We start from the raw sequence: 57,671 nt of genomic DNA on the forward strand, positions 1-57,671 counted from the left end.
GATCCTTGACTCACAGGGTCGTGTGATTGGCACCTGGGCTGACGTAATTAACCGGGCGAACCTGGGTATGGAAGTGATGCACGAGCGCAATGCTCACAACTTCCCCCTCGACCTGGCTACGGCTGAAGCTCCTGAAATCATCGGCTAGTCGCGAGCGGCTACTCCACTGATGGATTAGGAAAAGAGCGCTCCCCTTGGGGGCGCTCTTTTGGTTTTTGCCCAATAACTGGCTGGAATCTTGATTTTGCGACCATTCAGACCTAACGGTTTTAGCCCCATAGCCCTACGACTAGCAGCATCTTTAAATCGTTTGCCGCCTAGGCAGCTTGGATGACGACGGCGCTGAGGTTTTGCAGCTGGTCGAATCAGTCAGAGGTGGTGGTGACGATGAGGTGGCGATCGGTCTATGCCCACTGAGGCGGATCGCTAAGCCATTACATATTTTCGCTTCGTTCTACGCATCAGCGGCAGCGCTGGCTAGCACTGCCGCTGATGCAAAACTCATGGAACAATTGCAGTCACGCGGATTTCAATCCGCATCGTTGGCAGTCCAAGCGCCGCGACTCCTACCTGTGTCCAAATAGGAGCATGATTGGGCATGTAATGGCGATATAGCCTGACCATCACCTCGTTAACCTCCGCAGGCAACCCGCCAACATGGTAGGAATTAACGTGGACGACATGCTCCCAACCCGCTCCGGCCGTTGCCAAGGTTCGCTCCACATTCCGAAACGCCTGAGCAATCTCGTCCCCGAGCAATTCTGGAATTTGCAGATTGTCATCCCAGCCACCTTGTCCAGATATTTCTACGCGATCGCCAATTTTTACCGCTTGTGAGTAATGCAAGTTATTCAGCATGTATTCCCCATAGCCGGGGGTGACGAAAAACTTGGGTTTATCCATGGGGTTTCTCCGTTCAGTACGATGGTCGATAGGGGTTTCCAAACCCTTAGGTTTGGCGCTGGGGGGCTAGAGGACGCAGCGATTGCCCTCGGCAGGAAGTTCAAGGTCGATCAGGTAGTCGGCGACGATCGCATTGACGCAGGGGCTGATGCCCTCAAGGGCGACGGTGTGCCGCTCGCCTTCGACGGTGAGGAGGGTGCCGCCGATGGAGTCGGCGAGGCTGACCCCAGCCGTGAAAGGGGTGGAAGGGTCGCCCGTGATGGAGACGATCAGCGTGTCGGGTAGACCCTCAACGTCTTGAGCGTAGGGGAAGCCGAGGGTCGGCTCACCGGGCCAGAACTCGCAGGCATCGTGGGTGACGCCCTCGACGTCGCGTCCGGTGTCGAGGAAGGGGTTCACGTCGAAGATCTGGCGGCGCAGGTCGGCCTCCTGCTCAGGGGTGCGGCGCTCCTCGTCGTTGCAGTTGATCGCGAGGTTGGCCTCAAGGAAGTTGCTCCACACCCCGTCTGCGCCACGGCCACTCAGGTTGTCACTCAAGGTCAGGAGCTTGTCGCCCCGCCCCTCGTGCTTGAGCTGGGCAATGCCGTCAATAATGAGCGGCCACGCCTCGGCAGTGTAGAGTCCAGCGAGTACGCCACCAGTGGCCTGAAAGAAGTTCGCCGTGCGCCCGTTCCCGGCGGGTACGGGATAGTCGATCAGCGGCTGAACCAGGCCCTGGAACACGGCGATAGCCCCCTCGGGGTCGCTGCCCAGCGGGCAGTCTGGGCTCTGGGCGCAAAACTCGGCCATCAGCTCGAACGAACGCTGGAACCCCGTGTGAAGGGACAGTCTGCGCTCCGCGCTGCCCTGCCGAGGATCCAGCACACCGTCTAAAACCATTGCCCTTACGTTTTGAGGAAACATCTCGGCGTAGACCGCGCCGAGCCGGGTGCCGTAGCTCTGTCCAAAGAAGGTGAGGGTCTCGTCACCCAGGGCGGCGCGGAGCACGTCCATATCCCTGGCTACATTTCGGGTACCGACGGCAGCGAGAACCGCTTCACCCCCCGATCCCTGGGCGCACTTTTCCATCAACTCACGGGTGTCGGCCGTGGTCCACTCCCCCGACGTACCCAACAAGGTTGTTTTGTTTTCGCCCCTGTCACTCTCTGCGTCGGTGAAACAACTAATCGCCGGGCTCGAGGCACCGACGCCACGTGGGTCGAAGCCGACCCAATCGAAGCGTTGCAGCAGTGGGCTGTCCCTTAGACCCACCGCCGAAAGGACGGCTACTTGCATCCCTGAGCCACCTGGCCCGCCTGGGTTGATTACCAGCGAGCCGATGCGCTCACTCGGCTCACCTTGCGCTGGCAGGCGTAGCACCGCAATCTGCATGGTCTCGCCGGTGGGGTTGTCGTAGTCTAGGGGCACCTCGAGCCGAGCACAAGTGAACGGGTCAACGTACAGTTGTTCCTCGAGGGCAGTAGCTGCAAACCCCTCACAGGAACCAAAGGCTAGCTCCTGGTTGTAGAAGCGCCCCAGTTCCGCCGCTGGCCCCTGGGCAGACTGTGTCAATGCGGCAGGTGCCCCAGCGAGGAGCAGCACCATCACCGCTGTGGCCGTTAGTAAGCGTCTAAAGTAGGTCTTGCGATCGCGCATCATTCTCCTCCTGGGGGAAGCTGTTGGTCTTGAATCGGGCGTGAGTCAGTCACGATTTCGTGGGTTGTTAGAAGAAATTTGAGACATGGTGTTTAACGCCTTAACTGTGGCGGGAATTCGAGATCAGCAAACCCCTGCGCGTGCAAGGCGGGCTTGAGGGCGAGCGTCGGCTTACTGCGCGGCGATATCCAGAACGGCCTTGCCATGCCTCAACCTATGAGGGCTAGCACGGCATGAACCGTCAGGTGGGCAATCATTGCAGTCTCTAGCCCGTAGCGCCAGAATAAATACCCCGCAACCCCTGCAAACAAGGAATTTTGAACTAGCAAGAGCCCCAGCAGGGGTGGGGTTAACGGCAGCCCTAGGGCGATCGCATAGGGTAAGTGGGCCATAGCAAACATCAAGGAGGAGACGGCAATGGCGACGACCACCCATCGGGCCTGGGGTTTACCCTGGCGCTGCTGCCCAAATCGCCAGCCCAGCCACAGCAGCAGCGTCATCAGTCCCCAGCGGATCAGAATTTCTTCGGTGATACCGCCGTAGAGAAATCGCACTAGCAGCGGGGTGGGTTCAGCCGCCTCAAAGGCTGGTGGCAGCAGCGGGCGAGACAGCAGGGTAATCGCCGTCAGCAGTGCGCCGCTGATCAACCCACCCACCACACCGGGCAACAGTTGAGGAATTATGGCTTGCCGCCACGATCGCCCCATGGCCAGCGCCTCTGCCCCCGGTGCCATCAGCCCTAGCCGATGGGCCAGGAGCACGCCTATCAGCACCGCCACCGATAGCAAAACCGTGGGCTGCACCAGCATCAGTAGTCTGACCACGGCGGCAGGTGGGGCACTCTCTGGAAGCAAGGGCAAAGGCAGCAACACCAGGGACATCACCCCAGCCATGCCTGCCAACCACAGCAGCCCAAATAGTCGCAGCCGAGTGTTTTTATGCTTAACCATGACTCATCCTCAATGTCGTTACTAGAATCGGCGGCGATGACACCCCAGAAGATCAGCTCCTCGCCCAGGGGCGTAATTCTTACGGTGATTTATGCGTCACAGGCTCATTCTCGACAGCTCATCTGTAATCGACTGTAAAGATTACTTACCCTGCACTACTGGTTTTTATCCTTGGTTTCGATTACGAAAGCCTTTAATTCGGCCATCTTGCCGCCGCGAAAGCGCCAGACATCGCAGTACGAGTAATGGGTCGCTCTCCCTTTTTCGTCCTTGATTGTGATGTCGCCGAGTGCCGTGACAAAATCCCCCTCAGCGATTAAGTTCGCGACAATATTCAAAGGCGTTTCCATATACTCTGTTGCCATCCATTGGCGAACGGCTTCCTTTCTGTTCAGGGCCTTGTCGCCGACAAATGTCCATTCCGTGTCGTCATCGCAGAACGACAAAAATCCTTCATGGTTGCCTTGAGCGATCGCGGCGTTTGCCGCCTCTAAGACGGCTTTATTGTTCTTTGACATCTAAATCTCTCCTCTACTCGCTGCTGCCCCTCACTGGTTTACTGCTGAGGACTGGTATAGGGCTGACATTGAATCGTCTGCACATTCCGCAGGTAGTCTAACTGTGGCTCGAAGCCAGTCGGACAGGAGACATAAACGATGTCCTGCGACTGGTTAATGACTAAACGATAGCTGGGTGAAATCTCTTCATAACTTTCGATCACTTCGATTCTGGGAATCACTTGTGAACTACATTGAATCGCCTCCACACCTCGCAGATAGTCCAACTTTGGTTCGAAACCAGTCGGACAGAGGACATCAACATTGTCTTGAGGTCGGCTAATGACTAACCGGTAGCTGGGTGGAATCCCTTCAGAATCTTCGATTACTTCGATTCTGGGAATTACTTGTGAAGTGACCTGAGCCAGGGATGGAAGATTGAACAGTAGGAGTACACCGAGCAGAATTGTGGTTGCGATTTTGGTTGAAAGAATCTTTCGGTTCATTAGAAACCTCCTATGGCTTGTGGTGGTGTAATGTTCTGTTGTTTCCAGGGAATCGGTGATCGATAGGGGTTTGCGTGCATGTCCAGAACTTCCCAGGTAGTTGGATTGACTCGCTCTGTAACTGGAATTCCATGTTGTTGCTGGAGATCGCGTACCGCAGACGCTATGACCGCACCAAAGATACAATCGACTTCAATCAATGTTTGTTTTCAGGCAAGTGAGCCAACATTGATACTAGTTATAGTGGAACAAGAATCTTCCAGAAATTGTGCGAGAATCTGTGCGATCGCTGCCATTAATTCTCCTAGTTCACCCCGAACATAGATGTGGAGGTGAAGCAATTTCTCTATGGAGCTTCCTGCTGCATCCAAAACGATAGTTAAATTAATCTATTTCGTTACGACATATAGCGGTATTGAATCTCGTGACGGTAGCGATCGCTCTTCGACCCTTGAGATGGGTTCCCTCGAACGCGATGAAATCGGCAGTTTCACTAAATGGAGCAGCAAAGTCTTCACCACTGCCCCGATTCCAAGCATCAATCATCTGGCGATGGAAAGTACGGGTTGTAGACTCGTCAGCAGTAGTGGTGGTTTGGGCTGTACCACTAATCAGTTTTTGCGGTACGACCCGGGTTGCCACGTCGAGAAGGTTTCAAGATGTGCCCAGTAAGCATCTAGTCCGATGTGAGTAAAGATGAGGGCTGCTACAAGTAACACAATTGCTCCAATCGTTCGTAAAAGCCGATTTTTTCTGAAATAAAGCGTTGGTGCAGAAAACACTCCGCCTAAGCCAACCAAAATGAATGCAATTCCTACCCGCAAAGGTGTTGGTGTTAACCCTAAGTTGATGAAGCGAACGCCAATGAGAAGTGATACTAGACCTGCAAAAAATCCATAAATACTTAGGGTGAGCAGATCCCAACCCGTTGCCAGAGCTAGGGAAGTTCCAATAAATAGCATGCCAAACAGAACACTTGTTTCACCATAGGCAATATTGAAACTACCAATCACAGGCCAGGTAAACGTCATGTGTAAGCCAGTGACTAACGCGATCGCGCCAACCATACCAAAGCCTGGAACCCAGCGTTTCTGATTGGATTCATCAAGACCAAAGTACACATAGGTTGCTAGCAGAACAAGCCCAGCTACCAGATTTATGAGCATGAGTGTAATGTAGTCGATGAACATTTAGATCTCCTGCAAGTGTTTGATACCAGAAATATCCATGTTGTAGAAGTCTGAGAAACAGGTGTTGTGTTGTTCTCATTCTTCGTTTATCTGATTTAAAGCACTGAGGTTTACTGATCTCATCTACAAGTCAGAGGCAGCTTTCATGTGCTTAAATCTGGGTTCAAGACGTAATCAAATACGTTCCCACATCAGCTCGAATACTGTCTCCACACCATCGTTTAGGACTGGCGAAGTTCTCAGTGTTACCTGGTTTTCGTTTAGAGTAAAGGTGCGAACCAACGTTGTACTCACTCGATTCGGAATGGTCGCAATTTCAATGTGATGAGTTACAGTGTTGCCACTCAAGGTATAAGTTCCTGCATAAGCATTGAATGTTGTGAATGCTTGAGCAAGTTCTTCAGTCGGTAGAGATTGCATCTCTGGACTCAACGGCGATCGCACTTCCTGACTCAACGATGGGCGATCGCTCCTGGAAAACATCACCATCATGTGACCATCGGGTGTGTATGTGATATAACCAGTAGGATTTGCTCCATACACATCTGGAGCCACCCTCCCATCGGCATGGATGGCGGTTGCAGAAATTAACTTCCAGATGCCAATCAGAGGATTATTGTGGATTGGTGATGTAGGCATAGTGTTCATCTGTTGCTTGATAGGTTGTTGTTAAAGTAACGGGTCTCAACACGAAATCAAACTCAGTCGTGTAAAACGGTTTACTTTGCTGCCGTGCCTTGAGTTCCTCTGGTGCTTCGTGCTTTTGCAGTTGAACAACTGCCGATCGCACGGCAAAGGTTGTATCTGAGTCTAGGTGAGGATCGCCAGCCATAAAAATTTGTGTTGTCAGTGGAGTGTACTCCGGAGCACTGAGTTTGAAATGGATGTGAGCCGCCCGCCAGGGATGCCGTCCCAAAAGTCCCAGCAACTCGCCAGATGGACCACTGCTTGGCACTTTATAACCTAGTGGCACTACGGTTTCAAACCTATATTCTCCACTCTTGTTCGTCTTGAAACGTCCGCGAAAATTCCCCGGCGACTGAGATGGATCTTGGATGTCATATAATCCTTTGGAATTGGGTTGCCAAACATCAATCAGAGCATTGGCGATCGGTTGACCGTTCAAATCCAAAACCCTACCTGACAGGAAAAGCGAATCTCCTTCTGCATCAATACCCAAGCGATCGCCCATCTGCCGTTCTGGTGCATTCGGCACATACAATGGTCCTTCTAAATTGCCTTCTGTGCCATGATGAGCATCGCCCAGCAGTTCTACCAACTCTGAAATCCCTAGTAGATCCGTCAACAGATGGATCTCTCCAGTGGGAATCTCTTGAGTGTGATGACTTGCCTGGTTGAGAAAATTACGTCCCTGCTGCAATTCTGATTCTGTCAGATTCACCTCACGCACAAAGTCATGTAAATGTCGAACCAAGCTCGTGTAAATTTCATACAGTCGCGGGTGAGATTTGCCGCGATCGCCATGATTAATGACGGCTTCAGTGATAGCGTCAAGTGCGATTTTCTGCACGATCAAACTCCTTTTTAATTGCGTGATTAATGATGCTTTTTATTCGGCGACTATTTTGACTTTTAGTCCGTGTCCTAATCTAATTGGCTATAGCTATAGTCTGGTGACTTGATACTTTTAAGACTCATCCTGACGATTTCGTGCGGCATACCAATCCATTCAAGAACGATGAGATCAGTCAGCGAATAGGCACCGGGCATACGTTAGAGTTTCATGGAGTTTCCTTGGTCGCAAAGAATGTGTTTTTGCTTCCTGTCTGCTGTTTTTGTAGTCTGAGTGTAATGACTCCTAATGCTCGGTTTCTTTCAGATTCTTAGGGTGTTTTGTCATATTCTTGTGCAATTATCTTCAAGACGTATCAAATGCAGTCAATACGGCTGCCTCCATAGATTCCATCTGTGCAAACTCTCCTTTTCGAATAAACAGTGATGGAATTTCAATATCGCTCAGCGGAAGTAACTCTCTAACTTCGCAGTAGCTCGTTGCCGCTGATGCGGAATTCATGGAACAATTGCAGTCACGCGGATTTCAATCCGCATCGTTGGCAGTCCAAGCGCCGCGACTCCTACCTGTGTCCCAATAGGAGCATGATTGGGCATGTAATGGCGATATAGCCTGACCATCACCTCGTTAACTTCGGGAGGCAACCCGCCAACATGGTAGGAATTAACGTGGACAACATGCTCCCAACCCGCTCCAACAGTTGCCAAGGTTCGCTCCACATTCCGAAACGCTTGAGCAATCTCGTCCGCGAGCAATTCGGGAATTTGCAGGTTGTCATCCCAACCACCTTGTCCAGATATTTCTACGCGATCGCCAATTTTGACCGCTTGCGAGTAATGCAAGTTATTCAGCATGTATTCCCCATAGCCGGGGGTAACAAAAAACTTGGGCTTATTCATGGTGTTCCTATTTCCTTTGCGTCTGCCAGAGAAGACTACTTTTGCACCCACCGCACCAAACGCGATCGCAAACCTGTTTCAATGTCATTCCAGTCAATCGCTGAGAACATTTAAACCTGCGATCGTAGGTCTAAGTATTGATGGAAAGCTTGTTCTAACCTTTAGTGGCGATCGCTGGCACGATCGAGCAGTGCGTTTGAGGGCAAACTCGAATCAAGTACCTTGCGTGCACTGTCAACCCCTACAACGGGCAGCGTAACCGGATCAAGCATGCCGAGCTGAACCAATACAGTCGCCTGATCCCAGTAGAGGTGTTCATGGGCTAGCTTGCCGTCACGGAACCGAATAATCGCGACCACTGGCACTTCAACCTGTTTCCCGGTCGGAGCAATGCCGGGTAGCATCCAGTCCATCCGGATGGTATGAGTGAACTTAACCAGCATTTCATCGACGAGTTGATTGGTTCCGATCGTGCGCGAGACCGTAGCCAGATCTATATCCGGCGGCATCTGTGGAATGAAGTACTTGGAATAAAACTCACGCAGTGCCGGTTTCCCTACTCCCCCAGTCATTACCGGAATGTGATTCACGTAAGCGTCCTCAACCATTGTAGCGAGAGCATCTTCAGGGCTGTGAGTACCAAATTCGTGCCCGATATGCTCTTCCCAGACCGCTTGTAAAGCTTCCTGAGCAGGTGTCAGGTTGGGGGTTGCCTGTACTGCCTGTTTGTCTACAGGTTGCTCTTTGACCACGTTAGATTCTCCTAGTTTGTTCCATCTCAACTGTATTGATTCCAATGCTTAACTTCTTTCAGATTCTTATTTCATTCGCGATCGTTGCCGAATTCTTTGTTTACTCACGCGCTTGAAGCGAAGCCTGCTTGATATCTATCCTGCTTGATATCTATAACGAGATCGGTTACTTGACGTTGAGCCTCTTCACCCAGCGAGTCAAACTCGTTCAGGAAAGGTCTTTTGTACTGTACCTAGACTGTCTCTTTGCAGAAGGCTTTCTTCAAACAAATAGGTACCGTCGCTAAATTGATGTGTGAATGGGGCCTAACATCGACACCTTTTCCAGGCGGGAAAACAGATGGGCCTAAGTGATCAAAGAGGATGAAAGGGCCAACCATTTTTTAGGGTTTCACTCTGTAAGATGTGCTATACGCTAAACCCACCTAGGTCGTGCTTTTCAGGCGTGATTAATTGAATGCTCATTTTTGTCCGATCCATTCTGAGTTGACGTTGTGGACAAAGGTACAATCTTAATTCTGTTGCTGCTTCAGATTCTTGCCTCACCTAACTTCGATGTAATGATTTCTAAAGCTCGATTTCTTTCAAATTCTTAGAGTGAAGTGCAAGTTCGTTTCGGCAGCATCCGATTTAGACACTAATGTTCAGAACTCACTTGCCATGTAATGACAACAACACTCCGGACAATTCTGGCAGAAAACTTTTTCTATCAAAAATTGTCCGAACTATTGTTCTATACAACCCCTAATAATTTCATCCGCCACTGATTGCACCAAAAGTGGTTGCTTGAATGGTTAAAATTGCCTTTGAAACTGCTTGACCGACCAGTTCCTCTCTTGCGATCGCTCTAATTCGCGATCGCGCTTCAGGACGTTCTTCAGGTCTGAACACCGCATCGGTCAGGTGAGAGGCTTGCATCAAACTAATCAATGCTGCCATCCGAGAATCCAGTCCAATGCCTTCTAACACGGCTGCACGAACTTGCTGGATAATCTCATGTTGAATGGATTCATCGGTTAGAAAATATCGCTGCGTTGGGAACAGTCCAAGAATGCGCTGCTCTTGTCGTTCTAAAACACCTAAATCAACTAAGTTCTGCAACACAATCGTTTGAATTCCTAGATATCTTCGTCTCCAACGAGTCACCCAGAACCTTGCAGTTCGAGGACGAGACGATGCTAGAACCTCACTCAGGCGTTGATCCAAGAATTCATTGCCTGTGTTGACTGCGATCGCACCGATCACACGATTGTCGTTGTCGATCTCAAGTTTGCCTTGCAGTACTAAGTCTAGTAATAAAGAACCGACCAAGCCGTAGTCGAGTGCAGAGTACCAAGAGAAGCGAGTTTTCCCAGTTTGGGGATTGAGTGCAAGAAGGATTAAGTCCTGTGAAAGATATTGCATGATGAATTCCTTATTGAAGTATGCTGCGGTTCCTTCGGAGTTGTGTCTCGGCGCAACTGATAGGTTTGCAAACTGACAAGATCACCCACGATCTTGCCGTGGCTCTGAAAAACGGGTTGGGGTTTTACGCTTGAACACTCCGTAGGCGATCGCCAGAAACACGGGTACTACAACCAGCATCGATAGCGCCGTGTAGGTCGCGTGGAATTTGCTGATTGTGAACAGAGCCGGTGCGTTCACGGCGCTTCCGGCTACGCCCACCAAGAGATTGCCGCCGATGTTGTTCGCGAAGTGTGCGCCGATGGCGAGTTCGGTGGTTCCGTCAATCAACGAAACCACGGTCCACACCAGCCCCGGAACGAGGAAGTAGTTGAAGAAGACCGTGAGCCAACCGCCCGCGCTTGCCTCCGGGTTGAGCAGGTGCGCTAGGGCGAAGATCGTAGCTGGCACCAGCGCCAGAAACACGCGGTTCGTCCAAACAATGCTCGCGCCCTGCATAATATAGCCGCGAAAGAAAAGCTCCTCCGTAGTCGTCTGGATCGCGGTAAAGACTAGCGCCAGCGGGACGAAGAGTGCGAACGTTGCGAGGTCGAAGTTAAAGGAAAAGGTGTCGGGATAGAAGAAGTACTGTCCCAGTCCAGCGATCAGCCAAAATGGCACGAACCACGCCACAAACCCCTGACCGACACGCCGCCAACTTATCTGCTCCCGAGCCGTGATCAGCGTTCGGGGGTGGCGACGGTGAACGAGGGTGACGGCGATCAAGATTCCCGCGAGGAAGAACGGAAAAATTGCCGTGATCGCAACGAAGCCCCCCACGGGACCGAATGCGGCGTAATCCAGCCGACTGAACGCTGCAAGCCCCTCCTGACCGCCAAACAGGAACGCGATACGGGGGGTGGCGATGCCGCCGACCACCAGCCCCACAAAGAAGATGACTACTAATCCCAGAACATACCGCCACCCCCGATGCTTACCCCACCGGGCGGCCTCCACGTAAGTCACATCTTTCACTTCCATTCCGATTCCCTGATGTCCTTTAATTGCTTTAAACTTCATCTTGGTCTCCTTGACTGGTGCGTGAATGTAGTGCTTGGACGCTAGCGAATCTGTTTTGGGGTCATTCCCGTAATGCGCTTGAATTGTTGGGTCAGATGGCTTTGGCTGGAGAAGCCGACTTGTAGAGCAATGTCTGCGTTGGCGTAGCCTGTGCGTAGCACGTATCGCAAAATCCGTCTTCTTCAACATTACTTTTGCTCGTTCCACGCGCTGTTTAATCACGTACTGATGGGGCGAAATCCCCATTGCTTGCTTAACAAACTCGCAAAGTAAGTCGAACTAACGTTGATCACTTTTGCAGGTTCAGCCAGTGATAATTCTCGTTCATGTAGCGTCGGCTCTGCCGAATCGAGGTGAGTCTGAATATAGTCAAGTACTTGCTGCAATCGGGTGTACGTTAAGCCTTTATAACTAGCTTCAATGGTTGGCGTTGTAGTTGTTAGCATGGTTCGGAACTTGGCAAGTTTTTCAACAAATCAGGCAAAAACTAGCGATCGCGCATTCGATCGCTGACTAGCACTAACAAACAAGTGAGATATAAATTGGGGTTAGGGATCGGGGAGCTTAACGACTTGCAGCAATCATGGCCGCCATCAACTCCGTCGTGTTCCAGTGCCCGGTATACCAAATTCCATTGATAAACAGGGCTGGGGCAGTCGTCACCCCACTCTGTATTCCGCCTTCAATGTCTTCATTGATGCGATCGACATGCACTTGTTTAGACAACTCTTTGAGAAATTGAGGCATGTCTAGCCCTAAATCATTGGCGTACTCGATCAGATAACCGTTCTCCAACCTTTGCTGATGGTCAAATAAAGTGTCGCTCATCAACCAAAACTTTCCTTGGGCGGCGGCGGCAACGGCGGCTTGGGCTGCTCGTTGAGCACGGGGATGAATCTGTGCTTGCGGAAAGTGGCGGAAGATAAAACATAAATAATCTTCTCCAAAAGAAGTACTAAGCTCTCGTTTGATCGCTTTAATCAGCTTGTAAACGTCTGCACTTCTGGGGTCTTGATAGTCTCCGTACATGACCAGCACTACCTTGGCATTCAAAATACCTTGAATCCAATCTTGAGTTGAGGGTGGTACAAGTAAGGAGCTGTGGCTAGAATCGTCACTCATCTTTTTACATTTACATCAAGCATAGAACCGTGCAATTTAATTGCTCGATCCATTTGCATGACTGTTTGCATAAATTCAATATAAGTGATCGCTCTCAAGCTGTCGCCTATAGCAAGTCAAATTTTTTATAGTGCAAATTGATAGATTAGCCGTGCCATCGCAGAGTAGAAGGCTGACTCTAACTTAAGTTAGAATCCGAACTTGAACGAAAGTACACCCTATAGAACTCATCTAAGCACCAAGCGCTTCAGCATCGAGCGGATGAAACAAGGACTGATCTTTGCAGTTGCATGACCCAAGGTGCGCTAAAGTTCTTGAGCAAGCTTTTACACCGTTCCATCTAGTCATTAAGACGTTCAATCACCCACCGCGTTGCCACAGGAACAAACCCCCTTTTGCCTTGTGCTGCTTTTTGCGCTTTGGTTGGCTTAGGTGCAAGTTGAAAGCGAATCATTGAATATATCTGTAAAATTTTGTAAATAATCAGGAACTTCGATATTTAGAGTTGTGTCATTGTTAGGGCTGTAGCAGCAAGTAAAAGGAATTTCAGCCCTTTGTTGCTTCTAGAGCAGTTCGTCATTCCAATGGACGTAAATTCAGAACAGGGTAGCATGTACGGTAAAAGCACTACGGTACAGTTATGAGATCTCTAATACTTGCATCGGTGTTGGCAATTCCTGTTGTTGCGCTGTCTTTGCATACTCCGATCGCGGCGATCGACAGTCCTCCGGTACAGCCGACAAATTCGGCTCAAACAGCGCGTACAGACTCACACTTTTCCTTAAGCAATGAATCTTCGCGCCCAATTGTTAAATTCTATGTTAAGCCAGCCAATAGAATCACAGGAAGCAAGAATGTCCTGAATCAGCCACTTCAACCTGGAGAGTCTCGTAATATCACGATCGAGACTGGAACGACTTGCGTATATAATGTCCGAACCGTATTTGCAAACAACAATATCCGAACCTTACTTGCAAACGACAGATCTAGGAAAATGAAGAATGTCAATGTATGTGAGTTGGGAGGCATCAGCCATTCCGATTAATGGCACGATCAGCGACCAGTTTGCTTTGAATTCTACTCATACTTCATTTTCGTAACACAATCCTTCGATGCTGTTCTATTTCAGAACGAGTATCGGGGGATTTTTTGTCGTGTTTATTTCTTTTTCGGCAGCAACGATTCAATGATTGCCCACTCCTTGTCGGTTAAACTGCTGGAATACGGCATTTATTTTTGATCTTAGTCCATCTCAAGAAGATCCCAAATCGACTCTATAAACTAACAATGCCGCGTTTAACGGCAACAATCACAGCTTGAGTGCGATCGCTGACATCTAGTTTATTCAAAATCCGGTTGACATGAGATTTAACCGTGCCTTCGCCAATGCTCAAAGCAGCCGCAATATCGGCATTGCTCATCCCCTGTGCTAGTGAGCGGAGTACTGCCAGTTCTCGTTCACTCAGTTCTGGATTGCTGAGACGTTGAACTAACTTTGCTCCCACGTCTGGCGGAATGTACTGCTGACCCCGATGAACGGTACGAATGGCATTCAGAAGCTCGTCCGGTTCGGTTTCTTTCAACAGGTATCCCTTTGCGCCTGCCTGCAATCCCCGGTAGATATCCTCGTCACTATCATAGGTGGTCAGTACAATAATCCGAGCCGATTTAGCCGTCGCATAAATTGCACCAATGGCAGCAACTCCTTCTACTTCGGGCATTCGGAGATCCATGAGCGTGACATCCGGTTGGTGTTCCTCAAATAGAGCGATCGCCTGTTCCCCATTTTCGGCTTGTGCAATCACTTGCATATCAGGGTCACGGTTAATAATCGTGGCTAATCCTTGCCGAAAAATGGCGTGATCGTCCGCAATCAAAACCCGAATAGTCGTGGCTTGGCTCATCGTGATGCTCACTCAAGGGTTGACGGTGACAATAATTTCTGTTCCTTGTCCAGGCTGGCTCCGAATCGTGAGTTGTGCGCCGATGCGCTCTGCCCGTTCGCTCATGCCGAGTAAGCCAAACCCCTCAGAGGCCGGGATACTTCCAACTCCAAAGCCCTGTCCATTGTCTTTCACGCGCAAGCAAACCTGATCGCGATCGTAGGCTAGCTGCACTCGAATTTCGTCAGCATTGGCATGTTTAATCGCATTGGTTAATGCCTCCTGCCCCATCCGTAGGAGGTTGTTCTCGACTTCAGTGGGTAAAGCATATACCGCACCCTCGATCTCGTAGTGCAAAGTGGTATCCATTGCGGCAGCTCTAGTCTGAGTGACGAGACGATGGAGAGCGCTCTGTAGACTGCCCTCCTCCAAAAGCTGAGGCCGGAGCGCGACGACCGAGCGCCGCGCTTCAGTCAGTCCAGTTCGCGCCAATTCTTTGATCAGGTCCAGGTGTGCCTGAGTTGCTTCTACATCATCGGTTAGCACCTGTTTTGCAGCTCCGACCTGAGCCAGAATACCTGTAAACGACTGAGCAAGGGTATCGTGAATTTCGCGTGCCATGCGGTTGCGCTCCTCTAAAATTGAGGTTGCTTCTGCTTGCTTCTGCGCCGTAATATCTCGCACCAGCCAAATCACCTGGTCGTAGCTGATTGGGGCAATGCGAGCCGAAAACCACATTTCTCGTCCACTTAGAAACGCACCATACTCGACCGTGAGGATTTGTTGGGTTCTCAATACCTGCTGAATATAACCTAGAAACTCATCAGCTTCTTCCCTGCCGAGTTGATGCATGGTTTTACCAATCATCTCCTCAAAGGGGTGCCATAGCAGATCTGGTTCCATTACCATTATTTCAAGGAATCGCCCTTCAGCAGAGAATACAAACAATGGATCAGGAATTGCCTCAATTAGATTCCGTAGCTTTGTCTCTGAGGCTTGTAAGGCTTCTTCTGCTTGTTTGCGATCATCGATATCCGTAATAACTCCCAACGCTCGGATAGGTTCACCGGATTCATTCCAGGTAACAATTTTGCCAACATCAAAAATCCATTTCCACTGACCATCCTCGGTACGACGGCGATACTCTACTTGAAAATTAGGCACTTCTCCAGTAAGACTAGCATGGTAAGCTGCAACCACTGATTCTCTATCGTCAGGGTGCAAACTCTCAATCCACGTAGATTTGGTCACATGATATGTTGCTGGATCGTAGCCCAGCATTAAAGCGTATCCTGGGTTAACCACGATTTCTTCAGTTTTGATATTGAGATCGTAGAGTCCTTGATTTGAAGCGGTTAATGCTAAGCGCAGTCGTTCTTCACTCGTTTGTAGAGCGGCTTCTGCTTGCTTGCGATCGCTAATATCTGCAACCACCCCTTCGACGTATCCATCGGCTGCATTCAGATAAGAAGAGGTAAGTCCCCAGAACAGTGTCCCAGCTCGTTTTCGCATCTGGACTTCAAAGCTTCGCAGTTCCCCATCCCGCTTCATCACCTCAATGGCGTATAGGCGATCGCTGGGATTTACAAAATAGTCGATGCTGTGTTCTAGCCCAATGATCTCCTCTGGTGAATCAAAGCCCAACAGGTTGGCAAGGCGTTGGTTGGCATTGAGAATTAATCCATCCGAGAGGCGGGTTCGGTAAATGCCGACCTGCGAGTTTTCAAAGATAGTTCGGAACTTGGCCTCACTTTGTCGTAACGCAGCAGTTCGTTCTGCAACCTGTTGCTCTAAAGTGCAGTTGTAGTCGGTTAGGAGTTTCTCGGCTTGTTTGCGCTCTGTAATGTCCTGAAAGGTAGCGATCGCATGAGTGATATTGCCCTGTTGATCAAAAACTGGTGTTCCCCGTGCCTCAACTAGAATTGTGGCATGATCTCGACGAATTTCTATATCTTCAGTTGTAATGCGTTCGCCCCTTAATGCCCGAACATTAGGCAAGCTCTCCGCTGGATAGATTTGATCAGTTCCTGCTACATAAAGCTGGTAAGCCTCTGAGAGCTGCTCCGGTGCTACGGAAGGATCAGTTTCTTTACCCAGGAGTTGAGTGCCGTATTGGTTGGCATAGTAAGGGCAACCCTCCGCATCCACGATCGCAATTCCTACCGGAATCGCTTCGAGAAACTGAGTGCTCTTGCTTTCGTTAGCCCGCAGTTCTGAGTAAAGGTTAGCATTTTCGATGGCGATCGCGGCTTGAGTCGACAATAGCCGCAAAACCTGCGATCGCTCTGGTGTAAACACTTGAGCTGCCAACCGATTTTCTAAGTACATTACACCAACCAGCTTGGCTTGATTCAGCAGCGGCAAACAGCAAATAGATTGGGGCTGGTTCTGTTGAATGTATGGCTCATTAATAAAATCACCTTCACGAGTCGCATCATTTAAGGTGACAGGCTTCAGAGTTCGAATCACATATTGAATGATTGATTCTGGCAATTGATCGGCAATTGGAATAGACTCTAACACCTGAGTCGCACAAGCATTTTCATCGGTATTGAGTTCACAAGCCGCTTCAATCAACCATTCTCCTGAGTTTTCTAAAACTAGATATCCGGTTTGTGCGCCAGCATTCTCAATTAAAATTTGCATCAATGATCGCAGCAATTGCTTCAGTTCAATTTCACGAGAAATCGCCTGTGAAGCTTTCATCACTGCTGCTAAATCGAAAGCAGTATGGAAGGGATTAGTGATAGTTTCAGCAGTAATAGGAATTGATGTAGAAGCGACTCTAGACGACTGAGAGAAGAATTGTGGATAGCGAGTTTCTAAGTCTTTAACTTTAGCAGTCGCGCCCCAGCGATCGTAGCAATAGCGCGCCTCTTTCATGTAGGTTTGAGCAATCTTCTCTCGACCTCGCGCTAGATAATGTTTAGCCGCTAATTCATAAGCTAATGCTTCTTCCTGAATATATTCATTTTCAGCAGCACCTGCGATCGCCCGTTCATAAAGTTCCTCGGCCTCAAAAAATTGCTCTGAGACTCGCGCTTTCTCTGCTTCGACTAAATAAAATTTATGTAAATAATTCATTGGGGCATGACTCGCCCACTTTTGCATCTTTTCTTGGTTGGAGCCAACACAACTTAGCCAAGCTGCTTTTTCAGAGTTTGAAGCATCAGTCGCTAGGCTCAAAAGCGCTAGTGAATGATAGAAACAGAATGTAGGTAAAACCGTTATTGCTGTCACCTCTTCAAAATGTCGCCTTGCCAAAATAGCAGTCTGTTCAGCTTGATGGTGTTCTCCAAATAGATAACACAACATGACTTTGTGCAAGTAGAGTATTTGGATTGCAGTTCCATCTTTAGTTGTAATAGCGTATGACAACGCCTTCTCTTCGGTACATAGCCTACCGATTAAGCGGCTGGGATTTTCAGCTTTGTCTAGCAAATTAAGAATGGTCTGTCGCAATATTGCCAGCCAATTCGAGGGAGTTTCCCGTCTGATTCGATCAACTGCTTTGCTGTAGGTTGCTGTTTTTTGTTCCAGTTGGGTGAGTTCTTCTCCAGCAAGAAACGAGTAATAGCACACGTAGTATGCAGTATAACCAGCAGTTTCAAAGTCTCCTGTTTTCACTCCATTTTGATAGGCATCAGCCAGCATGGGTATTGTGTGCCTAAGATGCACCTTCCAGTGCATAATATGGACATTCGAAAACATTAAGGTTCTAGCATTTCCTCTGGCATTCAATCGTTCTGCCAAACTGAGCGCCAATTTGCCGAACTCATAACCAAGTTTAATGTCTCGGACAACTCCACATAGAACAAACCCGTAGCCAGCATAAAATACTGATGACCAAACAGCATTTCCGTGGTTAATTGATAAATTTACCGCTTTGCAAGTAATCAGCATGAATAGTGCCGGTGATCTGATAAATGCAGCAGACCTCATACTTGCCAAGATTGACATAGCTGCCAGCGGTTTTGGTGCAGTCATCTCTGGTAAATTAATCAAGTTTTCGATTTCTCGTTCAGCGAGTAGTGGAGCCGTTGACTCCAATTCCCTTTGTATATCTGCCCGGCTTGGATTTTCTATTAAACCCAAGCCCAAGAGCTTTAACGCTTCCGATCCAGTTTTTAGTGCTTCTTTCAGGTTGCCCTGTGACAAATATCCTTGAATTCTGGTATCGTAAGCCTGCACTTGGTCAACCACTGTTTTGCCACGAGCAAGTACCACTTCTACCAACTGTTCCATCTCATCAAAGCAACCCTGGAGATACGCCGCTTCTGCTGCTTCTGAATACAGCGCTAAGGTGAGGTCATACTCACTCTGCCAACTCTCTGAATTGAGGAGTTTAAGCCCTGTCGCGAAATACTTAAAAGCGGCTTCATAAGCCGTTGCTGCCTTTGCTTTCTGACCTGCCATTAAATTCAATCTGGCAATTTCAGTTCGTTCTGGTTGAGCAGTGAATAGCTCAAGTCCTTGATTGAGATGATCGATGATTTCAAACAGCCGATCGAATCGTTGCTCCGGTGAAGTTTTTTCGAGCAAGTTGCGACCGATTTGAAGATGAACAATCTGTTTCTGCGATTCATCAATTAGAGCATAAGCCGCTTGCTGAACGCGATCGTGCAGAAACTTATACTCTTGAACCAACAAGTCTTCGTTCAGTTCAGACAGAGGTTGAATTAATCCCGCTTGTATTGCTGCAAGTAGATCCTGGAAAATTGCTTTCGGTGATTTTTCGCAAACAATCGCTAACGTTTCTAAATCAAACTCAGATCCAACACAAGCCGCGATGGAGAGAACTTGCTGTGTTGCTTCCGACAATTTCTGCAACTGACGCAGCAATAACTCCACCACATTATCGGTAATATCTTGAGCTTCAATCTCAGCTAGGTTCCACTGCCACCCCTCTTTACTTCCCCCCTTACCAAGGGATTGAGGGGCATCAAAGGTCAACAGGTTTTCGCTATGCAGCAGCTTCAAAAATTCACCAACAAAGAAGGGGTTGCCCTCGGTTTTACGCAACACGACTCGGGCTAAGGAACGAACGGTATCAGGATTGCGATGTAACGTCTCAGCCACCAGTTGAGTCAACGGTTCTAGCGTTAAGGGGGTCAGGGTGATTTCCTGAAGTACTGCTCCCTGGTTTCGCAGGCTCTCTAGCGTTAAGACCACCGGATGCGTTGGAGTCAGTTCGTTATCTCGGTAGGCTCCAATCAAAAACAGATACTGGATCTGCTCGTCAAGTAAGATGAGTTCGATTAACTTCAACGTCGCAGAATCGATCCACTGTAGATCGTCTAAGAAGATGACCAGGGGATGCTCTTTTGCACAAAACACCCGCACAAATTTTTGAAACGTGAGATTAAAGCGATTTTGTGCTTCTGTTGCTCCAACTTCAGGCACAGGTGGCTGCTTGCCAATGATTAACTCGACTTCTGGGATGACATCAATGATGATCTGTCCGTTGTTACCCAAAGCACTAAGTAGACGCGATCGCCATACTTCCACCTGTTCATTGAGTTCGCCCAAGAGTTGCTGCACCAATTTTTGCAGGGCATCAACGATCGCGCTATAGGGAATGTTGCGTCGGAATTGGTCAAATTTACCCCAGATAAAATAGCCGTGCTTTGCAGTGATCGGTTTAAAGAGTTCCTGCACTAATGCTGTTTTGCCAACCCCAGCGTAACCAGAGACCAGCACCATTTCACGGACTGTCTTACTCCCTGCCACTCTGTCAAACGCTACCCATAATGCTGCAATCTCCGCTTCTCGCCCATACAGTTTTTGAGGAATGCGGAACTGCTCGGAGACATCTTGCAGTCCCAACGATATGGCGTTAATCTGACCCATTTCTGCCAGTTGTTGGGCACAGCGCTCTAGATCTGCTTTGATGCCCCAGGCACTTTGATAACGATCCTCTGCATTTTTTGCCATCAGTTTCAAAATCAGGTTTGAAACTGGTTGGGGGATCGTGGCATTCAACTCATGCGGGGGAACCGGCGGTGTAGCAATGTGACAGTGAACGAGTTCTAGAAGATCACTGGTGGGAAACGGCAATTGTCCCGTCAACAGTTCGTAGAAGGTTACGCCCAGTGAGTAAAAGTCGGTGCGATAGTCGAGCATCCGGTTCATTCGCCCGGTTTGCTCTGGCGACAAATAGGCGGGGGTTCCTTCTAGAAGATGAAGACTTTTGAATGTGGGATTGGTGCGACTGAAGCGAGTGGCAATGCCAAAATCAATGATTTTGACAACGCCAGTCCTCGGATTAAAGACAATGTTGCCAGGATTAATGTCTTTATGGATGGCATGAGCCGCATGGATTTTGCCTAAAGTATCCGTAATGGCGATCGCCATATTCAAAAAAACCGACAGCGGCATGGGAGAGAAGTCCAATTGTTGCCGCATCCAGCATTCTAAAGACTCTCCACCAAAGTCTTCCAGAAGAATAACCAGCGTGCGCTGGTAGTCCTGCTGGCTGTATGCCTTGATTACGCGTTCAATGTTGAGAAAACGAGTAATTTCATACTCCTGCCGATAGCGAGTTAATTCTTGAGGAGAGGGATAATCCTGCTTGAGGACTTTGGCAATCACGGCACAGGTATCTTGCTCTCTGACGCCTCGGTATACCAAAGAAGCTAAGCTCTCATAGATTTTGCTGTGGATAGTAATTCCAGGCAGGGTAATCATTGAGTGCTCCCCTATAAAGGACTGTCATCCGTTTCCCAAAGTATATCGCTTACAAACCAACGACCGCACCTGAGCAAACAACTCCGCACCCCAATCGGAGCAAAAGCCATGGGTGACCTTATTGAGAGCCGTATTGCAGAAGTGTTGAGAAACTAGGGTCTATCGTCGTCGGTTACGGCAATAGCTTGTAGTGACAGCCGCTTCATCCGGGGGGCAAACAGGTCGTCGCCCGCATCAAGGGTGCGGAACATCGCTACCGGATTTTGCATTCAGACATTTATGGTTGATCGGTTGTATGAATGTACTTTCGATCAAATTCGGAGTCTAACTTAAGTTAGAGCCAGCTTTCTACTCCTAGATGGCATGGTTGATCTATCAATTTGCACTGTAAAAAATTCAACTTGCTATAGGCGACAGCTTGAAGGTGACGACCTATATTGAACCTGTGCAAACAGTCATGCAAAGGGATCGAGCAAGTAAATTGCATTTTGATTTTATTCTGCAATTCATCACAGCACGCCCACCGTCATTATGAAGAGAGCGGACACGCAGTGATCAGTTCAGCCGAATTGGGAGAACAATGGCTGTGGTGTTTTGCTGACGAACAATAGAAGAACTATTAATCGCGCGTCCCTTTTCTACTTATGAGGAAACCATGATGTTAAATCAGCCTGCCCCAACAGACATTTGGCCAAGTTTACCCCTAGACTCATGGCAAAAAACTTATACCACCTTGCACATGTGGACGCAAATCATTGGCAAAATCCGATTGGCCCAAACTCCTTGGATTAATCATTCCTGGCATACTCCCCTCTATTTAACCGTCCGGGGGCTGACCACGTCTACGATTCCCTATGGCAGCAGCATCTTTCAAATCGACTTTGATTTCATTGATCATGAGCTGCTGATTCAAACCAGCGAAGGGGCAAGACGAGCGATCGCCCTCTATCCTCGCTCTGTCGCTGATCTCTACCAGAACGTGATGGAAACGCTCAGAGAATTAGATCTTCACATCACCATTAACACTAAACCGAATGAAGTCTCAGACCCAATTCGATTTGAGCAGGATGAAACCCATGCCGCTTACGATGCGGATTATGCCAATCGATGCTGGCGAGTGCTGCTACAGTCCGATCGCGTCTTTAGAGAGTTTCGCTCCCATTTTTCCGGCAAGGTCAGTCCTGTTCATTTTTTCTGGGGAAGTTTTGATTTGGCCGTGACCCGCTTTTCGGGGCGGTCGGCTCCTGAACATCCGGGAGGGGTGCCGAATTTGCCGGATGTAGTGGCACAGGAAGCCTACTCTCAGGAAGTCAGTAGTGCTGGATTCTGGCCCGGAGCCGGATTATCATACCCAGCGTTTTATTCCTATGCGTACCCAGAACCCGATGGGTTTAAGCAGGCTGAGGTTCGTCCCGATGCTGCGTTTTACAGTAAAGAGATGGGTGAATTTGTTTTGCCCTATGACGCGGTTCGCGAGGCAGAATCACCCGATCAGATGTTGTCAGAGTTCTTGCAAAGCACCTATGAAGCTGCCGCCAGGTTAGGCAACTGGAATCAAAAGGAACTTCAGCAGTTGACGTTTAAGTAGCAACTGCATTTCTAAATTGGCGTTTAACTCTCGACACCTTCCTTAATACCGGACACTTTGCCCTACAAGAGTGCGGAGATGCGATCGCGGAACATCCGTCGTTTTATGACTACTCACGTTGCGTAATCAAAGGCTATCTCACGAAATCACCCACCGTAAAGGCAAACATCCTATGAATTGGTTCGCGATCAAGAACGGCATCCGGTTATTACTCATCGTCGCACTCTTTTTAAGTACCACAATCCTCACATCCTTAGGAACCGTCATGAATCCTGCCAGCGCCCAAGACAGTAAACCGACCATCGTTCTGGTTCACGGTGCATTCGCCGAATCTTCCAGTTGGAATGGTGTATTAGCCCAGCTCATTCGCAAAGGATATCCGACGGTTGCTGTCGCCAATCCCCTGCGCGAAGTCAAAAGTGATGCTGATTATGTCGCCAGCGTGCTCCAGGGTATTGAAGGTCCGATTGTGCTTGTGGGGCATTCCTACGGGGGCGCAGTGATTACCAATGCAGTTGACAACGAAAACGTGAAGGCGTTGGTTTACGTTGCGGCTTTTGCTCCTGAGGCGGGCGAAACCGCTGTTGAACTCTCAGGACGTTATCCAGGCAGCACACTTGGGCCGACCCTCGCGCCCCCAGTCGAACTTCCTGATGGCGGCAAAGACCTCCATATTCAACAAGACAAGTTCCACGCGCAGTTTGCTGCCGATGTGCCTGCCAATGACGCTCAGTTAATGGCGAGTACTCAGCGTCCAATTACAGAAGCTGCATTAAACGAAGCCTCTGGTGTACCGGCATGGAAGTCTGTTCCATCTTGGTTTATTTATGGCGATCGCGATCTCAATATCCCCGCCGCCGCCCTATCCTTTATGGCAGAGCGAGCTAACTCTCATGAGACAGTTGTCGTCAATGGCGCGTCCCATGTCGTGATGGTTTCCCATCCCGATGCCGTCGCCGCAATTATTGAACAGGCTGCGAGGAATTAGGCATTCTCTTCAATTACAAATAATGAAAGACCTGCGAGTGGGAGCGATCGCTCCAGGTTTGTTTGTGTCCATCAACAGTTGTTCGCGTCGGAGAAGGACCAGGCTATCTTAGGAGAATTGCGATCGCTTCCACCAACGCTTCTGGCTCCACAGGTTTTGTGATGTGCGCTTGGAAACCTACCTGACGTGCCTTTTGCTGGTCAAAGTCTCTGGCATAGGCAGTCAGGGCGATCGCCGGAACTTGTCCACCCTGGTTTGGAGGGCGAGAGCGAATCTGCTGCATCAGCATATAGCCATCCATGTCTGCCATACCAATATCACTGACAATCACATCGGGAGTGAACTGATCAAGCGCTTGCAATGCCTCTAAGCCAGACGTGACAGCTGTTACCTTGGCTCCACGTTGCTCCAACAAAAAAGCCTGCAATTCACGAGTATCATCATCGTCATCTACAACTAGGATTCGCAAGTTACTTAGAGGAGTTTTCTGGTTTCCTACTTCAGCATGAGTCGGCTCAGACACAGCCGGAACCATTTTTTGAATGGTAGGTAACTGTACCGTAAACGTTGCGCCTTGATTGTTACCCAGGCTTTCTGCCTTAACGGTTCCTCCGTGCATTTCTATGATTTGCCGTACGATCGCTAGCCCTAATCCCAATCCACCAAACTTTCGGGTTGTAGTGCTATCGGCCTGTCGAAAGTACTCAAATACATGAGGCAAAAACTGCGAATCGATGCCTTTTCCGGTATCAGTGACCCGAATTTGAGCCAGTTGATTCAATTGCCGCAGTTCAACCTCGACCTGCCCACCATTGGGAGTGAACTTGACGGCGTTGGTGAGCAGGTTCCACACCACTTGTTGCAAGCGGGCAGCATCGCCAGAAACAGGAGCAACCGCTGTATCAAGGTCGAGCAAAATTTGAATTTGCTTAGCTTCTGCTGCCAAACGCACGGTTTCCACTGCTGCAGAGATGACAAACGTTAGACTGACGGAAGCCGCTGTGAGTGTCAGCTTGCCCTGCATGATGCGGGAAATGTCTAAGAGATCTTCGATTAGTTGGGTCTGCAATCTGGCATTGCGCTCGATCGTGGCTAATGCTTCGGCTTGACGATCCGGGTTCAGTTTGCCACTTTGTAGCAGCTGAGTCCAGCCAAGGATGGGGTTGAGGGGCGATCGCAACTCATGGGACAACACTGCCAAAAACTCATCTTTGATTCGATTAGCCCGTTCAGCCTCTTCCCGTGCGGCTTGTTCTCGTGCTAAGAGCTGTTCGCGCTCGGCTTCAGCTTGTTTGCGATCGCTAATGTCTACATAGGCTCCGATCACCCCACGAACGATACCCGCCTCATTTCGCAGTGGCACAGCTCGTCCATACATGTAGTGCACTACGCCATCTTCAAATACGAGTTCGGCTTCCTGTGTAATCTCCTGACCTGTCCGCCCTGCCTTCTGCAAGGAAAGCTCTTCTGCTGGAATGTCTTGTCCCTTACTTTGCAGCTTAAATTTGAAGGGGTAAATGCCATTAACAGGAGTGGCAGTGGTTACATCGCCTGGTTCTGCTCGCATCAGCTTGTAGGCAGCTCGATTTACCGTGACTTGGCGACAGTCGGGGTCATGGGCTAGCCAAATTCCAACTGGAACGACTTCCATCAGTGCTTCCAATTCTTTGGCACGAGTCTGGGCGATCGCTTCACTTTCGCGTAACGCCAGTTCTGCTTGTTTGCGATCGGTGATATCAATGGCAACCCCAATCCAATACTCAATCTCACCAGCGCCATTGGTCACAGGCAGGGCGCGGTTATAGAGCCAGCGATACACCCCATCAGCACGACGAAACAGAATCTCAATCGCGTAGTCGGAAATATTGCTCGTTGCGGTCATCCAGGCTTCGTAAACCCGATCGCGATACTCTGGATGAATGCACTCTGCCCAACCATCGCCTTGCAACTCCAAGAGCGATCGCCCAGTGAAGTCTAACCCCCACTGGTTGACATAGGTGATGCAGCCATCGGCTCGGCTCATAAACACCAGTTGTGGGGATAGCTCAGTGAGTGCCCGGTAGCGATCTTCACTCTCACGCAAAGCCACTTCTGATCGCAGCTTTTCGACGGCTAACCAGATTCGTTCTGCCGCTGTTTCCAGCAGATTGATTTCACGCTCTTGCCATTGCCTGGGCTCATTGGTTGCGGCAATCAGATTCACGGCCCAGCGCCCGTCCATAAAGAATGGCACAGCGACATGAGCGCGAATGGCGAGGGGTTCGTAAACAGTCGTGTAGCAATCCACTGAGCGCGGATCGCGTTTGTTGTCGTTGGAGATGTAGAGCCGCCCCGATCGCAGCATCTCCAAAACGATAGCTGGGTAATGGGAAAGGAGGTGTTCACCCACAAGCGAGGGCAGCGAATCATCGTGGTAATCGCTGGTTATCCAGGCGCGATCGTTCGCCTCATCAGTTTGGGCAAAGTAGCAGCGCTTGAGCTGCAAATACTGCCCAATCATTTCAATAGCCGTTGTCATCAACTGATCGGCACTGTCGCTGGTGCGAATCACTTCACTCAGGTCAGACAAAAACTGCGTATCCTGCTGCCGCAGCTTGCTGTCATGAATGTCGGTGCAGGTTCCGACCCATTTTGTCACCTGTCCAGTTTCATCTTTGACTGGAATGCCGCGAACCAGTTGCCAGCGCCATTCTTCTGTGTGGTAGCGAAAGCGATGTTGAATTTCTAACAGCTCACCCGACTCGATGCTGTGTTGCCAGTCGTGCAAAGTATTCGGCAGATCATCGGGGTGAACTACCTGTTGCCAACTCCAATCATAGAGCCGTTCTGGCGGTAGCCCAATGTAGTCTGCCCATTGTTCGCTCAGGTAGTCTACACTGCCATCGGGTGTTGCTGTCCAAAGCAGTTGGGGGACTGTAGCAGCCAGTGTGCGGAACCGCTCCTCGCTCTCACGCAGGGTTGCTTCAGCCTGGTTGCGTTCTGCTTCGACACGTTTGCGCTCATTAATGTTGCGGCTGACCGTTGCTAAACCGATCGGCTGATTGTTCTCGCCTCGGATGTAGAACACGTTGTAGATCATCCATACCGCTTCGCCCGTCTTGAAATGCCGGAGCCGAATTTCGACTTCCGCCCGTCCCTCTCGCAACACACGCGGGAAAAACTCATTGACAACAAAATCTTGATCCTCAGGAAAGAAGAATTCCTGAACTGGAGTGTCCTTGAACTGCTGTGCGCCCTCCAACCCAACCGTTCGCAGTCCCGCTTCATTGATATAAAACGGGATTAAATTCATGTCGCACATGCCAATGAATTCTGTGCTGTTGTTGGCAAGAGAGACAAATTTTTGAATTTCAAGTTCGGATTGTTTGCGATCGCTAATGTCCTGTGCCGCGCCCACGTAATAAATAGGACGACGCTCAGCATCAAAAAACGTCTGTCCGCGAGCCAAAATCCAGCGCTCAATCCCGTCCTCAATACCAATGACGCGGAATTCAGCCTCATAGATACCGTTGCCATTGGGGTCGATTGCTTTGGCAATTTGTTGTTCGACATACTCACGGTCTTCGGGATGTACTCCGGCATTATGGACGGCTACATTGACCTCAGCATCGGGTGCTAACCCCCACATCGCTTTCAACTGAGCATCCCAAATGAGTTCACCCGTCACCGGATTCCATTCATAGGGCGCGAATCGAGCGACCTCGATCGCGCTGCGTAGCTGCTGTTCGCTCTTGCGTAATTCCTCCTCAATTCGTTTGCGTTCGTCTTCGTCGCGCCTGCGCTCGCTAATGTCGATCGAAACACCAATCAACTTTTGCAGGCTGCCATCCCTGTTGAGAATTGGCTGCCCCCGTTCTTCTAGCCAAACGATTGCGCCTGTATCGGGTCGAATGACGCGAAATTCACAGCAATATTCGCTTCTAGTGTCTACGGCTTGTGCAATGATGGCTCGGTGCTGCAATTCATCCTCCGGGTGCAGTAGGGCAATCCCCTGTTCAACCGTGTAAACGTCAGTGGCACCGTAAATCTCAGAAAAATTGGCAGAGGTAATCAGGCTGTCGTCGAATGGGTTCCACTCCCAGGCCACCATTCGTCCAGCTTCCATTGCCAGGTTCAGCCGCTCTTCTCCCTCACGAATGGCGTTTTCTGCCTGTTTGCGATCGGTGATGTCGAAGATAACCCCTCTGCTAAAGATAGGTTTTCCAGCCGCGTCGTAGCTGGCGCTTCCTCTTGCCATAAGCCAACGCACGGTGCCATCCGACCAAAGCGTTCGATACTCAGTCTCATGATGTGCGAGTTGCCCATCCTCCAGTACAGGACGCATTTCCTGAAGGCGCTGACGATCGTCTGGATGTACGGCATTTAGGAAAACCTGATAAGACATTTCGGTATCAGCGGGCAACCCAAACAGCGCTTTACATTGATCGGTCCAGACCAACCTGTCATGCAGTACGTCCCAATGCCATAAGCCTAAATTGGCTCCCTCCGTAGCTAGTCGCAATTGCTCCTCATTCTGCCGCAGTGCTGCCTCAGCTTGTTTGCGTTCAGTGATGTCTTGAAAATAGATAGCAACTCCTTCTAGTGAAGGGTAAGCTCTCACCTCTAGCCACCGTTGCACAGGTTCACCGAACTCTTCCCAAGATGCAGGAACCTGTTCCTCTAAAGCTCGGTGCAGTTGCCGATAGGTAAATCCTCCCTTCTCGCTAGGGAATACCTCCTCCCAAACATTCTTGCCAATCAGTTCTTCGAGAGACTTTTGCAGCATTTGTAGAGCCGCAGGGTTGGCATAGGTATAACGCCAATGGCGATCGAACGCCACAAACGCATCCGTCATGTGCTCCAGTAAATGAGCCGTTCGACGCTGGGCAGCTTCTGCCTCAGCCCGAAGCTGCTGTTCTTGTCGCAGGGCAACCTGGCGGGACTGATTCAACCTACTAATTAGTAGGGCAATGATGACAAACACTCCCAGGTGGAGCAGATCTCCGGAATCGACAATACCCAGGGCATTGTAGGGTGGAATGAAGTAATTAATGGCTAGTGCAGACAGTACGGTTGCCACCAGACCTGGTTTCAGTCCGCCATACCAGGCACTGACCATCACTGCCACGTAAAACAAAGCCAGGGGAGTGGGTTTTATCCAGGAGCCAAGCCACAGACTGATTACCGATGTTAGAGTCACATTGAGCAACACCAAACCATACGAGAGCAATGGTGAATTCCTGGTCATCATTCTTTGCACGCTTAGCCCAATGCTCCTGCCGATCATTACGTTGCTTCGCTAAATTGGCAATTGAACCGCGCTAAAGCGTTCAGCCGAGTCGGTTGCCACGGTTTGCAAGGTTCGTGAGAGGTCCCAACCCAACGCAGTGGTGTGTGAACAGTTGGTCATATTTTGGGGATACGCGAAGCGCGAGCGTAAAGCGTTTCTACAGGAAGCCGGCATCCGCCTTACTATTTCGCGATCGCCAGCAAAAATCGTTTCAGAGCTATTTGCGTCCGTCATAGGTCACAAGGGCAGTGCCTCAAATCAACATACCAACCACCAGTCGATCCACGGCTACTGCTCCTTTCAGTCATAGCCATTTGGAAAGCCAAAATCGGGTGAATTGCTACAGAACACCTCCTGTCCATTCTTCTAGCATTGGATAGAGGCGCAAATCTATCTACAGAGCGAACTTTCAGAACTAACTTGAGGTGAAAGACGACAAGTCGATGCCGAAGACGTGCGGGTAATGACTAGCCTCGCTAATTTCACTGCCGCTGCTGTACAGTGCCAAATTAAACGACATTGAAACAAATTCGTGTCGTGGAACAGAACCTTCTTTACAGCAGGACTACAGGGAGTTTGCTCAGCCGTTCCTCGTCTATTTGCACTACCAAATTGGCCTAAGGCGGAAAAAGCAAGCCAAATTTAGCTTTGCTTCTTTGACGACACCAATGTGTCTCCACGACAAATGAAGAGTCACTGTACATGTATGGGCGATACTGGACTCGAACCAGTGACATCCTGCTTGTAAGGCAGGCGCTCTACCAACTGAGCTAATCGCCCGTGCTGCATTTGCAGTTTTACATCTTAGCAGAGAATAGGGGGCATTTTGATCAATTTCTCCAAAAACTTTCTGGTTAGAGTGACTTGGTTGCTAAGGCGTTAAAATCCACCACTCTGGAAAGTCTTCGGTCAATCGGTAGCTATAAGCGATGACCGAGCAAATTTCCCTGACGCCCCTAGAGCGGCCTATTCTCGATCAAACTTTTGGTACCAAATCCAGTTGCCTGCCGCTGTCACCGCTAGGGCAATGCCCCCTCCCACGCAGCCCAAGGTGGGGTTGTAGCCACTGCGGGAAAGGTTAGTCATCCAAAGATGGGTTAGATCGCTACCCACCAGCGCGTCGGCTACGGCGGGGAAGAGATACATCAGGGCTGCGCCCACAATTAGCCAGCCCACCATGGAGGCCAGCAGAAACACCGTTTTTGCCGTCGATTGACTGCCGATCATCACGAGCGCTCCATGGCCTCTAAGGCCTTAGGTACGGCCGCAGTTAGCACCTCGCAGCCGCTTTTAGTCACCAGTACGTCGTCTTCGATGCGAATGCCGATGCCCCGCCAGCGATCGTCGATTTGGGGCTGCCCCTCGGCGGGTTCGTAGGTGGGGGAGATATAGATGCCCGGTTCCACGGTGACTACGTTGCCCGCTTCAAAAGGCTTCCAGGTTTTGTCAGGGTTGCGAAGCACCCCTGCGTCATGCACATCTAGCCCAAGAAAATGGCCGGTGCCGTGCATGAAGAAGGCCTTGTGCTTTTTCTCCTCAATCAGGGTATCTATCGTGCCGTGGAGCAAGCCCAGTTCCACCAGACCCTCGGTGATCGTGCGGGTGGCCGCATCGTGGAACTCGTTGAAGGGGGCACCGGACTTGACGGCGGCAATCGCCTTGATCTGCGCCTCTAGCACCAGCTCGTACAAAATTCGCTGCTCGTCGCTAAAGCGGCCGCCCACGGGGAACGTGCGGGTGATGTCGGCGTTGTAGTAGTCCACCGCACAGCCAGCATCGATCAGCAGCAGGTCGCCGTCCTGCATCTGGCAGTTGTTTTCAACGTAGTGCAGAATGCAGGCGTTGGCTCCCGAGGCCACGATCGAAGTGTAGGCTGGCCCCATTGCCCCCTCCAGCCGAAAGATGTGCTCCATCTCAGCCTGAATCTCGTACTCAAAGCGACCGGGGCGAGTGATTTCAAGGGCGTGGTTGTGGGCCTTGGCAGAAATTGCGATCGCCCGTCGCAACGCATCCAGTTCCTCCGCCGACTTCACCCGCCGCAGGGTCTGCATCATCAGGGTGGCATCTTCGATCGCCACGGGGCCGGTGCCGCGTTTGTAGTAGGTGGCTAGCAGCCGCTGCCAATGCTTGAGAATGCGTTGGTTTAAAGCCTCGTCGTGACCAAAGCGGTAGTAGAGGCGATCGGCCTTTTCGAGGTACTTGGGCAGGTGCTCATCCAGTTCGGCGATCGGGTAAACTTCATCGGCTCCAAACTGCTCCTTGGCCAGATCGACCCCCACCCGGTAGCCCGACCAGGTCTCTTTTTCAGGATCCTTAGGCCGCACAAACAGCACAAACCTGTGCTCGTCGTGGTGGGGGGCCAGCACCGCCACCGCCCCTGGCTCGTTGAACCCGGTCAGGTAATAAAAATTGCTGTCTTGCCGGAAGGGGTAGTCTACATCGTTGTGCATTACCGCCGGAGGGGCGCTGGCAAAGACGGCGGTACCGCCGCCGATAAGTTCCATTACACGCTGACGGCGGTGGGCGTAGGGGGTGGTCATAGCGAAGGACAAGAAAAGGGTGAGCGCAAGAAAGACCGGGTTGCTATGCGGATTCTAAAGGATTTTTGCCTTTGCCGCCGCCACCCGGTCTCTGACACAGCGACTGGCTAAGCTCTGGGGTACTGATAGACCTGAATGCGCATACCCTGGCTGGGCAGATCATTGGGTCGTACCCCTAGCGATCCGCTGCTGGCACGAGTTACAGGCGTACCCGGCATCAGCGTTAGGAACTCCTCTACCGAATCAAGTTCGCAGCTCTCCCCAGCCACGCTAGTCAGATAGTGGGTAGGGATAACGATCTTCGGTCGTAGCACCTGAACCGCCTGGACCGCCTCGGCGGCCGTGTAGGCCTTTGGCCCACCGCCCACGGGCACCAGCATGACATCGGGGCGACCCAGCAAAATCTGCTCTTCTACACCTAAAGGCGCGGCGGCTCCACCCATGTGCACAACGGTGACGCCGCCCTGGGTCCACTTCCACACAGTGTTGTTGCCAAAGCGGCGACCGCCCTGGCGATCGTGGGGGGTAAGAATGCCCTGCACCCGCAGGTTTTCAAAGTCGTAGACGCCGGGGTCGGTGAGCACGCGGGGTTCACCGGGCAGCTCGTTGAGGTAGCCTTCATCAAACAGACGGCTGCTGATCATGACAATGTCGGCGGGCACGGCGGGGGAAGGGAAGCCAGCGGTGCAGCCAACCCGACGAAAGGGGTTGACCAAAATGCGTCGGCCGCCGCCGGTAAATAGAAACGCCGTATGGCCGAGGCTGCGGATGGTGACGCCTGCGGTCTGAGCCTGGGCCGGGGAGCCTACTAGCCTTAGCCCCAGGCTGGCCCCCAACCCTGCCCCTGCGTAACCCAGTAGTTGTCGCCGTTTCATTGCACTCTTACTCCCGCACGTATAGCTTTGGCTAGCCTAGTGTAGACCGCAAACCGCCGGTTTATCGCCTCACTTTGAGCCAGCCATAGAACTGACCAGACCAAGTTTGAATTTTGGATTTGGCAGTTTTAAGTTTGCCGATACCTAGAGACCTGTAGGGTGCATTGAGCGGCCCCAAAGCATGAGCTAGTCCCCAGGCTAGTTCTGGGCCACAATGCACCGCTTACAGTAGCGATTATCTCAATCAAACCCGCAGTAGTAGCTGGTGGGCAGTGCCCGCCCTACATTGGCTCTGATCTAGCGGATGCTCAGCTCAGGGCTGGCCTGGCCGCTGACGATCGCATCATCCACCCCATAGTCTTCGGCCACCAGGCGTGCGGTCATTTTGGCCGACATCATCACGCTAGGGGTACCAGCGCCGGGCTGGGTACCGGCCCCGACCAGGTAAAGACCATTGATGTCTTCGCTGCGGTTGTGGGGCCGGAAAAAGGCCGACTGTACCAGCAGGGGCTCAAGGCCAAAGGCGTTGCCCGCGTAGGCGTCAAGGGTGTTTTCAAAGTAGTCGGGGGTGATGTAGCTGTGGCACACCAGCCGCTCTTTCAGGTTGGGCAGGTAGCCGCGCTCCTCGAGGAAGTCGAAGACGATATCGCGCAGGCGATCGCCCACCTCAGACCAGTCAATGCCCGACTTGTTGTTGGGGATAGGCACCAGGGTATAGGCGGCGTGGTGTCCGGGCGGAGCCAGGGAGGGGTCGGTGAGGGTGGGCAGGTGCACGTACTGGGAGAAGTCTTTGGGCATGATCTTGCGGCCAAAGATATCTTTCAGCAGCTCTTCGTAACGGGGGCCGAGGATGATGGTGTGGTGGCGCAGCTTGTCGGTTTCGTTGCCGTCGGCCTTAAAGCCAAAGTAGATCACAAACACCGACATCGACTGCTGGCTCAGCTTCACCCGCAGGTCGCTGTTCCAGAAGCGGTACTGGGGTTCGATCAGTTTGCCGTAGGTAGTGGCCCAGTCGGCGTTCGACACCACCACATCGGCATTCATGGTCAAACCGTCGCCCAGGGTAACGCCCGTGGCGACCTTTTTGCCACCTTTGCGGGTGACGTTGATTTGAGTGACTGGGGCGTTGTACTTAATCTTGCCGCCCAGTTCCTCAAACTTTTTCACAAAGCCCTGCACCAGTGCCCCAGTGCCGCCCATGGCAAAGTGAATGCCCCAGGTTTTTTCGACAAAGTGGATCATGGCGTAGATGGCGGGCACTGAGAGGGGGTTGCCGCCCACCAGCAGCGGCTCGAAGGTGAAGACCTGGCGCAGCTTGTCGCTCTTGAAATAGCGGCGGCTAAAGCGGAACAGGTTGCGTACGGCATCGAGCTTGAGCAGGTCGGGGGCGACCTTGAGCATGGTGCCCACGTCGCCAAAGTGGGTGTAGCCCAGCTCTAAAAAGCCCCGCTCAAAGATGGCGCGGGCCTGCTCGTGGAAGCGTTTGTAGCCCTCTAAATCGCCCGGTTCACCTAGAGCCAAAATTTGCTCGTGGGTATGGGCTTCGTCGCCGTCGTAGTCGAAGAAGGTGCCGTCGTCAAAGTAGATGCGGTAGAAGGGCAGAATGGGCACGATCTGCACGTAGCGGCCGGTGTTGGGGCCGCCCGAAACCCCTTCTTTGATGCGCTTATTTTCATCGACGATGGTGGAGGGGAAGTCTTCGGCGGTGAGGTTGGCGCGATCGCGCTCTAGCGAAAACAGCTCTTCAATAAAGTGGGGCACCGTAATCACCGTCGGCCCCATGTCGAAGGTAAAGCCCTGCTCACGGCGCACATAGGCCCGTCCACCGGGGGCATCTAGCGCTTCAACGATGGTGGTGTCGAATCCCAGGCTTTGCAGGCGAATGCCCATGGACAACCCACCTACCCCAGCCCCAATCACGATCGCCTGCTTCCGGCCCATGCTTGACTCCTGAGAGAACTGTTACAAACGTTAATAACTTGTCTGTATTCTACTACTCTTAGTTCTTGTCGCACGGCCTCAAGCCGCGATATGAGCGAATATTCAGCTCTCCTAACGCTGCTGCGCCAGCGCTACAACAGCGTCTGCCGTAAACCTATCTGGCGTTCCCAGCGTTGGTAGTAGATCAGTGCCAGCACCAAAGAGTCGGGCCACCTCCCAGGTAAACCCCAGCAGCAGTGGCGAAGTCACTGTATCTTGAGCCAAAAGAGTAGCGGCCAAGGCTAGCTGAGCCTGATCTCCGACGGTAAATCTCGATGCGCTGAGCAGTGCGATCGACAATCCAGTATTCTTGCACGCCCTGTGTTGAGTAGAGTTTGAACTTGGCAGATCGGTCGAGGTCTTCGTTGGCTCTGTCCGGCGAGAGCACTTCTACTACTAACTCTGGAGCGCCCTGGAAGTGACCGGCCTCGTCTTGAATTTGGGCAATACGTCCATCGCTAGCCCACACCACGTCAGGGGACACATTGTCCGAGTCAGAAAAAATTAGCCCCGGCATAATGGACGCCTCACCTTGGCCGGCACTGGAGGCCCAATTATCCAACGCGGCAAAAATACGGCCAGCCAGTTGCTGGTGCTTGTGGTGGGGCGATCGCGCCACAAACAGCTCTCCATCAATGATTTCGTAGCGAACCCACTCGTTCTCAGGTAGCGCTTCGATGTCTTTGGTGGTCCAGCGAACTGGGCCTTTAGCAGAGCTCATGGTAAGAATCCCGGAGAGCTATGGTTCTCATTGTAGACGGTAGGCAATGCCCACCCTACGTGGCTGCCTACCCTACGCGGCAATCGGCACCGGCAGCGACAGCAAAAAATTCCGCAAGATTTGCAGTCCCGACTCGGTGAGAATGCTCTCGGGGTGAAACTGCACCCCTTGCAGATGCGGATACTCGCGGTGCTGTACGCCCATGATGGTGCCGTCTTCGACCCAGGCGGTAATTTCTAGCACCTCGGGGCAGGCGGCGCGATCGATTACCAGGCTGTGGTAGCGGGTGGCCAAAAAGGGATTTTCTAGGCCCGCAAATACGCCCTGGCCGGTGTGGAACACTGGTGACGTCTTGCCATGCATGAGTTCAGCGGCGCGTACCACATTGCCGCCAAACACCTGGCCCATGCTCTGGTGGCCCAAACACACGCCCAGAATAGGCATCGTGGGGCCAAGCTGCTCAATAATTTCTAGCGAAACCCCCGAATCATTGGGAGTGCCGGGGCCAGGGGATATGACGATACCGTCGGGCTGGAGGGCGGCAATCTGCTCAACGGTGATCTCGTCGTTGCGGAATACGCGCAGATCGCTGGCTACGCGAAGAGTAGCCCCGAGTTCGCCCAGGTACTGCACCAGGTTGTAGGTGAAGCTGTCGTAGTTGTCGATGACCAGAATCATAGGCGCAGGCAGAATAGGGGCTAAAGAAGCTGGGGTAACAACCGCTGCCAGAGGGGCGGCAGCAGTAGACAGGCGGCCACCGATAGCGAAATTAGCGCTGAAATGAGCACGGCGGCGGCGGCACAGTCTTTGGCGATCTTAGCGAGTTCGTGATAAGTCTGCTGCACGGTGAGGTCGACCACCGACTCTAGCGCGGTGTTGATCAGCTCCAGGGTAAGCACAACGCCGCAGGTAAGGATAATCACAGCCAGTTCTACCAGGGCCAAATGCAGGGCGATCGCCAGCCCCACCGCCAAACTACCAACCACCACATGAATGCGAAAATTGCGCTGGGTGCGAAAGGCGTAGACGACTCCCTGCCAGGCATAGCTAAAGCTCACCAGCAGGTTGGTGGCCACGCGCCAGGAGAGCGATCGGCTGACCGCATCGAGGTTGCCCTCGGGCACCGGCACCACCGACTCAGATTTTTCGCTATAGAGAGTCATAGATAACTACTGATAGAGGCGATCGGGCAATATGCCCCTATACCGTACCGTGGAGGACGAATCAGGGCCAATTTAGCCTACTTTTTCAGACTTTAACCCAGCGGTAGTGAGTAATTCGCTTTGTTTATCTAGCATTGCCTCTAGGCTAGGGTCATCGGGATGATCCCAACCCAGCAGGTGCAAAAACCCGTGGGCAGCTAGCCAGGCAGTTTCCCAGCGCAGCGAGTGACCCGCTTCGGCGGCCTGACGAGCGGCGGTATCGAGCGAAATAATAATGTCGCCTAAATAGAGCGGTTCGGTGGTGAGCAGGTCGTCTGCCAGCGGAGAGTCGGTTTCGAGGGCCGCGAAGGAGAGCACGTCGGTGGGTTGATCGAGCTGGCGAAACTGCTGGTTAAGGGCGGCGATTTCAGCGTCGGTGGTCAGCTTGAGCGCCAGTTCGTAGGCCCCAATGGGTGACCCTTCCAGCGCCATCTGCTGACCCCACTGGCTAAACCAGCGCTCCCATTCGTCGTTGGTGACCACCTCAGCGTCTGGGTGGTCGGTCTCTAGGGCCACTTCAAGGGTAGGCGGGGTCGGTGTTGCCATTAGTTAACGGGTCAGGTAGGCCAAACCGACCAGCAGGGTCAGCAGCGCGGTCACGGTCAGCGAAAAGTGAAACAGCGACTTGCCGCCCTTTTTGACCATGTTGCGCATGGCCAGTTTGACAAAGCTGGGAGGCGCGGCGGCAGGTTCAGAAGACGGTTGATCGGTTGTGGTGTCTAGGGTTGATTGGTCCTGGCTCATCGGGAACGCTCCAATGCTAGATAGCTCTAATGTACCGGGTTTTTGGGGTGCGTAGCGTCAGGGTGAGGCGGGGGCGATCGCTCCAAAACCCCATCTATCGCCCCCAAAAAACATTGGAGTAGGTGAGGTCGAGGAAGCCCGCCCTGCAGTGCCTCCAAACTAGCGCCTGCGGCTTAGACCGTCTGTTCTTGGAGAACCTGATTTTCCTGACGTAGATACGCCTGAATAAAGGCTTCGAGTTCCCCAGCCATAACGTCATCGATCGCGGTAGTTTCCACCCCGGTGCGCAGGTCTTTGACCAACTGGTAGGGGTGAAACACGTAGTTGCGAATCTGGGCACCCCAGCTAGCTTCCACCATGTCGCCGCGAATTTCGGCGATCGCCTGGGCCTGCTGTTCTTGAGCAATGATCAGCAGCTTGGCTTTAAGGATAATCATGGCCTTTTCGCGGTTTTGCAGCTGCGATCGCTCCTGGGTACAGCGCACCGAAATACCCGTCGGCAGGTGAGTAATGCGCACCGCCGTCTCCACCTTATTGACGTTTTGGCCTCCCGCCCCGCCCGATCGCGAGGTTTTGATCTCCAGGTCTTTCTCAGGAATATCCAGCTCGATATTTTGATCGAGAATCGGCATGATCTCGACCCCCACGAAGCTGGTCTGCCGCTTGCCGTTGGCGTTAAAGGGCGAAATGCGCACTAGGCGGTGAGTCCCTTTCTCCGACTTGAGGTAGCCGTAGGCGTAGCGCCCGGTGATCTCCAGCGTGGCCGACTTTAGCCCCGCCTCCTCACCCTCGGAGATTTCCACCAGGTGCACCTGATAGCCCTGGCGCTCGGCCCAGCGGGTGTACATGCGCAGCAGCATCTCGCCCCAGTCCTGGGCATCGGTGCCGCCCGCCCCGGCATTGATGGTCAACACCGCGCCTTTTTTGTCGTAGGGGCCAGCCAGCAGCTGCTGCAGTTCCCACTGGTCAAGTTCTTGGGTCAGGCGGGTGACGGTACCCTGGGCTTCCTGAAAGAGGGCTTCGTCGTTGTCTTCCTGCAGCAGCTCAAGGATGGCGGCGGTGTCGTCGAGGTGGGCCTGCCAGATGGTGAGCTGGCTGAGGCTGGCCTTGTAGTCGCTTAGCTCTTGGAGGGTGTCCTGGGCTTTGCTCTGGTCATCCCAAAAGTCGGGTTGGGCCGCTAGCTGCTCCAGGTCCTGAATTTTGGCTTCGAGGGCAGGAATGTCAAAGATAGTCCTGGGTCTTACCCAGGCGATCGGTGAGCGTCTCAAGTTCACGCTTGAGGTCGGTGGTATCTAACATGGTGTGCCGTGGTGGACTGGAAGATCACTATAGCGAATGTTGGGGCAATGCTTCCGCTATGCCTAATGGGCTATCATCGCTTAAACGCCACTCCGAATCTTGAGCGCTATGCAACTGACCCTAGATGATGAAAAGACCAAGGCGCTGCTGACCGAAGTTTTGGTAGAAATGCTACAGCAGAAGCGAGAGGTCTTTTACGAAATTATCCTAGACGCTCTTGAAGAGGTCGGGCTTGCTAACGCCATCCTGGAAGGTGAAGAGACTGAATTTGTAGATGAGGCTGAAATTCAAGCGATTTTGTAAGGCGAATCGTGAACGTTAAGTTCCGCGCCAGCTTCAAAAAAGACCTGAAGCGCATCAAAGATCCAAAACTGCTTGAAAACGTCAGCCAGGTCATCACTACAGTCAAAAGTGCCGAATCTTTAGCTGAAATTAGTAGCCTAAAAAAGTTCAAAGGTTATGACGATTTTTATAGAGTCCGTACTGGCGACTTCAGAATTGGTATTCGCCTGGTAGGTGACGAGATCATTTTTGTCAGGCTTCTCCACAGAAAGGAGATTTATCGGTTTTTCCCCTAGACGCTCGATCGCGCCTCATACTGAATCCGACTTGGCTAGCCCCGGTTGGGCTGGGCAAACACCGTTTGCCCCTAAGCAATCTGCCTGTTTGGAATCGGGGCTTTGTAGGTCGGATTTGGTGTCATTCCTCAAGTTGTGTCTCCCATGCATAGCCATAGGGCTATTCGTTACTTTAAGCCGCTTTGAAGAAGCGGATGATTTCGCGGACGTGCTCTAGAAACTGGCCGTCGGTGCTAAGCTGGGCGATCGCCTGCTGCCCCTCCAGCGCCAATCGCTGGTGCTCGGCCTGATTGGTAGCGGTCAAGGTTGTGACTTCCGTGGCCAGCACCGTGAGATCCTGCCGCAGGGCCTGGCGCTGGCGCTGCTCGGTGGCGGCCCAGGAGGCGGGGTCATCGGTGTCGAGCTGGGCGGTGATTGCCTCCAGCTTGGTTTCGGCTTGGGTGAGGCGATCGCGCAGCCACACCACATCTTCGCGAGGATACTGAAACTGTTGCTGAATAGTGGCGATGCGGGCGGCGAAATACTGGTAGCTGCGCAGGGCGGGGCGCAGGCCGCTGAGCAGCAGAGCGGCGGCTGAGCCCCAGTAGCCCAGCTGGCTGACGCCCGTGCTGGCGAGAAGGTAGAGGCCCAGGGCGGTGAGCAGGTGTAGGCCAAGTACGAGCCGCAGCGACCAGCGAGCCAGCGATCGCACATAGTTGACCTGGCGATCGTCCACTGCAATGCCGTTCTCCTGGGAGCGATCGGCCTCACTCAGCGCGGCCTTGGCCTCAAAATAGATGTTCCAGGGCACGGTAGTCAGGGTCAGCAGCCAGCCAAAGCTGGCCAACCCCACCACCCAATCGGTGAAGTTGCCCACCGGAATTTGCCACCACTGGGCCAGGCCAAAAATGCCCAGCAACATGATTACCAGCACCAGACTGAGCAAGCTCGCTATCATCACCAGGCTCCAAACGCACGTAAGGGGCAGACAGTTAGGAAAATCCCCTGCTATCTGCCCCCATAGTGGCGAGTAAATTTGGCTCAACCCCGACTGCTATACCGGTTTCTCAGGTGTTCCTGGCAAGTTTAGACCCCTGGTTTTTTTCAAAACCCAGGGGTCTAGGTGGCTACACCGCTAAGTGCTGGGTGACGGCCTGCACAATGTGCTGGGTCCAGCGATCGACCAACTCACCGTCGATCGCCTCAACCATGACCCGAATAACTGGCTCAGTGCCGGAGGGGCGCACCAGCACCCGGCCCTCGCTGCCCATGGCCTGTTCGGCGGCTGTCACAGCCTGGCAGACGGGGTCGCAGTCTTGCCAGTGGAGGCGGCGATCGCGGTCTATCACCCGAACATTCTGCAGTTTTTGCGGATAGGTCGTAAAGCTGTCATCCACCAGGGCGGCCAACGACCCGCCCAGCGCCTGCACCAGGGTGGCCAGGTGCAGGGCCGTGAGAATGCCATCGCCTGTGAGGCTGTAGTGGTGGCAGAGAATATGGCCCGACTGCTCGCCGCCCAGCTTGGCCCCCCGGTTCACCATTTCGCTGTACACATGCTGGTCACCGACCTGGGTGCGAACCAGGGTGCCGCCCAGCTTTTCCCAGGCCCGCTCAAAGCCCAGATTGGCCATCACCGTTGAGATTACGGTGTGGTTGGGCAGTCGCCCCTGCTCTTGCAGCCGTTTGCCCCAAAAATAGAGAATATAGTCGCCATCGACCACACGGCCCTGGGAATCCACCGCCATTACCCGGTCGGCATCGCCGTCGAAGGCAAAGCCCAGATCAGCGCCGTGAGCTTTGATAGCCGCTTTGATCGGTTCTAGATGGGTCGAGCCGCAGTCAACATTGATGCGATCGCCGTCGGGAGCACCGTGCAGCGCAATCACTTCGGCCCCGGCTTCTACAAACACCTGCTCGGCCAGGCGAGTGGCCGAACCCCAGGCCATATCCAGCACCACCTTCATGCCCGCTAAATCGAGGCCGGGCTGCAGCGGCTCGTGCAAAAAGCTGGCGTAGCGGTTGACGAGTTCGGGCCGGTAGTAGCACTGGCCCCAAGCGGTGGCCGCCTCTAGCCCAGTCAGCTGGCCCCGCAGCGCCGCTTCAATCGCCGTCTGCACCGTGCTGGCGAGCTTGGTGCCGTCACCGCCAAAAAACTTGATGCCGTTGTCGGCGGGGGGGTTGTGGCTGGCTGAAATCATGATTCCCCCCAGGGCCTGGCATGACTCGGCTAGGTAGGCCACCGCCGGGGTGGGGCACAGCCCAATGTGCCAAACATCTAGCCCAGCCGCAGTCAAGCCCGCCGAGAGGGCCGAAGCCAGCATGTGACCTGAGGTGCGCGAGTCCTGACCCAAAATGATGGGGCCGTTGGTCAGCCCGTTGGCCTGCATAACCTGCCCGGCCCAGTAGCCAATGTCCATCGCCAGGGGTGCAGTTAACAGGTCGCCCGCTTTGCCACGAATGCCATCGGTGCCAAACAGCGGCCCAGACGGCAGCGGCAGCCTGGCCAAACCTGGGGCAAATGAGCCAGTGCCTAACAGCTCAGCGCTAGGGCTGTCGCTGCCGCTCTGCTGCTGACCCAGGGGTACTGTGCCCGTGGGCCTAACTGGAGAACTTACCATGTTAATTTTCCTCACACCTCACACTCACAGTGGAGGATAACACCTCTGCCTTAGGATGGAGCTATCCCTCTAGGCCAGTTCTACCCATCGTTATGGCCAATCACCCCTCTACCGAAAGTGTCAATTCCAACCTAAAAGCAGGTATTGACCTGTTCAATCAGGGCGAATACTACCGCTGCCACGACGTGCTGGAAGCGATTTGGATGGAGGCCAACACCTTAGAAAAGCCTTTTTACCAAGGCATTCTGCAAATTGCCGTGGGGCTGTATCACCTGGGCAACCACAACTGGCAAGGGGCCTCTATTCTTTTGGGAGAGGGGGTAAATCGTCTGCGCCCGTTCGAGCCTACCTACGCCGGGGTAGACGTGGCCCGCCTGGTAGACTGCGGCTGGGCCTGGCTGACAATGCTGCACCAAACCGGCCCCGATCGCGTGGCGGAGGTGGCCGCTGCGGTACCCCTGGCCCAGGGCGAACCAGCAGCTGGGGCTGACCCCGACGCCGTAGTGGCAATTGCAGGCATTGATACTCCGCTACCGGCGCTCTATCTATTTACATAGCGTGAGATCGACCCCAGGTTTGAGGTTCCCAGCGCTGCCCCAAAGCCGAGCGGAGCGACGCTCGTTAGCAACAGCGCTCCCTGCTAGGATGAATTCTGTGCCGTTGGGGCGCGCTGTTCTCTTGCCAACGTCGACTATGCAAATTTATTTAGACTACAGCGCCACCACGCCTCCGCGTCCGGAGGCGATCGCCGCCATGAGCACTTGCCTGGCAGACCAGTGGGGCAACCCCTCCAGCCTGCACCAGTGGGGCAACCGATCGGCCACGGTGCTAGAGCGGGCGCGATCGCAGGTGGCCGGGTTGCTCAATGCCCCTGCCGAGGCCGTAGTGTTTACGGCAGGGGGCACCGAGGCCGACAACCTGGCCCTGATGGGAGTCGCCCAGCGCTACCGGGTGCCCCAACACCTCATTATTTCGGCGGTAGAGCATTCAGCGATCGAAAAACCGGCCCAGCAGCTCGAAGCGTTGGGTTGGCAGGTGACGCGGCTGCCGGTGAACGCCCAGGGGCGAGTCAGCCCCAGCGATCTGCGCCAGGCCCTGCGCGACAACACCGTGCTGGTGTCAATCATCTACGGCCAGAGCGAAGTTGGCACCCTACAGCCCATTCAGGCGCTAGGCCAAATCGCCCGTGACCACGGGGCGCTGTTTCACACCGATGCGGTGCAGGTGGCCGGGCGGCTGCCGCTGGATATGCAAACCCTGCCGGTCGATCTGCTATCGCTCTCCAGCCACAAGATCTACGGTCCCCAGGGAGCGGGGGCGCTGTACGTGCGGCCTGGGGTAGAGCTGGTGCCGCTGCTGGGCGGCGGTGGTCAGGAGTTGGGCCTGCGGTCGGGCACCCAGGCGGTGCCTACCCTGGCTGGGTTTGGGGTGGCGGCCGCCCTGGCCGCTGAAGAACTGACCGCCGAAACCCGGCGACTGATTGGCCTGCGCGATCGCCTCTTTGACCAGCTGGCCAGCGTGGCTGAGCTGACCCCAACGGGCGATCGCTACCAGCGGCTGCCCCACCACGCCAGCTTTTGCATTGCCGCCGATGGCGAGCAGGTCAGCGGTCGCACCCTGGTGCGCGAAATGAACTTGGCCGGCATTGGCATTAGCGCCGGGGCGGCCTGCCGCAGCGGCAAGCTCAGCCCCAGCCCGGTGCTGCTGGCGATGGGCTACAGCGATCGCGCCGCCAGCTGCGGCATTCGTCTCACCCTAGGGCGACATACCACCGCCGCCGATATTGACTGGGTGACGATGGTGCTGCGCCAGGTGCTGGGTCGCGCCCTGGCCTCTCTCAGCCTGACCCCTGTGTAGTGTTCTAACTTCTGATGGCCGCCATGACTCAAGATGACGTGACAAACTCTGCCGTGCTCACCGTACCGACCAGCCTGGAAGACGCGATCGCCCAGGCCCGAGGGGCCGCTCAGGCGGCTATTCAGGCTGGAGTCCCCCGCATGGTGGTGGAGTTGGCCTACTCCGAGCTAAAGGGCCTGCCCGTGGCCCAGCAGTTTTATCCCGCCCTGCAAGAGCTGGGCCTTGTTTTCAAGGTTTACTTTCCCGATGCGGGGGCGGCGGCTCTGGCCCGCCGCGACTGGGGCAACCCCGACTTTGTGGTGCGGGCCATCGGTGAGCTCCACAGCGAAATGGAGCCTGGCGACCAGGCTTACCTGTTTGTCGAGCCCTCGTCGATCGAGGTCAACCAGGTCGAAGAGATGTGTGCTCAGGCCGGTGACGCCTTTGTAATTATGCTCAACCCCAAGCTAGAGGATGTGGCCACCATTGGCATTGGCTACGCTGGGCGGCAGCTGCGCGATCGCTTTCTCAGCACCCTGGAGTCGGTCTACTACCTGCGACCCCTGGAGGGGGCGGTGCTGCTGCGCTGCTACCCGCACCCCTGGCAGGTGTGGCAGGAAACCGAGGCGGGCTACACACTGCTAGCTGAAACGCCCCAAAAGCCCTCTGGCGAAGAGATCGATCGAGTTTTGCTAGGCGAAACCGCTCCGGCCTCAGGTGCCTCTGCCGATGCCCCAGTCAAAGGCAAACGGGGCGGCTTTTTAAACGAGCTGCAGGGGTTTATTCGGGCGCTCACCCAGTAACTTGGCAACCTCTGCACCTCTTCCTTCTGTTACGCAAGATCGTGCCTCAGGGATACTGTCTTGAGTCCTGACCTGGGGTTATACTGCACTACACCCCGCCTGATCAGCCCCTGTCATCTGCGCTGCTCTCAAGCCAACCCTGTTCTACGACTGGTGAGTTACGACAGCCCATGCGAATTCTTAAAACCCAGACTCTCCGAGGGCCAAATTTTTGGAGCATCCGCTACCCAAACTTAATCCTGATGCGGCTGGACCTAGAAGACCTCGCCGATCGCCCCTCTGACCAAATTCCTGGGTTCTATGAAGCGCTGGTCGAAACGCTGCCCAGCCTGATTGAGCACTTCTGCTCGCCAGGGCATCGCGGCGGCTTTTTGAGCCGGGTGCGGCAGGGCACCTACATGGGTCACATCATTGAGCACGTGGCCCTAGAGCTACAGACCATGGCCGGTATGCCCGTGGGCTTTGGCCGCACCCGCGCCGTCGCAGAACCGGGCGTTTACCAGGTGGTGTTTGAGTACCAAAACGAGCAGGCCGGGCGCTACGCGGCGCGGGCGGCGGTGCGGTTGTGCAACAGTCTGGTAGAAACCGGCCACTACGCCAAATCTGAACTCGAGCAAGACCTGGCCGATCTCGCCGAGTTTCGCCTTGATGCCGCCCTCGGCCCCAGCACCGAAGCCATTGTGCGCGCCGCCGAAACCCAGGATATTCCCTGGATGCAGCTCTCAACCCGAGCCATGATTCAGCTCGGCTACGGTCGCTACCAGCAGCGGGTGCAGGCCACCCTGAGCAGCAAAACCAGCATTTTGGCCGTCGAGCTAGCCTCGGATAAAGAGGGCACCAAGCAAATTTTGCGCAATGCCGGGGTGCCCGTGCCCCGGGGCACCGTTATTTACTACCTCGATGAGCTGGAGAATGCGATCGAGGATGTTGGCGGCTACCCGATTGTGATTAAGCCCCTCGACGGCAACCATGGGCGCGGCATCACCATTGATATCGACACTTACCAGGCCGCTGAAGAGGCCTACGAAGCCGCCAAGGACGTGTCTAAGGGGGTAATTGTCGAACGCTTTTACCGGGGCCGCGACCACCGAGTACTGGTGATCAACGGGCGAGTGATTGCGGTGGCCGAGCGGGTGCCGGCCCACGTGGTCGGCGACGGCAAATCGACCATTGAGCAGCTGATCGACATCACCAATCAAGACCCGCGTCGGGGCGTTGGCCACGACAACCTGCTCACCCGCATTGAGGTCGATCGCACCACCTGGCAGCTGCTCGATCGCAAGGGCTACAGCCTCGACACCGTGCTGCCCGCCGGCGAGATGTGCTATCTGCGGGCCACCGCCAACCTGAGCACGGGCGGCATCGCCATCGATCGCACCGACGACATTCACCCCGACAATGTCTGGGTAGCCCAGCGCATCGCCAAAACCATCGGCCTCGATATTGCTGGCATCGACGTCGTCACCACCGATATTTCTAAGCCCCTGCGCGAGGTAGACGGGGTCATTGTCGAGGTCAATGCGGCTCCGGGGCTGCGCATGCACGTGTGCCCCAGCGTCGGCATTGCCCGCAACGTGGCCGAGCCAATCCTGTCGATGCTGTTTCCGCCCGGTACCCCCGCCCGCATTCCGGTCGTGGCCATCACCGGCACCAACGGCAAAACCACTACCACCCGCCTCACCGCCCACATCTTTAGGCAGACGGGACAAATGGTTGGTTTTACCACCACCGACGGCATTTACATCGGCGACAACATGGTCGAGCCGGGCGACACCACCGGCCCCCAGAGCGCCCAGGTCATTCTGCAAGACCCCACCGTCGAGGTGGCGGTGCTGGAAACGGCGCGCGGGGGCATTCTGCGATCGGGGTTAGCGTTCAAAGACTGCGATATCGGCGTGGTGCTCAACGTCGCCGCCGACCACATGGGCCTGGGCGACATCGAAACCCTCGAAGATATGGCCCACCTCAAGAGCGTCGTGGCCGAAACCGTTCGCCCCAGCGGCTACGCGGTGCTCAACGCCGACGACCCCCTGGTGGCAGCGATGGCCCAGCGGGTGAAGAGTCAGGTGGCCTACTTCTCAATGGACCCCCACAACGAGCTAGTGCGCAAGCATTCCCAGCAGGGGGGCTTAGCCGCCGTCTACGAGCAGGGCTACCTGTCTATTCTCAAAGGCGACTGGCTGCTGCGCATTGAGCAGGCCGAGAAGGTGCCCCTCACCATGGGCGGCAAGGCTCCCTTTCAAATTGCCAACGCGCTGGCGGCCAGTCTGGCGGCCTTTGCCCAGGGGGTTGATATTGGCTGCATTCGCCAGGCGCTACACACCTTTGAGGCCTCCACCGACCAAACGCCGGGCCGCATGAACCTGTTTAACCTGGGCCGCTTCCACGCCCTGGTCGACTACGCCCACAACCCCGCCAGCTACGAGGCCCTGGGCGGCTTTGTGAAGAACTGGCCGGGGCGACGAATTGGCGTGGTCGGGGGGCCGGGCGATCGCCGCGACGACGACTTTATTACCCTGGGCAAGCTGGCCGCCCAGATGTTCAACGACATCATCGTTAAGGAAGACGACGACACCCGCGGCCGCAATCGTGGCGATGCCGCTAAATGGATTGTCCACGGCATCGAAGAGGTGGTCAGCGAGGCCACCTACCGCACCATTCTGAATGAGACCGAGGCCGTCAACACCGCCCTCGATACAGCCCCAGACGACAGCCTGGTAGTCATTTTGCCTGAGAGCGTCACCCGCGCGATCGCCCTGATCAAGGCCCGCAACCCGCTGCCCCATCAGACCCTAGTGACTAATGGGGCGATTGAGGCAGTCGCTCAACCTATCGATCAATACGCTGAGGTAGCGCCCTCTGGCCCAGCTAAAAGGTAACTACAGCGCCAGCAAGCGGTTGATAAACTCGGCCTCCAAAGACTTCTGCTGAAGGTTACGCGCAATCTGTAGCCCCCGAGTAAAGGCTTGCTCAGCCCGGTCGGGGGCTTCGGTTTTAAGGTAGTAGTCGCCCAGCCAGCGGTAGGTGAGGGCTGTTTGCAGATCGGGGGGGGTAGTGCCCAGGGTGAGGGCGCTGCGCTGATCGAGGTACTGCTTGACCAGGTTCAACTCGTTGCGGCCCAGGTAAATGCCCAGCAGACCGTCGATGGCGCGAATTTGCAGAGCGCTGTTGCCCGCCTCGACACCGGCTCGCAGCCCCACCCGGTAGGCCCCGATCGCATTCGTCTCGCGGCCCAGAGCCACGTATACGTCTCCCAAACTGTTAGAGGAGTGAGCTTCACCCACGTAGTCGCTGGCCAAAATGCGGTAGTTGGCCGCCGCCTCTAGCAGGCGCACCGCTACGTCTAAATCGCCACGCTGAGTGGCCACCTGACCCAGGTTGCTCAGCGATAGACCAATGGCCCGCGAGTCGCCCGTAGTGCGGGCGAGCTGCAGCGCCTCCTCAAAATGGGCCTGCCCTTCCAGCAGCCGCCCCCGGTTTACGTAGAGATTGCCCAAGTTGTTGAGACCGTAGACCTGACCCAAAGGGTCATCGTTGTCACGGGCGGTGCCAATGCGCAGCACCAGCGCCCGCTCAGCCTCTGGGTATTGCCCCAGGGTGGCAAAGGCAGCCCCCATCGAGCCGTAGGCCTGCCCCGCCGCTTGGCCATCGCCCAGTAGACGGTAGATCTCAGCCGCCTCAGCCCAGGAGTCGACAGCTGCGGTCAAGTTGCCCTCGTTCAGCTGCTGGTTACCCAGCTGCATCCAGCCGTCAGCTACGTCGCGCGATGACCCCTGGGTAGCGTCGAGGGGTCGAATATCGAGCTGCTCCTCGAGGTTGAGCGCTGAGGCAGGCTGGCTCAGCCCCGCCAGCAGCAGGGGCAACATTCCCAGGACGAGTAGATAGTTGTGATTCATTTCTGGTGCCCTCCCCAGGCGTATACCAAGTCCAGCTCGGGATCTGTAGTTTTCCCACCGGCAGAACTCCATTTCTGAACTTGGATGAGGCATGGTCTCCCAAGTCTTCTCCCAGGGTTCAACGCGACGGGTAGCGGTTATCGGTGGGTCAACTCAGTTAGCCCACTCGTTGCCCAGTTCTCCCCCAGCGCCAACCAGACTAATTTCATCTAGCCCTGCCGCTTCTAAATCGGGCACGTCGAGCAGGTCGTTGAGGTCGTCAGGCAGCAGTTCGGGCCGCAGGGAGCCGTCGCCCAAATAAATTTGGCGAATGTCCTCGGGCAGGGCGGCTTCTAGATGTTGAAAAGCCAGTCCTAGCTTTTGGCGCACCTCAGCGGCCGTCAGGGTTTCGCCCTCGGCTTGCAGGTAGGCCGCGATCCGGTTTTCGCTCCAGCGGAAGGTGAGCGCCATCACGGCTACCAGGCGCTCGACCGCAGGCAGGCGATCGAGTGCCTGTTCGACGTAGCACCAGAAGGGCGGCGTCGCCTGCTCCAGAGAGTAGTGAATGGACTCGACCTCGGGCACTACGGCCTGGTTGATGCATAGAGCCGTGATGTTGATCAGCCAGTTCTGTAGGGTAAAGGCACCCGGCCCTTCGCCTGCCACCGCCTCGGGGCACTCTACTCCGCCCAGCTCGTGGAGAATGTGCCGCCAGGTGAGGGCAAACAGGTACTCGGCCTGCACCGGCGATCGCGCCGAGTGGCGGATCAGACTGTAGACCATGGGGCTGTAGCGGCAGAAGATGGCCGTGAAGTAGCGCCCGGCCTCGCCGTGGTGCTGAAACAGCTGCACCAGCTCGCGATCGCTCAAATGGTGCAGCCCCTGCACCAGCCGGTGGTCGCACTCAGGAAAGTTGGGAATATGCGCTGTGCTAGACATGGGTTAAGCCGTGAAAAACATTCGCCACTACCCCCCAGCTGCCGCTGGGGCCAAGGCCTGCCGCCAACTGATGCGGATAAATCAGCTTCTAATATACCTAGCGTGGCGATTTTGGCGACTTATTTTTTTTGCAAACAAGCCTGACTTGCAAAGATTTGGCAATTTGGCGGTAGCCCGCACCCCAGGGCCTGGGCTCCATGCCCTAGTATTTGGCCAGGACCAGGGCGATCGCTGTTTTAAGCTGGCCGTTTCCAGGGCAAGCACACTCAATATTTTCAATCAATATAGAGTTTATTGCAGAATTGATACACTGAGAATGGCCATCCCTGCCGCTATGGGTACCTCGCCAGCCGCCGTTTTGTCACCTCCCGTGTGGGCCTATGTTGTTTAACCTATCCCTGACCGCCCCCGCCCCCGTTGCTCTGCTGGGGCTACCCCTCGACAGCATCATGTCAACTCAGGGGGTAATGGTCATGCTGCTGGTGGCCTACGCTGGGGCCATGTGGATGTTTCTCAAAAGCGCTCCCAAGGTCTACACGGTGATGGTGTCTGACCTGGAGGTAGCCCGCCGCTTCTACGAGGGCATGCTCAACCTGCCCGCCGCCGAGGTGCCGCTGCACTACTACTACAATTACGAGCAAACCCTGGGTACCGCCGGGCTTGACCCCATGTACCTGGGTGGGGCCACCAGCTTGGCCAACCAGGGCACCCTCAGCAGCCCCGAGGGGCTGTGGTACCAGCTGCGCAAAAACACCCAGCTGCACGTGGTCAGCGGAGCCAGCCTGGGCCATCGCAACCAGCAGCGCCACGTGTGCTTCGACCACAACTGCCTGGAGTACATTCTGATGCGGGTGCAGTTGGGTGGCCTACAGCACAAGATTCGCAACGAAAAACCCCTCAATTTTTTGGTCAGAGACTACGACAACCAGGTAATTGAACTTGCCGAAGTCAGCGATTAGTCCTTAAAGGGTGCTTTACTGCGCGACTTCCCATACGTAGCGCGCCATCGGCTGGTATGAGATCGAGAGTGGCATCTATGGGCGGCTAGGTAAGGCCAGGGGGCATGAGCAACGCTACAGGCCAAGGTCAACAGCCCCATAAAGGTTGTAAAACCCTGACGGCGTTGGCTAGCGTATCCATGCTGGTGCGACCCGTTTAGCCCTGCAGTTGTCGCTTTAAAATTCGCTTTAAAACAGGGGTATCGTGGCATCGATGGTGGCCCCAAAAAAGGTGTCGTTAAACCGAACACGAGGCTCTGACGATCGCCCAAAACTAACCCCACCGTATAGGTTCAGGCGCAGACTGGAGTTAAGCCGATACACCACCTGCCCCAGCACCTGCTGAAAGGTGTCGTAACGGGGCTGGGCGGTGTAGTCGATTAAGTTGAGCTGGTAGCTCAAACCCAGCTGAACTCTGGGGGTAATGTCGTAGCCCAAATAAGTCCCCGCCGAGTGAAAGATGCGGCTGAAGTCGGTGGCGGTGCCGCTGCTGGTAGATTGGGCATCGTTGTACTGAATCAGATAATAGGAGTCGAGGGCCAGCTTTGGGGTAATTGGGTCGCGGCGACCTAGGGTAAGGCCCAGGGCCGTGTTTTTAAAGAACCGCCCCCGGTTGCCCCCTGGCCGATACAGCTCCTGGTAGGTGACTATTAGCTGCCCATAGCTGCGGGGGCTAAGCCCCTGGCGCACCCCCACCCGAAACCGCAGATCGTCGTAGTTGAGCGATGACTGAGCAGCATAGCGCTGTAGCCCCAGATCAGCGGTGGCGATCAGGGCGGTTTGAGGCCCCAGGTTGGGATAGACGCCAAAGGCGATCGAGGGTCGCAGAAAGATGTCGCTGGTCAGGCCGCCAACGTCGTTGACGGCCAGCAAAATATTGTCGCTGCTGGCGATCGCCAGGCGAGCCGAGAAAAATCCAATCTTGACGGGGGGCTGCGCCGTCTGAGTCGGCAGCTGAGGCTGATCGCGAATGCGTAAAATACCTAGGTCGTTGTCTTCGAGCAGGCTCCGCACCTGAATGACTCCCAGTTCTGGGTCCTGGGGCAGCYCARARWMKKTSTCCKSYTKKKYCNGCTSSASRGGGMYAKKSGCRGGWGNGMCMSRCRMYSGRTSGKGSGGCRRYGSMKCYMGSKYMGYAKYKGTSKKCAGSWMGGNSGYTRGYGNCTANACSCGGGGTCGGCCGCGATCGCCCCTGGGGCAAAACTTGCAACCGCTGCAGGGGGAAGGGCAGCGGCGGCCAGGTCGGGCTGAGGATGGGCTGGGGAAGAAATGGCCTCCCAGGGGTAGTCGCCACCCTGGGCCACCTCGCCAGCGGACGGGGTGGGCAAAGCGGCTGGGGTGGAGGCGCTGGCCCAATGTGCCGCAGGGGTGGCGCGATCGCCAAGACTACCGGCATCAGCCTGGGCAACCGCTGGCTGCCTATCCGCTAGATTAGCGGCTGCACCGCTGGGCAGATCGGGGTGGGCATAGCTTGGCATGGCTCCACAGAGCAGGCCGAAGCTCACTAGCGCCAGTTGAAGGGGGGGGTGCCGCTTAACCAATGGAGTCTGCCTAGAGAAACGTGGGTTGCATTGTCACCAGAAGAATCACTGATCTGGCTGAAGATTCCTGAAACTAAAACCTATATTCACCGAATATTTAATCAATCGGGGCACAAGATTTATGAATTGGAGCAAAATGCCGCTGCCCGAAACTTACCATAGAGGTCAGTATGCAATGTGCCCTATTAAACGTGTCCTCGGTGGTGCTGCCTCCCTCCAGCTATGGGCGTTGCCCCTAGAGCCATACCGCCAGTGCTGGGGTATTCTACCCATACCCCTTGGCCATTTAAGGGCCAGGACATCTCGGCCGCATCTACCTCAAGGCTGTAGCCCTGCTGTAATTCGTGGTCACTTTTCACCGCTATGGTTTTCCGTACCGACAATTTTTTGGCAATGTTGCTGGCAACGGTCGGCAGTGTTGCGATCGCATCCCCAGCACTGGCAGAGGTACCCTGGACCTGGGCCAAATTGAGCAGTAGTACCAATCAGGTAAGCTTGCTCTCGGCTGGCGGAGTGGCTCGCCCAGCCGCCGTTGCCGACTGCTTTTGTCCCGGCGAAACCCTCAGCACTAGCACCATGGCTAGGGCCGAGGCACTGTTCAACGATGGGTCACTAACCCGACTGGGCGAGCAGGCCAGCCTGCGCTTTTGGCCAGATACCCGTAATTTATACCTCAGTCGGGGCACGGCGGCGGTCTTTGTACCGCCCGGACAAGGCCGTACCACCGTTCAAACGGCCAATGCCACTGTGGGGCTCAACAGCACCGCCGTCGTGGTGCGCTACGTTCCCTCTCGGCAGCTAACGCTGGTCATGGCGCTAGCCACTGCCCCCACCGGTCCAGTGCTAGTGACCGATACCAGCACCGGGCAAGAGTTTGCGCTCTACGGCGGTCAGATGGCGTTCGTCAACGGAGCGAACCTGCAAATTGTTGAATTCGACCTGCTGGAGTTTTACCAAACCAGTGATTTGATGGCGGATCTAAAGCTAGGCGACCCCACCTACCGACCCCCTGCGGGCGAACCGCTGTCTGCCCTGCGTCCCAATTTAATGGAAGCCCTAGCGCAGCAGGCCCCATTTGTGCAGGAAGGCTCGATTTTAGACCCCGCCCTGATTTCCGATATTGCTCCCGTCTCTAGCCCCCAGGGGGTAGAGGATGGCCCACTCAACTCGCTTTCTCCGGTAGAAGAACTGCGACGCTACAACGATGCCCCGCCCGGTGTGGTCAATCCCCTCCCCGAGGCACCAGCGGCTCCGCCCACGGCTGCGCCTGCTGCCGCGCCTCCTGCCGCACCTGTGGCCCTGCCCGCTGTCACGACCACGGCTGCACCCGCTGGCCTGTCCACCGATCCTGCTGCCACCCAACCTCCGCCTGGTGACGCCTCTGTTAGTCCCTGATGAGGGCAACCCTTGATTGGGGCATGGCCCTGGTCTAGCGCTAGCCACCGTGCTGCAGACAAATACGAAGCGGGAGGCACTGCCCCACCACCCGGCGTGGGGCCACCCGCGCCTGTCCCTCTGCAGCGAAAAAACAGGAGACATTTTTTGGGCTGCCCGATGCCTGGTTGATGGCTTTGGCCAGTTCGTCTAAGACTGTTCAACGACTAACCGCAAAACTGGGGTAGTGGTCTAGCCTATAGCCACTGCCAACGGACCACTGCGAGGAATTTTCTAAACCCTGTAGCGACGACTAGAGGGCAGAAAAAGCTAAACCTTGAGGCATTGACTAAACTACACCGTTCAGTTAAATTCAAGGCAGTTATCGGCTGCTCTCTATGTCTGCCCATTCGACTCAGCCTTGGAAAAAACCGGGCTTTTGGCTATTGATTACGGCTCTGCTGGTGGTGGGAGTTGGGTCTACCCTGGCCGTGCGCAACGTTTTGCAAACCCGGCAGGCCGCCCGTGAGCAGGCCGAGCTGCCGCCGCCTCGTCAAGTCAAGGTAGTCGCTTTGGGACGGATTGAGCCTGCCAGTCGCGTTATTGATGTAGCCACGGCCGAAGCCGGTCGCATCGATCGCCTGGAGGTGCAGAAGGGCGATCGCGTGGAGCAGGGCCAGGTTCTTGCCTACCTCGACACCTACGATGTACGCCGGGCCGAGCGCGACGTAGCCGCCAGTCAGCTGGCCGAGGCCCGCGCCCAGCTCGCCGCCGAAACGACCCTGGGCAACTCTCAGGTGCAGGAGGCCAGCACTCGGGTCGGGCAGATCGACGGGCCGCAGCAGGCGGCGATCGCCGCCCAGCAATCCGCCGTAGAAAGCCTTCAGGCCGAGCTGGATGTGGCCGAAATTGATTTGGCCCGGTTTCAAGAACTGAATGCATCGGGGGCGATCTCGCGCCAGGAACTCGATCGGCAGCAGGCTACCGTAAATAGCCTGCGCGCCGATCTGGGCAACGCCCAGGCGACCAAACAGCGGCTCGAGCAAGCCCGCCTCAGCGACATTAGAAACGCCCAGGCCCAGGTGGTTTCAGCTCGGGCCACCAGTACCCGCGCCGAGGTGGCCAGCCAGGTCGACTCCGCCGCCCAGAGTTTGGCCCTAGCGGAAGCTCAGCTGGCCCGTACAATTGTGCGATCGCCCCAGGCTGGGCAGGTACTCGACATCTTTGCCTACCCTGGCGAGGCCGTAGCGCCGGCCGATGGCCCCATTTTGGCCCTCGGTGACACCCGCCAAATGGTGGTAGTGGCCGAGGTCTACGAGACCGACATTGGCCTAGTGGAGCTGGGCCAGCCTGTCACCATTACTAGCCGCAACGGCGCGTTTAGCGAAACCCTGACCGGCACCGTCAGCGAAATTGGCCTGCAAATTGCCAAAAACGACGTGCTCGACGACGACCCCGCCGCCAATGCCGATGCCCGCGTGGTGGAAGTGCGGGTAGCGGTTGACCAGAGCGAGGCGGTAGCGGCGCTCACCAACCTGCAGGTGGATGTCGCCATCGACATTGAATCCTAGGAGGCGGCGATGAAATTTCCCTCCCTGCCCCGTATTCCCCTGGCCTGGTACAACCTGCGCCATGATCGCCCCCGATTACTCGTGGCCGTGGCCGGGGTTACCTTTGCGGTGCTGCTGATGTTTATGAACCTGGGTTTTCTGGGGGCGTTGGTCAGCACCACTACCAATTTCTATGACGAGTTCAACGGGGACATTTTTTTAATTTCCCCGCAGTCACTAGAAATTAGCTCCACCAAGGCGTTTCCTCGCGAGCGGCTGTACCAGGCAGCAGGTATCGAGGGGGTGCGGCAGACCATGCCCCTCTACGCCGAGTACGCGCTCTGGAAAAACCCCGAGACCAGCCTAAGTCGGGCGCTGTTTGTCTACGCCTTCAACCCCAGCGACCCGGTATTTCTGATGCCGGAGCTAAATACCGCCGAGGGCAGACGAGCCTTGCAGCAGCCCAATAGCGCCTTTATTGACCGGCGATCGCGGCCCGAGTTTGGCCCCCAAACCGTGGGCCTTGAGACCGAGGCCGATCGCCGCCGCATTACCATCGTCGGCCAGTACGACCTGGGGGGCGGTTTTGCCGCCGACGGCACCCTGATCATGAGCGATCAAAACTTTCGCCGCTACTTCAACCCGCGACCGCTCGACCAGGTCAACCTGGGGCTAGTGCTGCTGGAGCCAGGGGCCGATGCCCAACGCGTCAAAGCGGCCCTGCAGGATCAACTCCCCGCCGATGTAGAGGTTTACACCAAGCCCGAAATCATCCTCAAAGAGAGCCAGTTTTGGATTCAAACCACATCTATTGGCTTTATTTTCGGCCTGGGGGTGGTGGTCTCCTTTGTGGTGGGCACCGTGATTGTCTACCAGATTCTCTACACCGACATTCGCGACCACCTGCGCGAGTACGCCACTTTGAAGGCGATCGGCTACGGCGGCGGCTATCTGTTCAAAACCGTAATTCAGGAAGCCATTTTGCTGGCTCTGATGGGCTATGTACCCGGTCTTGCCCTGGCCCTGGGGCTCTATGAACTGGCCTACAACGCCACCTCAGGCACCCTGCCTATGCAGATGACTCTGTTTCGCGTGGTGTTTGTGTTTATGCTCACCGTTTCTATGTGCGCACTCTCAGGGCTGATTTCGGTGCGCAAAGCCGTTACCGCTGACCCAGCGGAGGTATTTGCATGACCGCTTACATCAAAAAATCTAGAGCCTGGAACTGGGATGCAGCCGGTTTGGCATGTGGCTGTCTGGCATGCAACCACTGTCTGAGGCATCGCCTTGTGCCAAAAGACCATCCATTCACCCAGTCACTCAGAATAACTCGCATGACCCAACGTTTTCTGCCGATGCTGTTTCCCGCCGTGGATCAGCCAATCTCTGGGGTTGCTAGCCCCATGCTCTTCGATTGCCCTCGGCTGGCGGGGGCGCAGCCTCCCAGTAGGGTGAGCACTGCCCACCACCCACCCCTGCTTAATCAGCCAGCACCACCCAGCCAACAATCCATTCGGTCCTAGAGATCAATGGTGGGCACTGCCCACCCTACCGCCACCTCACTACCCTATGCGCCGCACCCCCCTCGCTCTCCTCAATCTGATTCACGATCGCAAGAAGTTCCTCACCTCTATGGCCGGGGTGGCCTTTGCAGTGCTGCTAATGTTTTTGTTCACGGGCTTCAAAAACGCCCTCTACGACAGCCAGACCCAGCTGCTCAGTCGGCTCAACGGTGACATTGTGATCATCAACCGGCTTAAAGAAAACATGTTTGTGCCGCGCGCCTTTGCCCGCCGCCGTCTGTACCAGGCCCAGGCCTTCGACGGCGTGGAGGGAGCCTACGCCATCTATATCAGCGATGCCCGCTGGAAAAACCCCGACACGCGCAAAACCCGCCCCGTGCGAGTAATTGCCTACAACCCCTCCGACCCGGTGCTGCCCATGGCCGAGGTGCTGGCCCGGCAGCAGGAGCTGCGGCTGCCAAATACGGCCATGATCGACGAGCGATCGCGCGCTGAGGTCGGCCCCCGCGAAACCGGGGTCATTACCGAACTCGCCGATCGCGAGATTCGCGTGGTGGGAACCTTTAGCCTGGGCACTGACTTTGCCTCGGGCAACGGCAACTTGATCATGAGCGACCAGAATTTTCTGCGCTTTTTTGCCAATCGCGGCCCCGAAGAAGAGGAGCGCAGCTTTGCCACCGCCGACATTGGGCTACTCCGTATTACTCCCGGCACCAACATTGACACCCTGGTACAAGCGTTACGCGACGGCCTGCCCCAGGATGTGCTGGTGCTGCCCATGAACGGACCCGAGGGCTTTATCGCCCGCGAGCGCACCTACTGGGAAGAGAACACCAACATTGGCTTTGTCTTCTCGCTGCTCACCACCATGGGCTTTGTGGTGGGCATTATCTTGGTCTACCAAATTCTCTACACCGACGTGGCCGACCACTGGTCGGAGTACGCCACCCTCAAGGCGATCGGCTACGACAACGCCTACCTGTTTGGGGTCGTAATTCAAGAAGCGGTTATTTTATCGGTGCTGGGGTTTATTCCTGGTTTACTGATCAGCGCGCTGTTCTACAACCTGGGGGCTGCCGTGACCGGGCTGCTGTTTCAGCTGACCCTGCGGCGAGTCGTTAACATTTACATGATGACCTTTATTATGTGCCTGATTTCCGGTGCCATTGCGGTACGCAAGGTGCAGCGCACTGACCCAGCGGAGGTATTTGGGCTATGACTGCACCCCGTTCCAGTTCCACGACCTCTGGTCTGCCGCCTGCCGCCGAGGCGTCAATTCAGGTGCGCCACCTCAACTATTTCTTTGGCCGAGGCGACCTGCGCAAGCAGGTACTCTACGACATCAGCCTCGATCTGCACCCCGGTCAGATTGTGATCATGACCGGCCCGTCTGGCTCGGGCAAAACCACGCTGCTGACGCTAATCGGGGCGCTGCGATCGGCTACCGACGGCAGCCTGCGAGTGCTGGGGCAAGAACTGGTGGGCCTGGGCAACCGCCAGCTAGTCGAGATTCGCCGCAACATTGGCTTTATCTTTCAAGCCCACAACCTGTTTGAGTCGCTGACGGCCGCCCAAAACGTCGAAATGGCGGTGGAGCTGACCGGCAACTTTCGCGGCAAGCGCCAGCAGGCGGTCGATATTCTCAGCCAGGTGGGGCTGGCCGAGCGGGCCGACTACAAGCCAGCGGCCCTGAGCGGTGGGCAAAAGCAGCGGGTGGCGATCGCCCGCGCCCTGGTCAACCAGCCCCAGCTTATCCTCGCTGACGAACCCACCGCCGCCCTCGACAAACAGTCGGGCCGCGACGTGGTGACGCTGATGCAGCACTTGGCC

Annotated in this window: 48 protein-coding genes, 1 tRNA gene and 3 pseudogenes (1 of these 52 running past the window's edge); 17 read left to right on the forward strand and 35 right to left on the reverse strand. The window is 54.6% G+C overall.

Annotated features, from left to right (window positions below; genetic code table 11):
- A pseudogene (locus tag IQ265_RS13240) lies at positions 1–148 on the forward strand (photosystem II q(b) protein); the annotation flags it as partial.
- A gap of 353 nt (positions 149–501) precedes the next feature.
- Here IQ265_RS13240 and IQ265_RS13245 read toward each other — a convergent pair.
- From IQ265_RS13245 to IQ265_RS13325, 18 genes and pseudogenes are all read right to left on the reverse strand, one after another.
- Positions 502–903 (reverse strand): RidA family protein, encoded by a 402-nt coding sequence (locus tag IQ265_RS13245; protein WP_194054328.1) that lies wholly within the window; start codon positions 901–903, stop codon positions 502–504.
- A 66-nt stretch (positions 904–969) separates the two neighbouring features.
- Positions 970–2,538, reverse strand: a complete 1,569-nt coding sequence (locus tag IQ265_RS13250) for an alpha/beta fold hydrolase (RefSeq protein WP_228037872.1) — start codon at positions 2,536–2,538, stop codon at positions 970–972.
- Positions 2,539–2,747: 209 nt separating this feature from the next.
- Entirely contained in the window at positions 2,748–3,488 is a 741-nt protein-coding gene (locus IQ265_RS13255) for a CPBP family intramembrane glutamic endopeptidase (protein WP_194054329.1), read from the reverse strand.
- 155 nt (positions 3,489–3,643) lie between these two features.
- Entirely contained in the window at positions 3,644–4,006 is a 363-nt protein-coding gene (locus IQ265_RS13260; protein WP_194054331.1) for a nuclear transport factor 2 family protein, read from the reverse strand.
- Between the two features lie 38 nt (positions 4,007–4,044).
- On the reverse strand, positions 4,045–4,491 hold the full coding sequence (locus tag IQ265_RS13265) for a hypothetical protein (RefSeq protein WP_194054333.1): 447 nt from the start codon (positions 4,489–4,491) through the stop codon (positions 4,045–4,047).
- On the reverse strand, positions 4,491–4,691 hold the full coding sequence (locus tag IQ265_RS13270) for a peptidoglycan-binding domain-containing protein (RefSeq protein WP_194054335.1): 201 nt from the start codon (positions 4,689–4,691) through the stop codon (positions 4,491–4,493). Before IQ265_RS13270 ends, IQ265_RS13265 begins: the two co-directional genes overlap by 1 nt.
- 411 nt (positions 4,692–5,102) lie before the next feature.
- Complete coding sequence (locus IQ265_RS13275) at positions 5,103–5,681, reverse strand: DUF981 domain-containing protein (RefSeq protein WP_194054337.1); 579 nt, start codon at positions 5,679–5,681, stop codon at positions 5,103–5,105.
- A gap of 174 nt (positions 5,682–5,855) precedes the next feature.
- Entirely contained in the window at positions 5,856–6,320 is a 465-nt protein-coding gene (locus tag IQ265_RS13280) for a lipocalin-like domain-containing protein (RefSeq protein ID WP_228037873.1), read from the reverse strand.
- Positions 6,295–7,212: a dioxygenase gene (locus tag IQ265_RS13285; protein WP_194054341.1), complete on the reverse strand. Its 918-nt coding sequence runs from the start codon at positions 7,210–7,212 to the stop codon at positions 6,295–6,297. The genes IQ265_RS13280 and IQ265_RS13285 overlap by 26 nt, the downstream gene beginning before the upstream one ends.
- Positions 7,213–7,712: 500 nt before the next feature.
- The gene (locus tag IQ265_RS13290) at positions 7,713–8,114 is read right to left on the reverse strand and encodes a RidA family protein (RefSeq protein WP_194054343.1); all 402 of its coding nucleotides are present in this window, start codon (positions 8,112–8,114) and stop codon (positions 7,713–7,715) included.
- 161 nt (positions 8,115–8,275) lie between these two features.
- A complete protein-coding gene (locus IQ265_RS13295; RefSeq protein WP_194054346.1) occupies positions 8,276–8,866 on the reverse strand; it encodes a nuclear transport factor 2 family protein in 591 nt (196 codons plus the stop codon).
- Positions 8,867–9,085: 219 nt separating this feature from the next.
- A pseudogene (locus tag IQ265_RS30110) lies at positions 9,086–9,271 on the reverse strand (pirin family protein); the annotation flags it as partial.
- 348 nt (positions 9,272–9,619) lie between these two features.
- Positions 9,620–10,270: a GPP34 family phosphoprotein gene (locus IQ265_RS13300; RefSeq protein WP_194054348.1), complete on the reverse strand. Its 651-nt coding sequence runs from the start codon at positions 10,268–10,270 to the stop codon at positions 9,620–9,622.
- Positions 10,271–10,351: 81 nt separating this feature from the next.
- Complete coding sequence (locus tag IQ265_RS13305) at positions 10,352–11,329, reverse strand: CPBP family intramembrane glutamic endopeptidase (protein ID WP_194054350.1); 978 nt, start codon at positions 11,327–11,329, stop codon at positions 10,352–10,354.
- 41 nt (positions 11,330–11,370) lie between these two features.
- Positions 11,371–11,490 carry an AraC family transcriptional regulator gene (locus tag IQ265_RS28790; RefSeq protein ID WP_347404966.1) on the reverse strand — a complete coding sequence of 40 codons (120 nt, stop codon included), beginning with the start codon at positions 11,488–11,490 and terminating at the stop codon, positions 11,371–11,373.
- A gap of 403 nt (positions 11,491–11,893) precedes the next feature.
- A complete protein-coding gene (locus tag IQ265_RS13315) occupies positions 11,894–12,451 on the reverse strand; it encodes a DsbA family protein (RefSeq protein ID WP_194054352.1) in 558 nt (185 codons plus the stop codon).
- Between the two features lie 1,274 nt (positions 12,452–13,725).
- Positions 13,726–14,355 carry a response regulator transcription factor gene (locus tag IQ265_RS13320; RefSeq protein ID WP_194054354.1) on the reverse strand — a complete coding sequence of 210 codons (630 nt, stop codon included), beginning with the start codon at positions 14,353–14,355 and terminating at the stop codon, positions 13,726–13,728.
- 12 nt (positions 14,356–14,367) lie between these two features.
- Positions 14,368–21,021: a PAS domain S-box protein gene (locus tag IQ265_RS13325; protein WP_194054356.1), complete on the reverse strand. Its 6,654-nt coding sequence runs from the start codon at positions 21,019–21,021 to the stop codon at positions 14,368–14,370.
- A 488-nt stretch (positions 21,022–21,509) separates the two neighbouring features.
- On the opposite strand from IQ265_RS13325, the gene IQ265_RS13330 reads away from it, so the two are divergent.
- From IQ265_RS13330 to IQ265_RS13340, 3 genes are all read left to right on the forward strand, one after another.
- A complete protein-coding gene (locus tag IQ265_RS13330) occupies positions 21,510–21,632 on the forward strand; it encodes a UBP-type zinc finger domain-containing protein (protein WP_228037892.1) in 123 nt (40 codons plus the stop codon).
- Between the two features lie 47 nt (positions 21,633–21,679).
- Positions 21,680–22,609 (forward strand): DUF5996 family protein, encoded by a 930-nt coding sequence (locus IQ265_RS13335; protein ID WP_228037877.1) that lies wholly within the window; start codon positions 21,680–21,682, stop codon positions 22,607–22,609.
- 172 nt (positions 22,610–22,781) lie between these two features.
- On the forward strand, positions 22,782–23,597 hold the full coding sequence (locus tag IQ265_RS13340) for an alpha/beta hydrolase (RefSeq protein WP_194054360.1): 816 nt from the start codon (positions 22,782–22,784) through the stop codon (positions 23,595–23,597).
- 103 nt (positions 23,598–23,700) lie between these two features.
- Here IQ265_RS13340 and IQ265_RS13345 read toward each other — a convergent pair whose 3' ends face one another.
- The 12 genes and pseudogenes from IQ265_RS13345 to prfB form a co-directional block, all read right to left on the reverse strand.
- Positions 23,701–28,863 (reverse strand): PAS domain S-box protein, encoded by a 5,163-nt coding sequence (locus tag IQ265_RS13345; RefSeq protein ID WP_347404962.1) that lies wholly within the window; start codon positions 28,861–28,863, stop codon positions 23,701–23,703.
- A gap of 710 nt (positions 28,864–29,573) precedes the next feature.
- Positions 29,574–29,646: transfer RNA gene (locus IQ265_RS13350), tRNA-Val, on the reverse strand.
- A gap of 186 nt (positions 29,647–29,832) precedes the next feature.
- Positions 29,833–30,093, reverse strand: coding sequence for a hypothetical protein (locus IQ265_RS13355; RefSeq protein ID WP_228037878.1), 261 nt, complete (start codon positions 30,091–30,093; stop codon positions 29,833–29,835).
- Positions 30,093–31,406 (reverse strand): aminopeptidase P N-terminal domain-containing protein, encoded by a 1,314-nt coding sequence (locus tag IQ265_RS13360; RefSeq protein WP_194054364.1) that lies wholly within the window; start codon positions 31,404–31,406, stop codon positions 30,093–30,095. The genes IQ265_RS13355 and IQ265_RS13360 overlap by 1 nt, the downstream gene beginning before the upstream one ends.
- A gap of 107 nt (positions 31,407–31,513) precedes the next feature.
- Positions 31,514–32,281: an MBL fold metallo-hydrolase gene (locus IQ265_RS13365; RefSeq protein WP_194054367.1), complete on the reverse strand. Its 768-nt coding sequence runs from the start codon at positions 32,279–32,281 to the stop codon at positions 31,514–31,516.
- A gap of 297 nt (positions 32,282–32,578) precedes the next feature.
- Entirely contained in the window at positions 32,579–34,222 is a 1,644-nt protein-coding gene (crtI, locus tag IQ265_RS13370; RefSeq protein ID WP_194054369.1) for a phytoene desaturase family protein, read from the reverse strand.
- A gap of 111 nt (positions 34,223–34,333) precedes the next feature.
- A pseudogene (locus IQ265_RS13375) lies at positions 34,334–34,982 on the reverse strand (Uma2 family endonuclease).
- Between the two features lie 72 nt (positions 34,983–35,054).
- The gene (locus IQ265_RS13380) at positions 35,055–35,660 is read right to left on the reverse strand and encodes an aminodeoxychorismate/anthranilate synthase component II (RefSeq protein WP_194054371.1); all 606 of its coding nucleotides are present in this window, start codon (positions 35,658–35,660) and stop codon (positions 35,055–35,057) included.
- Between the two features lie 20 nt (positions 35,661–35,680).
- Positions 35,681–36,145 carry a diacylglycerol kinase family protein gene (locus tag IQ265_RS13385; RefSeq protein ID WP_194054372.1) on the reverse strand — a complete coding sequence of 155 codons (465 nt, stop codon included), beginning with the start codon at positions 36,143–36,145 and terminating at the stop codon, positions 35,681–35,683.
- 72 nt (positions 36,146–36,217) lie between these two features.
- A complete protein-coding gene (gene ybeY, locus IQ265_RS13390; RefSeq protein ID WP_194054374.1) occupies positions 36,218–36,730 on the reverse strand; it encodes an rRNA maturation RNase YbeY in 513 nt (170 codons plus the stop codon).
- 3 nt (positions 36,731–36,733) lie between these two features.
- Positions 36,734–36,928, reverse strand: a complete 195-nt coding sequence (locus IQ265_RS13395) for a DUF3285 domain-containing protein (RefSeq protein WP_194054376.1) — start codon at positions 36,926–36,928, stop codon at positions 36,734–36,736.
- A gap of 173 nt (positions 36,929–37,101) precedes the next feature.
- Positions 37,102–38,227, reverse strand: a protein-coding gene (gene prfB / locus IQ265_RS13400) for a peptide chain release factor 2 (RefSeq protein ID WP_194054378.1) whose coding sequence is annotated in 2 segments (ribosomal slippage) — positions 37,102–38,151 and positions 38,153–38,227 — 1,125 coding nt in all. Because the reading frame shifts where the segments join, the coding sequence is not laid out codon by codon here.
- 108 nt (positions 38,228–38,335) lie between these two features.
- On the opposite strand from prfB, the gene IQ265_RS13405 reads away from it, so the two are divergent.
- Both IQ265_RS13405 and IQ265_RS13410 read left to right on the forward strand, forming a co-directional pair.
- The gene (locus IQ265_RS13405) at positions 38,336–38,530 is read left to right on the forward strand and encodes a hypothetical protein (protein ID WP_194054380.1); all 195 of its coding nucleotides are present in this window, start codon (positions 38,336–38,338) and stop codon (positions 38,528–38,530) included.
- Positions 38,531–38,538: 8 nt separating this feature from the next.
- A complete protein-coding gene (locus IQ265_RS13410; protein ID WP_194054382.1) occupies positions 38,539–38,805 on the forward strand; it encodes a type II toxin-antitoxin system RelE/ParE family toxin in 267 nt (88 codons plus the stop codon).
- A gap of 172 nt (positions 38,806–38,977) precedes the next feature.
- Here IQ265_RS13410 and IQ265_RS13415 read toward each other — a convergent pair whose 3' ends face one another.
- Both IQ265_RS13415 and glmM read right to left on the reverse strand, forming a co-directional pair.
- The gene (locus tag IQ265_RS13415; RefSeq protein WP_194054384.1) at positions 38,978–39,742 is read right to left on the reverse strand and encodes a hypothetical protein; all 765 of its coding nucleotides are present in this window, start codon (positions 39,740–39,742) and stop codon (positions 38,978–38,980) included.
- 169 nt (positions 39,743–39,911) lie between these two features.
- Entirely contained in the window at positions 39,912–41,402 is a 1,491-nt protein-coding gene (gene glmM / locus IQ265_RS13420; RefSeq protein ID WP_228037879.1) for a phosphoglucosamine mutase, read from the reverse strand.
- A gap of 92 nt (positions 41,403–41,494) precedes the next feature.
- On the opposite strand from glmM, the gene IQ265_RS13425 reads away from it, so the two are divergent.
- The 4 genes from IQ265_RS13425 (at position 41,495) to cphA (ending at position 46,920) form a co-directional block, all read left to right on the forward strand.
- On the forward strand, positions 41,495–41,959 hold the full coding sequence (locus tag IQ265_RS13425; protein ID WP_194054386.1) for a DUF309 domain-containing protein: 465 nt from the start codon (positions 41,495–41,497) through the stop codon (positions 41,957–41,959).
- Between the two features lie 136 nt (positions 41,960–42,095).
- On the forward strand, positions 42,096–43,259 hold the full coding sequence (locus tag IQ265_RS13430; RefSeq protein ID WP_194054388.1) for a cysteine desulfurase family protein: 1,164 nt from the start codon (positions 42,096–42,098) through the stop codon (positions 43,257–43,259).
- 23 nt (positions 43,260–43,282) lie between these two features.
- Positions 43,283–44,041, forward strand: coding sequence for a DUF1995 family protein (locus IQ265_RS13435; protein ID WP_228037880.1), 759 nt, complete (start codon positions 43,283–43,285; stop codon positions 44,039–44,041).
- A 170-nt stretch (positions 44,042–44,211) separates the two neighbouring features.
- On the forward strand, positions 44,212–46,920 hold the full coding sequence (gene cphA, locus IQ265_RS13440; RefSeq protein WP_194054392.1) for a cyanophycin synthetase: 2,709 nt from the start codon (positions 44,212–44,214) through the stop codon (positions 46,918–46,920).
- On the opposite strand, the gene IQ265_RS13445 is transcribed toward cphA, so the two are convergent.
- Both IQ265_RS13445 and IQ265_RS13450 read right to left on the reverse strand, forming a co-directional pair.
- Positions 46,921–47,937, reverse strand: a complete 1,017-nt coding sequence (locus tag IQ265_RS13445; RefSeq protein ID WP_194054394.1) for a tetratricopeptide repeat protein — start codon at positions 47,935–47,937, stop codon at positions 46,921–46,923.
- A 153-nt stretch (positions 47,938–48,090) separates the two neighbouring features.
- The gene (locus tag IQ265_RS13450; RefSeq protein ID WP_194054396.1) at positions 48,091–48,855 is read right to left on the reverse strand and encodes a sigma-70 family RNA polymerase sigma factor; all 765 of its coding nucleotides are present in this window, start codon (positions 48,853–48,855) and stop codon (positions 48,091–48,093) included.
- A gap of 380 nt (positions 48,856–49,235) precedes the next feature.
- Between IQ265_RS13450 and IQ265_RS13455 the strand changes: the two genes are divergently transcribed.
- Positions 49,236–49,814: a glyoxalase-like domain protein gene (locus tag IQ265_RS13455; protein ID WP_194054397.1), complete on the forward strand. Its 579-nt coding sequence runs from the start codon at positions 49,236–49,238 to the stop codon at positions 49,812–49,814.
- A 228-nt stretch (positions 49,815–50,042) separates the two neighbouring features.
- Here the strand turns inward: IQ265_RS13455 and IQ265_RS13460 are convergent, their stop codons facing one another.
- Positions 50,043–50,867 carry a hypothetical protein gene (locus IQ265_RS13460; RefSeq protein ID WP_194054399.1) on the reverse strand — a complete coding sequence of 275 codons (825 nt, stop codon included), beginning with the start codon at positions 50,865–50,867 and terminating at the stop codon, positions 50,043–50,045.
- 239 nt (positions 50,868–51,106) lie between these two features.
- Here IQ265_RS13460 and IQ265_RS13465 point away from each other — a divergent pair, with 239 nt between their 5' ends.
- The 6 genes from IQ265_RS13465 to IQ265_RS13490 all read left to right on the forward strand — a co-directional run.
- Complete coding sequence (locus IQ265_RS13465) at positions 51,107–51,283, forward strand: hypothetical protein (RefSeq protein WP_194054401.1); 177 nt, start codon at positions 51,107–51,109, stop codon at positions 51,281–51,283.
- Positions 51,284–51,757: 474 nt separating this feature from the next.
- Positions 51,758–52,789 (forward strand): FecR domain-containing protein, encoded by a 1,032-nt coding sequence (locus IQ265_RS13470; RefSeq protein ID WP_194054403.1) that lies wholly within the window; start codon positions 51,758–51,760, stop codon positions 52,787–52,789.
- Positions 52,790–53,166: 377 nt separating this feature from the next.
- Positions 53,167–54,339, forward strand: coding sequence for an efflux RND transporter periplasmic adaptor subunit (locus IQ265_RS13475; RefSeq protein ID WP_228037881.1), 1,173 nt, complete (start codon positions 53,167–53,169; stop codon positions 54,337–54,339).
- Positions 54,340–54,348: 9 nt separating this feature from the next.
- Positions 54,349–55,512, forward strand: coding sequence for an ABC transporter permease DevC (gene devC / locus IQ265_RS13480; RefSeq protein ID WP_194054404.1), 1,164 nt, complete (start codon positions 54,349–54,351; stop codon positions 55,510–55,512).
- A 375-nt stretch (positions 55,513–55,887) separates the two neighbouring features.
- Complete coding sequence (gene devC / locus IQ265_RS13485; protein ID WP_194054405.1) at positions 55,888–57,060, forward strand: ABC transporter permease DevC; 1,173 nt, start codon at positions 55,888–55,890, stop codon at positions 57,058–57,060.
- Positions 57,057–57,671: the 5' portion of a DevA family ABC transporter ATP-binding protein gene (locus IQ265_RS13490; RefSeq protein ID WP_194054406.1), read on the forward strand. 171 nt of this gene lie beyond the right edge of the window; the window shows 615 of its 786 coding nt (coding positions 1–615); it begins with the start codon at positions 57,057–57,059; its stop codon lies beyond the right edge, outside the window. The genes devC (IQ265_RS13485) and IQ265_RS13490 overlap by 4 nt, the downstream gene beginning before the upstream one ends.

Source organism: Nodosilinea sp. LEGE 06152 (assembly GCF_015207525.1).
Lineage (GTDB): Bacteria > Cyanobacteriota > Cyanobacteriia > Phormidesmidales > Phormidesmidaceae > Nodosilinea.

Excerpts from the sequence above, each read along its gene's own strand:
- IQ265_RS13395 (WP_194054376.1), bottom strand. The coding sequence starts at position 36,928 with ATGAGCCAGGACCAATCAACCCTAGACACCACAACCGATCAACCGTCT.
- IQ265_RS13475 (WP_228037881.1), top strand. The coding sequence starts at position 53,167 with ATGTCTGCCCATTCGACTCAGCCTTGGAAAAAACCGGGCTTTTGGCTA.
- IQ265_RS13255 (WP_194054329.1), bottom strand. The coding sequence starts at position 3,488 with ATGGTTAAGCATAAAAACACTCGGCTGCGACTATTTGGGCTGCTGTGG.
- IQ265_RS13360 (WP_194054364.1), bottom strand. The coding sequence starts at position 31,406 with ATGACCACCCCCTACGCCCACCGCCGTCAGCGTGTAATGGAACTTATC.
- IQ265_RS13290 (WP_194054343.1), bottom strand. The coding sequence starts at position 8,114 with ATGAATAAGCCCAAGTTTTTTGTTACCCCCGGCTATGGGGAATACATG.
- crtI (WP_194054369.1), bottom strand. The coding sequence starts at position 34,222 with ATGGGCCGGAAGCAGGCGATCGTGATTGGGGCTGGGGTAGGTGGGTTG.
- cphA (WP_194054392.1), top strand. The coding sequence starts at position 44,212 with ATGCGAATTCTTAAAACCCAGACTCTCCGAGGGCCAAATTTTTGGAGC.
- IQ265_RS13355 (WP_228037878.1), bottom strand. The coding sequence starts at position 30,093 with ATGATCGGCAGTCAATCGACGGCAAAAACGGTGTTTCTGCTGGCCTCC.
- IQ265_RS13385 (WP_194054372.1), bottom strand. The coding sequence starts at position 36,145 with ATGACTCTCTATAGCGAAAAATCTGAGTCGGTGGTGCCGGTGCCCGAG.
- devC (WP_194054405.1), top strand. The coding sequence starts at position 55,888 with ATGCGCCGCACCCCCCTCGCTCTCCTCAATCTGATTCACGATCGCAAG.
- devC (WP_194054404.1), top strand. The coding sequence starts at position 54,349 with ATGAAATTTCCCTCCCTGCCCCGTATTCCCCTGGCCTGGTACAACCTG.
- IQ265_RS13380 (WP_194054371.1), bottom strand. The coding sequence starts at position 35,660 with ATGATTCTGGTCATCGACAACTACGACAGCTTCACCTACAACCTGGTG.
- IQ265_RS13300 (WP_194054348.1), bottom strand. The coding sequence starts at position 10,270 with ATGCAATATCTTTCACAGGACTTAATCCTTCTTGCACTCAATCCCCAA.
- IQ265_RS13335 (WP_228037877.1), top strand. The coding sequence starts at position 21,680 with ATGTTAAATCAGCCTGCCCCAACAGACATTTGGCCAAGTTTACCCCTA.
- IQ265_RS13265 (WP_194054333.1), bottom strand. The coding sequence starts at position 4,491 with ATGAACCGAAAGATTCTTTCAACCAAAATCGCAACCACAATTCTGCTC.
- IQ265_RS13315 (WP_194054352.1), bottom strand. The coding sequence starts at position 12,451 with ATGAGTGACGATTCTAGCCACAGCTCCTTACTTGTACCACCCTCAACT.
- IQ265_RS13345 (WP_347404962.1), bottom strand. The coding sequence starts at position 28,863 with ATGATCGGCAGGAGCATTGGGCTAAGCGTGCAAAGAATGATGACCAGG.
- IQ265_RS13450 (WP_194054396.1), bottom strand. The coding sequence starts at position 48,855 with ATGTCTAGCACAGCGCATATTCCCAACTTTCCTGAGTGCGACCACCGG.
- IQ265_RS13470 (WP_194054403.1), top strand. The coding sequence starts at position 51,758 with ATGGTTTTCCGTACCGACAATTTTTTGGCAATGTTGCTGGCAACGGTC.
- IQ265_RS13455 (WP_194054397.1), top strand. The coding sequence starts at position 49,236 with ATGTTGTTTAACCTATCCCTGACCGCCCCCGCCCCCGTTGCTCTGCTG.
- IQ265_RS13430 (WP_194054388.1), top strand. The coding sequence starts at position 42,096 with ATGCAAATTTATTTAGACTACAGCGCCACCACGCCTCCGCGTCCGGAG.
- IQ265_RS13435 (WP_228037880.1), top strand. The coding sequence starts at position 43,283 with ATGACTCAAGATGACGTGACAAACTCTGCCGTGCTCACCGTACCGACC.
- IQ265_RS13245 (WP_194054328.1), bottom strand. The coding sequence starts at position 903 with ATGGATAAACCCAAGTTTTTCGTCACCCCCGGCTATGGGGAATACATG.
- IQ265_RS13365 (WP_194054367.1), bottom strand. The coding sequence starts at position 32,281 with ATGAAACGGCGACAACTACTGGGTTACGCAGGGGCAGGGTTGGGGGCC.
- IQ265_RS13320 (WP_194054354.1), bottom strand. The coding sequence starts at position 14,355 with ATGAGCCAAGCCACGACTATTCGGGTTTTGATTGCGGACGATCACGCC.
- IQ265_RS13465 (WP_194054401.1), top strand. The coding sequence starts at position 51,107 with ATGGGCTGGGGAAGAAATGGCCTCCCAGGGGTAGTCGCCACCCTGGGC.
- IQ265_RS13445 (WP_194054394.1), bottom strand. The coding sequence starts at position 47,937 with ATGAATCACAACTATCTACTCGTCCTGGGAATGTTGCCCCTGCTGCTG.
- IQ265_RS13325 (WP_194054356.1), bottom strand. The coding sequence starts at position 21,021 with ATGATTACCCTGCCTGGAATTACTATCCACAGCAAAATCTATGAGAGC.
- IQ265_RS13250 (WP_228037872.1), bottom strand. The coding sequence starts at position 2,538 with ATGCGCGATCGCAAGACCTACTTTAGACGCTTACTAACGGCCACAGCG.
- ybeY (WP_194054374.1), bottom strand. The coding sequence starts at position 36,730 with ATGGCAACACCGACCCCGCCTACCCTTGAAGTGGCCCTAGAGACCGAC.
- IQ265_RS13415 (WP_194054384.1), bottom strand. The coding sequence starts at position 39,742 with ATGATAGCGAGCTTGCTCAGTCTGGTGCTGGTAATCATGTTGCTGGGC.
- IQ265_RS13260 (WP_194054331.1), bottom strand. The coding sequence starts at position 4,006 with ATGTCAAAGAACAATAAAGCCGTCTTAGAGGCGGCAAACGCCGCGATC.
- IQ265_RS13340 (WP_194054360.1), top strand. The coding sequence starts at position 22,782 with ATGAATTGGTTCGCGATCAAGAACGGCATCCGGTTATTACTCATCGTC.
- IQ265_RS13405 (WP_194054380.1), top strand. The coding sequence starts at position 38,336 with ATGCAACTGACCCTAGATGATGAAAAGACCAAGGCGCTGCTGACCGAA.
- glmM (WP_228037879.1), bottom strand. The coding sequence starts at position 41,402 with ATGGTAAGTTCTCCAGTTAGGCCCACGGGCACAGTACCCCTGGGTCAG.
- IQ265_RS13280 (WP_228037873.1), bottom strand. The coding sequence starts at position 6,320 with ATGCCTACATCACCAATCCACAATAATCCTCTGATTGGCATCTGGAAG.
- IQ265_RS13305 (WP_194054350.1), bottom strand. The coding sequence starts at position 11,329 with ATGAAGTTTAAAGCAATTAAAGGACATCAGGGAATCGGAATGGAAGTG.
- IQ265_RS13275 (WP_194054337.1), bottom strand. The coding sequence starts at position 5,681 with ATGTTCATCGACTACATTACACTCATGCTCATAAATCTGGTAGCTGGG.
- IQ265_RS13425 (WP_194054386.1), top strand. The coding sequence starts at position 41,495 with ATGGCCAATCACCCCTCTACCGAAAGTGTCAATTCCAACCTAAAAGCA.